This is a genomic window from Mycobacterium sp. NGS61, assembly GCF_059812325.1.
In genome coordinates, this window is the sequence record NZ_JCALCL010000009.1 from 1 (window position 1) to 57,671 (window position 57,671).

Here is a 57,671-nt window from a genome sequence, read left to right on the forward strand (position 1 = left end):
AACCCCAACCAAGCCAGCCGCGTCAGCGGCGCCTTCCCAGTGTGGCGTCCGTCACCCGAAACAGTCCACGGCCGAATCGTAAGCCCATTTCGACGAAAAGTCTCCGAGGTTCAGGCCAATCTCTGACGATTCTCCCGCTTTTCCGGGACAACCCTGTGCGTGACCAGACAAGTGTCCAGTGGAGAGTCCAGAAATTGGACATTCCCACCCGAATCCGGTCGCGGAAGATATCAAATAATGCTCAGAAATCGCGGCCCGATATCGATGGACGAAACTCTGGAACGTCCCGAAACACCGTCGTCGGAGGCAAGATCCGGGAACGGTTCGCCACCGGGACTCCCGTCCGGTTGCACGGACCGGAGGTTGGCAGGACCATCGCTGCCGGTGCTGCGGTAGGTACCACCGGCGGGGCCGGACGGGGTCGCCGTTTCGGCAATTTCCGGAATTCGTTTTCCGGCTATCGGCATTGGCGCCCCCGGCGGGAAAGCTGCCACGGCAAGAATGGCGTGGGCGACCAATAACGGGGGCCGCGAAAGCGGCGGCATCAGCAGCCCTTGAGACGCACCGCGAGGTAGTCGCCGACGTTGCCGATGGCAACGCGCTCCTGCGTCATGGCGTCGCGCTCCCGCACCGTGACCGAGTCGTTCTCGAGCGAGTCGAAGTCGACCGTCACGCAGTAGGGCGTACCGATCTCGTCCTGGCGGCGATAACGCCGGCCGATCGCACCGGCGTCGTCGAAGTCGATGTTCCAGGATCTGCGCAATTCGGCGGCCAGGTCGCGCGCCTTCGGGCTGAGGTCTGCATGCCGGGACAACGGCAGCACCGCGGCCTTGACCGGCGCCAGGCGAGGGTCGAGTCGCAGCACCGTCCGCTTGTCCATGCCACCCTTGGCGTTGGGCGCCTCGTCCTCGGTGTACGCGTCGATCAGGAACGCCATGAACGAACGGGTCAGACCGGCCGCAGGCTCGATGACGTAGGGGGTGTAGCGGGTGTCGCCGGCCTGATCGTAGAACGACAGGTCGGTGCCGGAATGCTTTGTGTGCGTTGACAAATCGAAGTCGGTCCGGTTGGCGACGCCTTCCAACTCCCCCCACGGGTTGCCTTGGAAGCCGAATTTGTACTCGATGTCGACGGTGCGGTCGGAGTAATGCGACAGCTTTTCCTTGGGATGTTCGTAGAGCCGCAGGTTCTCCGGATCGATACCCAGATCGATGTACCACTCACGCCGGGTGTCGATCCAGTACTGATGCCACTCCTTGGCCGTCGAGGGCTCGACGAAGAATTCCATCTCCATCTGCTCGAACTCGCGGGTGCGGAAGATGAAGTTGCCGGGGGTGATCTCGTTGCGGAAGCTCTTCCCGATCTGCCCGATGCCGAACGGCGGCTTGCGGCGCGCGGTCGTTACCACGTTGGCGAAGTTGACGAAGATGCCTTGGGCGGTCTCTGGGCGCAGATAGTGCAGTCCCTCCTCGGTCTCGATGGGACCGAGATACGTCTTGAGCATCATGTTGAATTCGCGCGGTTCGGTCCATTGACCCTTGGTGCCGCAGTCCGGGCAGACAATCTCAGCCATCGGCACGGCCTCAGGATCGGGCAGACCCTTCTTCAGGGCGAAGGCCTCCTGCATATGGTCCTGCCGGTGCCGCTTATGACAGTTCAGGCACTCCACCAGCGGATCGTGGAAGACCTCGACGTGACCGGAGGCAACCCACACCTCGCGCGGCAGGATGATCGACGAATCGAGTCCCACGACGTCGTCGCGGCCGGTGACCACCGCCCGCCACCACTGGCGTTTGACGTTCTCCTTGAGTTCGACGCCCAGCGGGCCGTAGTCCCACGCCGACCTGGTGCCCCCGTAGATTTCGCCGGCAGGGAACACGAAGCCACGGCGTTTGGCCAGGTTGACCACGCTGTCGATTACAGACGCCACGGGGCGTGTGCTCCCTTCGGAAGTGCTGGCCGGCGCAGGCGACATGACCGCCGCCCGTAAAACATCAGTCATGGTAGCGACCGTCGTGCCGGTCTTTGACATGCATCATCATGCATGTGACAGTGGAGAGCGGTCCGAATGCAAGGTACTTGGGCATGCTTGGTGGCTCGGCATGGCTGGTCAATCGATGAGGTGGTGACTCTTACGGTGACGTCGCCGTCGACTCCAACTGCCGCCGATGACGACCTGGTCGGGCCGCACGAGCACGGTGCTGACGGGTTCGGGGCACACCCCGTGTATCCGACGCCGCCGTCCCGCGAAATTCTGGATGCCGCCGGGGAATTGCTGCGCGCGCTGGCCGCCCCGGTGCGGATCGCGATCGTGCTGCAGTTGCGCGAATCCCAGCGCTGCGTACACGAGTTGGTCGACGCGCTGGGCGTGCCTCAGCCGTTGGTGAGCCAGCACCTGAAGATCCTCAAGGCGGCCGGGGTGGTCGCCGGGGAGCGGTCGGGTCGCGAAGTGCTCTACCGGCTCGCCGACCACCACCTGGCGCACATCGTGCTCGACGCAGTCGACCACGCCGGCGAGGACCTCGCATGACCGGCACCCGCGCCGACACCGGTGCAGGGGCATCTCCCGCTCGCGGGGGACGGAGCGAAGGAGTGGCGCCGTGACTGAGGTGAGTGTCCGTTCCACCCGGCAGCGGGCGGCCATCTCGTCGCTGCTGGAGACGCTGGACGAGTTCCGGTCGGCCCAGGAACTGCACGACGAATTGCGCCGCCGCGGGGAGAACATCGGGCTGACCACCGTCTACCGCACGCTGCAGTCGATGGCCACCGCAGGCATGGTCGACACGCTGCGAACCGACACCGGTGAATCGGTCTATCGCCGGTGCTCGGATCATCATCACCACCATCTGGTGTGCCGCAGCTGCGGCTCCACCATCGAGGTGGGCGACCACGAAGTCGAGACCTGGGCGGCCGAAGTAGCCGCCAAATACGGCTACTCCGATGTCAGCCACACCATCGAGATCTTCGGCACCTGCTCGGACTGCCGCTGACCGATGCGGTCAGCCGGTCAGCTCACCGCGAATCCGCGCCCCGCTGTCCAGCACCAACAAGATCAGCGTGCGCAGCGCGTCATCCGTCAGGCCGGCGCCGGGGAAGTTGTAGCGCAGCATCACATCGGCGGTCTTGCCCTTCTGCAACAGCGTCACCGACCCGAAGTTCAAATCCCTTGCCTGCCTGGTCACCCGGTCGCTGAGCTTTCGGGACAGCGGCACATCCCAGGCCAATATCTGGGTCAGCGCCACCATGTCGAGGTCTTCGACGATGTTCACCGACCGCAACGAAGCGAAAGTGCCCCCATGCCGGACGGTCAGCGCACCGTCGGCTTCCTCCTCGACGGTCAGCACATCGCCCAGAATCGAGGCGAGGCGTTGCTGCAGCGACGGCATCAGGCGCTCCCGAACCGTCGATTGCGGGAGGCGTATTCCTCGCACGCGGCCCACAGATCGCGGCGGTCATAGTCGGGCCACAGCTTGTCCTGGAAGATGAACTCAGCGTAGGCCGCCTGCCACAGCATGAAGTTGCTGGATCGCTGCTCCCCCGAGGTGCGCAGGAACAGGTCCACGTCCGGGATGTCGGGACGCTGCAGGTGACGGGCAATCGTGGACTCGCTGATGCGGTCCGGGTTGAGGCGGCCGGCCGCGACCTGTTCGGCGATGCGGCGGGTGGCTTCGGCGATCTCGGCGCGGCCACCGTAGTTGACGCAGTAGTTGATGGTGATGACGTCGTTGTTCTTCGTGACTTCCTCGGCGATCGCCAGTTCGTTGATGACGCTGCGCCACAGGCGTGGTCGGGAACCCACCCAGCGGATCCGGACCCCCATCTCGTTGAGGATTTCGCGACGGCGCCGTACCACGTCGCGGTTGAAGCCCATCAGAAAGCGCACTTCTTCGGGCGACCGCTTCCAGTTCTCCGTGGAGAAGGCGTAGAGGCTCAGCCATTTGATCCCGAGTTCGACTGCGCCGCAAGCGATGTCGATGACCACCGCCTCGCCCATCTTGTGACCCTCGGTGCGGCTCAGGCCGCGCTGAGTGGCCCAGCGGCCGTTGCCGTCCATCACGATGGCGACATGATTGGGCAACTGGGCGGTCGGGATTCGGGGCGCGACCGCCTTGGACGTGTGCTGCGGCGGGCGTCGCGGCCCCCCGTCGGGTGACGGTGGCAGCTGCGGGAAGACGACGGGCCACGTCGAGGTGTCGGGAAAGGTCGGATAGTCCTCGGGCGCCGGGGGCAGTTGGGGGAAGTCCGCCGACGTCAGCTTCCGCTCGGCCTTAGCCACACTCGCTATCCTGCCCGATCAGCGCGGCGCGGCGGTCGGCCAGGGTGTGGTCGGCCCGGTAGTCCCGCTCCACCAGCGGCAGCGTTTTGAGTTGTCGCTCCAGATGCCACTGCAGGTGGGCGGCGACCAGCCCGCTGACGTAGCTGCGGTGCGCTTGCGACGACCGCTCAGCGCTGGCCCAGTCACCGTCGTGCAGCGCCGACATCAGGTCCACCACGCCCAGCGGCGGCGTGGTCGCCCCGGCCGGACGGCAGTGCGCGCAGACGCTGCCCCCAGCGGCGATGTGGAACGCCCGATGCGGACCGGGTGTGGCACAGCGGGCACATTCGGTCAGCGCCGGCGCCCACCCGGCGGTGGCCATGGCACGCAACAGATAGGCGTCCAGCAGCAGCTCACGGGCCCGGCGACCGTCGGCTACCGCCCGCAGCGCGCTGACCGTGAGCCGGTGCAGAGCCGGTGCGGGGGCGCGTTCCTCCCCGGCCAGGCGTTCGGCGGTCTCCAATATCGCGCACCCGCAGGTGTAGCGGCCATAGTCGCTGACGATGTCGGTGGCGAACGCGTCCACGGAAACGACCTGGGTGACGATATCGAGGTTGCGGCCCGGATACAGCTGCGCGTCGATGTGCGCGAACGGCTCCAATCGAGCACCGAATTTGCTGCGGGTGCGACGCACCCCCTTGGCGACCGCTCGGACCAACCCGTGATCACGGGTCAGCAAGGTGACGATTCGGTCGGCTTCGCCGAGCTTATGCTGACGCAGCACAACAGCCCGGTCTCGATACAGCCGCATCGCACTAGTTTTGCACCCCGCCGCGACATTGCGGGGATCCGCGCCGATAGTCTCGTACCCCGTGGTCGGCGCTTCTCAGTCCGGTTCCGGGGCCTCTTCCGGCTCCGGCTACCAGCGTTTGCCCACGTTGACCGACCTGTTGTATCAGCTGGCCACCCGTAAAGTCACCGCCGCCGAGCTGGCTCGGCGATCCCTGCACGCCATCGATGTGAGCCAGTCCACATTGAACGCTTTCCGGGTGGTGCTCACCGAGTCGGCGCTGGCCGACGCCGCCGCGGCCGACCGCCGCCGCGCCGCCGGCGACACCGCGCCGCTGCTGGGCATCCCGATTGCGGTCAAGGACGACGTCGACGTTGCTGGCGTGCCGACCGCATTCGGCACCGACGGATACGTCCGGCCCGCCACCCAGGACAGTGAGGTCGTTCGCCGCCTCAAGGCAGCCGGCGCTGTGATCGTCGGCAAGACCAACACGTGCGAACTGGGCCAGTGGCCGTTCACCAGCGGTCCCGGGTTCGGGCACACCCGCAACCCCTGGTCGCGCCGGCACACTCCGGGCGGCTCGTCGGGGGGCAGCGCGGCTGCTGTGGCGGCCGGCCTGGTGACCGCGGCCATCGGTTCCGACGGCGCCGGCAGTGTGCGTATCCCGGCCGCCTGGACCCATCTGGTGGGCATCAAACCCCAGCGTGGCCGTATCTCCACCTGGCCGGAACCCGAATCGTTCAACGGCCTCACGGTGCACGGCGTGCTGGCCCGCACCGTGGCCGACGCGGCGCTGGTGCTGGATGCGGCCTCCGGCAACGTCGAAGGTGACCTGCACAAACCTCCCCCGCTGACAGCGTCCGACTATGTGAGCATCGCGCCCGGTCCGTTGAAGATCGCCCTGTCCACCGGGTTCCCGTACACCTTCTTCCGGACCAAGCTGCATCCTGAGATCCTGGCCGCCACCCAGCAGGTGGGCGAACAACTGGAATTGCTGGGCCACAAGGTGGTCAACGGCAACCCCGACTATGGACTGCGGCTGTCCTGGGACTTTCTGGCCAGGTCCACCTCTGCGCTCTGGGCCTGGCAGGAGCGGATAGGCGACGGCGTCGACTGGGACCCCCGCACGCTGGCCAACATGCGCACCGGCCACATGCTTTCGCAAGCGACGCTGCGCAGCGCGCGCCGGCACGAGGCGGCCGACCAGCGCCGGGTGCGGTCGATCTTCAACATCGTCGACGTGGTGCTGGCGCCGACCACCGCTCAGCCGCCGCCGCAGGCGCGGGCCTTCGACCGGATGAGCGCCGTGGCCACCGACCGCGCCATCATCGCGGCGTGCCCGTACACCTGGCCGTGGAACGTGCTGGGCTGGCCGTCGATCAACGTGCCGGCCGGTTTCACCTCCGACGGGCTGCCGATCGGCGTGCAGCTGATGGGCCCGGCCAACAGCGAAGGCATGCTGATCTCGCTGGCCGCCGAACTGGAAGCCGTCAGCGGCTGGGCGGCCAAGCAGCCGGAGGTGTGGTGGAACACCGGCAACAACGTGCCGCCCATGCACAGCGTCCGGCAGCCGCCGTCGCGAAGGCGCTAGCGGCGGTCGCGGCAGGTGTTGCGGTAGGGCATCGCATGTGGCGACTCAGAAGCCAAGGCGCCCAAGCTGTTTGGGATCGCGTTGCCAGTTCTTGGCCACCTTGACCCGCAAGTCGAGGTACACCTTGGTGCCGAGCAGCTTCTCGATCTGAGTGCGTGCGGCGCTGCCCACCTCGCGAAGACGCGCGCCGCCCTTGCCGATCACGATGCCTTTCTGGCTGTCCCGCTCGACATACAGCACGGCGTACACATCGATCAGGTCGTCGCGCCCCTCGCGCGGCTCGACCTCGTCGATCACCACGGCCAGCGAATGCGGCAGCTCGTCGCGCACCCCTTCCAGGGCGGCCTCGCGGATCAGCTCGGCCATCAGCACCTCTTCGGGTTCGTCGGTCAGCTCGCCGTCAGGGTAGTAAGCCGGACCGGGCGGCAACGCCGCGGCCAGCACCTCGATCAACACGTCCACCTGCGCACCGGAAACGGCTGAGACCGGGACGATTTCGGCCGCTGTCGGAACGAGTTCGCTGACCGCCACCAGCTGGGCGGCCACCCGGTCTTTCGGCACCTTGTCGATCTTGGTGACGATGGCCACCAGCGTGGTCTTCGGGGCGACCGACGCGATCTGTTCGACGATCCAGCGGTCCCCCGGACCGATCGGTTCGTCGGCCGGGATGCACAGCCCGATGATGTCGACCTCGGTGTAGGTGTCGCGGACCAGGTCGTTGAGGCGCTTACCCAGCAGGGTGCGCGGCCGGTGCAGACCCGGGGTGTCCACCAGCACGATCTGGAAGTTCTCCCGGTGCACGATCCCGCGAATGGTGTGTCGGGTGGTCTGCGGACGCATCGAGGTGATCGCCACTTTCGCACCGACGAGCGCGTTGGTCAGAGTCGACTTGCCGGTGTTGGGGCGTCCCACCAAACACACGAAGCCGGAACGGAATTCGTCGCTGGTCACAGCGTCCCCAACTCGTCGAGGAGCTCACTCATCGTCGTCCTCTTCCGTCTCGACCGGACTGAGCAGGACGGTGCCGATCCGGACCCGGCCCCGGTGGTCACGGCCGCCTTCGGCGTGCAGCAGCAGGCCGTGCGAAACCACTTCGGCACCCGGCAGCGGCACCCGGCCCAATTCCAGGGCCAGCAGGCCGCCCACCGTGTCCACGTCGAGATCGTCGTCGAACTCGACACCGTACAACTCGCCCACGTCCTCGATCGGCAACCGGGCGGACACCCGGAAGCGGTTGTCCCCCAGCTCTTCCACCGGCGCGGTCTCGGCTTCGTCGTACTCGTCGGCGATCTCCCCGACGATCTCCTCCAGGACGTCCTCGATGCTCACCAGTCCTGCGATGGCGCCGTATTCGTCGACCAGCAGCGCCATGTGGTTGCGGTCGCGCTGCATTTCACGCAACAGCGCGTCCAGCGGTTTGGAGTCCGGCACGAAAACCGCCGGGCGCATCACCTGCGCCACCGACGACTCGCGACTGGCGTCGCCGGCGAACCACCGTTGCCGCACCAGATCTTTCAGATACACCACCCCGAGGATGTCGTCGACGTTCTCGCCGATCACCGGGATGCGGGAATGTCCGCTGCGCACCGCCAGCGCGATCGCCTGTCCGGCGGACTTGTCGCCCTCGATCCACACCATCTCGGTCCGTGGCACCATCACCTCGCGCGCCGGAGTGTCGCCGAGTTCGAAAACCGACTCGATCATCCGGCGCTCGTCGGCGGCCACCACGCCGCGCTGCTGAGCCAGGTCGACGACTTCGCGCAATTCGATTTCGGATGCGAACGGCCCGTTGCGGAAACCGCGGCCGGGGGTGAGTGCGTTGCCCAGCAACACCAGCAACCGGCTGACCGGCATCAGCAACCACGACATCACTTGCAGCGGAAGCGCGGTCGCCAGCGCAATCGAGTAGGCGTGCTGGCGGCCGAGGGTGCGCGGACCGACACCGATGGCGACGAAACTGGTGACGACCATCAGGGCCGCCGCGTAGTACAGCCCCCAGTGGTGGCTCACGTGATCCCGGAAAGTGACCACCAATAGCGCTGTCGCGGTGATCTCGCACACGATGCGCAGCAACACCACCAAGTTGATGTAGCGGGGCCGATCGGCCACGACCTTCTGCAACGCCTGGGCGCCGGGCCGCTCGTCGCGCACCAGCTCCTGGACGCGGGCCAGGGACACCGTGCTGACGGCGGCGTCGAGCATCGCAAAGAGTCCGCCCAGACCGATCAACACGATCGCACCGAGCACTTGCGACAGGCCGGTCAATTCTCGAAATACCTTGACTTGTCCAATAACCGGCGGTCGCGTTCTTCCTGCCGATTGAGTTGATACGCCTCGACCTGTTCGGCCACCCATTCCTCGAGCAGCCGGTCCTGCAGCGCGAACATCTCGCGTTCCTCGGCGGGTTCGCCGTGGTCGTAGCCGAGCAGGTGCAGCACGCCGTGAATGGTGAGCAGCGCCAGTTCGTGTCCGAGACTGTGGCCCGCAGCGGCCGCCTGCTTGGCTGCGAATTCCGGGCACAACACGATGTCACCGAGCATGGCCGGTCCCGGGTCGGGCGCGTCGGGCCGTCCACCCGGTTCGAGCTCGTCCATCGGGAAGCTCATCACGTCGGTTGGCCCGGGCAGATCCATCCAGCGCATGTGCAGGTCGGCCATGGCCGCGGTGTCCAGCAGCACCATGGACAGTTCGGCGGCCGGGTGGACGTCCATCTGCGCGATGACGAACCGCGCGACGCTGACCAGCTCGACTTCCGAGACGTCGATGCCGGACTCGTTGGAGACTTCGATGCTCATATGACGTTCACGCACTCATCATCGACGATTGCGACCGCCGGATGCCCGCCGAGCCGCCCGGTTCATACCGTTGGCGGGCTCCTCGTACCGCGCGTAGGCGTCCACGATTTCCCCGACGAGCCGATGGCGGACCACATCCTGGCTGGTCAACTCGGCGATGTGGATGTCGTCGATGTCGTCGAGGATGTCGACCGCCGCCCGCAGGCCTGATCGCGCGCCGCCGGGCAGGTCGACCTGGGTGACGTCACCGGTGACCACGACCTTGGACCCGAAGCCGAGCCGGGTGAGGAACATCTTCATCTGCTCGGCGGTGGTGTTCTGCGCCTCGTCGAGGACGATGAACGCGTCGTTCAACGTGTTATGGGTGAGCAGGAAATCCTGGGTCACGTACAACGAGTCCGCCGCCGCGACCTGGATGCACACTGCTTCTTCAGTTCCGGCTGGCTCGATGCTGTCCACGAATCGCATCGGATGACCGCCGCTGTCGGCTTCGTACTCGACCGCTTTCCGAGTCGACCGGAATGGAACGAGGCCGGCAGGCAGACGAATGTTCAGAATGTTGGCGTCCGATCGGTAATAGACCGCTCGGCCTCCAGCGAGTCCTGGTTTCCGTCCCGCGGCAGGCCCGGTGCGCTGGTAAACGACACCGCCGAGTGACTGAACAAGGAAGGTCACGTCATCGCGCAACCGGTCGGAGACCGTCGTCATCTGAATACGACACCTGCGGCCCTGCTGACTGACGAGACCTCCGTCACTGTCGAGCAAACCCTGCAGGACCGCCAGCCGTACATCAGGCGAGTTGAGCAGGTAATCCTTCGGAATGAACTTGGTATCCGATGTCGTGCCCGCCAGGTTGAGCTGGCGCAGTGCAACCGTGACCGGGTTCGGCATCGACCCGCGGGGACGACCGGCGCGGTTGAGCACGTACTCCAATTCTGACGTTTGCCGCATCTCGATGCCGGGAATCAGCCGGGCCAACGCTGCGGCCAGTTCGGGATCGGCGGTCGAAAAGGTTGGTGTCGTCGCACATGTGATGCACCCGTCGCCCAGCAGCAGGCCCAGCGCGTACGGATCGAGCGGGACTGGCCGCGGCGCAAAGCTGACCGGCGCACTCAGTAGCGGCAGTTCGTAGCGGTGGTAGTGCGCCGCCCGCAGGTTGCCGATCATCTCTTTGGTCTGCAGCACACGAGCGGGCTTGCCCCGACGCCGATCAGATCGCGTGTAGACCGACCAGAGGTGATCCCCGGACGCCAATGTCGACGAGCCGTCCTGGGTCGAGACGCGATAGATTTCCTTGAAACCTTGCGGATAGACCCCTAATACCTTCGTCGGGTGGCCGTCCGAGCCGATGACGAAGTCTCCGACTTCGAGGTCGCCGATCGGCCGGAACCCTTCCGGCGTAAGGACTTTCGTGGACAACGGCTGCGCCCTACCACGCATGTACGCCAGCGGCGCCACTTCGATCACCCCGGCCGACATCAGCTTCGGGATCAGCTCGGAATCCATCATGTCGTAGAGCGCGTCGTACAGCGGCCGCAGATAGGGGTCGATCTTCTCGCTGAGCGTGCCGGGCAGAAAGCCAAGGCGCTCACCGGCTTCCACCGCCGGGCGGGTCAGGATGATCCGGGTCACCTGCTTGGTCTGCAACGCGTGCACGGCCTTAGCCATGGCCAGATACGTCTTGCCGGTGCCGGCCGGGCCGATCCCGAACACGATGGTGTGGTTGTCGATCGCGTCCACGTAGTGCTTCTGGTTGAGCGTCTTGGGCCGGATCGTCTTGCCGCGCCGCGACAGGATGTCCAACGTGAGGACCTCGGCCGGCGATTCGTTGCCGGTGCCGACGAGCATGGCGACGCTGCGACGCACCACTTCCGGTGTCAGCGACTGGCCGCGACCGGCAATGGCCACCAACTCGGCAACCGCGCGTTCGGCGAGCGCCACGTCGGCGGGCTCGCCGGAGATGCTGACGGTATTGCCGCGCACATGCAGCCCCGCACTGAGGTCGCGCTCGAGAGCACGCAGATTCTCGTCGGCCGAGCCGAGCAGGCCCACGACGAGGTCGGGCGGAACGTCGATGCTGCTGCGCACTTGAGAGTTGGGCTGACGAGCAGCCTCAGCAGCGCGGGTCTCGCGGGGCGTCACGTGGTCTCTGCTACCTGATTTCTGGCCTGTCGGACGGGGCACCTCAGTCTAGCGAAGCCGCACTGCCGCTTCCCAATGATTCAACGCCCGCCAGCAAGATCTGCAGACCACGTTCGAAGTCCTGTGCCGCCGTCGATTTGCGGCTGACCTGCGCCAGAGCGGCGATGTGCGGATGCTGGACGCCGGCGAGCGCGCCCATCCGCGCCGCCACGTCACCCTGTTCGCGGTCCCGCCCGGCGCCGGCCAGCGGTCCGGCCAGCTCCGCCTGCGCGGTGCCCATTACCAGTCCGAGCACGGCCCGGAAGCCGGCCAACAGGTCGACGTCGGTGAGCCCGGCGCGCGCGAGGGCGCCGATCAGCCGATCCGCCGCCAGATAGCTCGAGGCCGACACGGTGCGCCGGGTCAGCACCAGCGGGACGGCGTTGGGGTGTCGACGCACCGTCTCCCACATCGCGATCGCGATCGCGCGCACATCCGCACTCCAATCCTCGGTGGGCGCCGGGATGACGATTTCCGCGATGACCGCCTCGGCGACCAGCTCCTCGAGTTCACCCCGGTCCTTGACGTAGTTATAGAGCGTCATCGGGCCGGTGCTCAGGGACCCGGCCAACGACCGCATGCTCAGCCCGCCCAGTCCGTCGCGGTCGACGATGTCCAGCGCGGCCCTGGCGATCTCGGAGACGGTGAAGCGCGCCCGCACGAACTTCTCCTTCCGGTTGACACGTACAACGTACGCATAGTACAACACGTACACCGTACTTATCTGGAGGAGCTCATGACCACCCGCACCGCATTCGTTTCGCACGGCACTCATTGCGCCGCCTGGCTCACCCGACCGGACGGCGCCGGACCGCACCCCTGCGTGGTCCTTGCGCACGGCCTGGGCGCCAACCACACCATGGCGCTGGCCCGCTACGAACGGCACTTCGCCGCCGCCGGCCTGGCCACCCTGGCTTTCGACTACCGCAACCTCGGCGACTCCGAGGGCACCCCGCGGCAGCGACTCAGCCTGCGCCGCCATCGCCAGGACATCGTGGCCGCGGTGCGGCACGTGCGCGCACTGCCCGAGGTCGACGCCACCCGCGTCGCCCTGTGGGGCACCAGCTTGGGCGCCATGCATGTGCTGCGGGTCGCCGCGGCAGACACCGGGCTGGCCGCCGTGGTGGTGCAGTGCCCCATCGTCGACGGGCCCGCCGTCCTCGCCAGGTTGGGTCCGTCGGCGGTGCTGCGGATCGGGCCGGCCATTGTCGCCGATGCCGGCCGCGCGGCCCTGCGACGGCGCCGCCACTACGTCCCGATCGTCGGGCAGCCGGGCACCCTGGCAGCGGTCACCGTGGCGGGCGCCGCAGACGGGTGGGACTCGACAGTGGATCCGGGCGGCACCTTCGACAACCGCATCGCCGCCTGCAACGTGGTCGAGATCGCCGTCACCAGCGCCAAGCGAGCGGCCCGCCGGATCGCCGCACCATTGCTGGTGTGCGTGTCGGACCGGGAGACGCTGATGGATCCGCGCCACGCCGAAGACGTGGCCCGGCAGGCACCGCGCGGAGTCGCACGCCACTACGACGGCGACCATTTCCAGATCTACCACCCGCCGCTGCTGGCCGACCTGCTCGCCGACCAGACCGAATTCCTGCGGGAGCACCTCCGTGTTGCGTAACCTGTTGCATACCAACGATATTCGTTTCGTCCAGTTCGCCAAGAGCCGGACGGACGCGGACTGGGCCCAGCCCAGCCTGTGCGCCGAATGGACCAACCACGAGGTGCTGGCTCACCTCGTCATCGGCTACGGATCGTCGCCGGTCACCGTGGCCGTGGCCATGGCTGCCCACCGCGGCTCGTTCGACCGCGCCAACACCGCGCTGGCCGTTGACTGTGCGCAGCGGCGCAGCCCCGTCGAACTCGTCGACGATTTCGCAGCCCTGACCGAGCGGCCCCGTGGCCTCGGCCGCCTCTTTCCGCGCCGACTCCTGTTGGGCGATCACGTGATTCACGAGCTCGACATCGCTTTCGCACTCGGCCGGCAACCAGAGGTGGCACCGGAATGCTTGGTCGCAGTGCTCGACACCCAGGTGCGAGTGCCCAATCCGTTCGTGCCGGCCGCCGCGCGGGCACGCGGCCTGAATCTGCATGCCACCGACACAGATTGGACGCACGGCAGCGGCGAACTGCGGGTCAGCGGTGGGGCCGCGCAACTCGCCTCGGTGCTGGCCGGACGCCCGTGGGCGCTCGATCAGCTCAGCGGCGACGGCGTCGGCGAGCTACGCGCCCGCATCTGAGCGTCCACTGTGGATCCTGCGACGGGTCATCGGCGTGTCCCGTCGTCAACTTCACAGTCGGCCGGCGAATCCCAGCGCGGGGTGAGCACGCCCAGCGCGCCCAACGCCACGGCCGCCGCGGTGGAGGTGCGCAGCACGGTCGGGCCGAGCCGCACGCTGATCGCCCCGGCGCCGGTCAGCGCCTGGATCTCGTCGGGCGTGATGCCGCCCTCCGGGCCGATCACGAGCAGCACCGAATCAGCTTGCGCCACAACAACATCAGCAAGACGATCGGACGCCGACTCGTGCAACACGAGCACCAGGGTGCCGGCGGCTCGATCGCGCACTCTCGCGACCAGCGCCTTGGTGGACAACACCCCCTCGACCTGCGGGATGTATGCCCGACGGGACTGACGGGCCGCCGCACGCGTCACCGCGCGCCACCGCCGCAACCCTTTCTCCACCCGCGCCCCCTCCCAGGAGGCGACACACCGCGCCGACTGCCAGGCCAGAAAAGCATCGGCACCGGCTTCGGTGGCCAGTTCGACGGCCAACTCGGAGCGCTCGGATTTGGGCAGCGCCTGCACCACCGTCACCGCCGGCGCCGCGGCGGCGGCGGTCCAGCGCTGCAGCACCCGGGCCCGCAACCCGTCGCGTCCGGCGTGTTCCACCACGCTGTGGGCCAGCCCGCCGCAACCGTCGCCGAGCACCAACTCCTCGCCGGGGCGGATCCGTCGCACGGTGGCGGCGTGGAAGCCCTCGTCACCGTCCACGACCACCAGCGAACCGGCGTCGGACAGCGCGTCGACGTAGAACAGCGTGGCCACCATATGAGCCCCGGAAAGCTAACGCCCGGTGAAGGTTTCGCGCAGCCTGCTGAACAGGCCGCCACCACCGGCGTGCGCCGAGCGAACCTCTGCGACGTCCCGGTTGCGGCGGCTCTTCAACTCACGCAGCAATTCGGTGTCATGGTGGTCCAGGCGGGTGGGTACCACCACCTCGACGTGCACGTGCAGATCCCCGCGGGCGCCGGATCGCAACTGCGGCATCCCTTTGCCGCGCAGCGTGATGGTGGACCCCGGCTGGGTGCCCGGCGGGATCACGATCTCGCTGGGGCCGTCCAGAATGGCATCCAGCGTCACCGTGGCGCCGAGGGCGGCGTCGACCATCGGCACCGAGACCGAGCAGTGCAGGTCGTCGCCCTCCCGGGCGAAGATGTCGTGAGCCTGCTCGTGGACCTCGACGTACAGGTCGCCGGCCGGCCCACCGCCCGGGCCCACCTCGCCCTGCGCGGCGAGCCGCACCCGCATCCCCTCGGCGACGCCGGCCGGGATCTTGACGGTGATGTCCCGCCGGGCGCGCACCCGGCCGTCGCCCATGCACTGGTAGCAGGGATCGGGGATGACGACGCCCACGCCGCGGCAGGTGGGGCACGGCCGCGAGGTCAACATCTGGCCCAGCAGCGAGCGCTGCACGCTCTGCACCTCCCCGCGACCAGCGCAGGTGTCGCAGGGAACCGGCGCCGAATCGCCGTTGGTGCCCTTGCCCTGGCAGCGGTCACACAACACCGCGGTGTCGACGGCGACCTGCTTGGTGACGCCGTTCGCGCACTCCTCGAGATCAAGGCGCATCCGCAACAGCGAGTCCGAACCGGGCCGTACCCGGCCGACCGGTCCGCGGGAGCCGCCACCGCTGAAACCTCCGCCGAAGAACGCCTCGAAGACATCGCCCAGCCCACCGAAGCCGCCGAAGCCGTTACCGGCACCGGCGCTTTCCAGCGGGTCACCGCCCAGGTCGACGATCCGGCGCTTCTCCGGGTCGCTCAGCACCTCGTAGGCGGCACTGATCTCCTGGAATTTCGCTTGCGCCGCCTGGTCTGGGTTGACGTCGGGGTGCAGCTCGCGCGCCAGCTTTCGATAGGCGCGTTTGATCTCGGCGTCGTTGGCGCCTTTGTTCACGCCGAGCAACCCGTAGTAATCGCGTGCCACGATCAGCCCTTTCTAGGCCCCCTCGCGGGGGCGGTTCACAAACTCCGGAGCCGGGTCAACGAGCACCCAGCACTTCGCCGATATACATGGCAACCGCTGCGACACTCGCCATGGTTCCCGGATAGTCCATCCGGGTGGGACCCAACACGCCCATGCCGCCGTAGACGGTGTCGTGGCTGCCGTAGACGGTGGACACCATCGAGGTGCCCGCTATCTGCTCGGCTTCGGTCTCGTGGCCGATGCGCACCGTGACCTTGCCCGCTTCCTGCTGCGCGGCCAGCAGCCGCAGCACCACCACCTGTTCCTCGAGGGCTTCCAGGATGGGCCGCAGCGAACCGCCGAAATCCGCCGCGTTACGGGTCAAATTGGCGGTGCCGCCCAACAACAGGCGCTCCTCGGTGTGCTCGACGAGCGATTCCAGCAACACCGTCGCCGAGCGGCCGACCGCATCGCCCAGTCCGTCGCCGCCGTGCAGCCGGCCGGCGAGGTCGGCCACCGCCACCGAGGCCGCGGACAGCCGCTTGCCGATCAACGCCTGGCCCAGCATCTCGCGCAGCTGGGTGAGCTGGTGGTCGTCGATGACGTCACCGAGTTCGACGATGCGCTGGTCCACCCGGCCGGAGTCGGTGATGACCACCATCAGCAGCCGGGCCGGGGTCAGCGCAATCACTTCCAGGTGGCGCACGGTCGACGTGGACAGCGTCGGATACTGCACCACGGCCACCTGCCGGGTCAGCTGAGCCAGCAGGCGCACCGCTCGCCGCAGCACGTCGTCGAGGTCGACACCGGATTCCAGGAAAGCCTGGATGGCGCGGCGTTCGGCCGAGGACAGCGGCTTGACGTCGTCGAGGCGATCGACGAATTCGCGGTAACCCTTTTCCGTGGGCACCCGCCCGGAACTGGTGTGCGGCTGGGTGATGTACCCCTCGGCCTCGAGCACCGCCATGTCGTTGCGGACGGTGGCACTGGAGACGCCGAGATTGTGCCGTTCCACCAGAGACTTCGAGCCGATCGGTTCGTGGGTGGCGACGAAGTCGGCAACGATGGCGTGCAACACCTGAAAGCGACGTTCGTCCGCGCTGGCCATTGACTCTTCACCTCCTGGGTACCTGAAACAGGCTTCATTTTACGGTCTCAGCTGCAGCGCACCCGACAACCGGGCGATCCGTGGCCAACGCCTCGTCGGCGCGGTGCGGCGACTAGCCTTTGGCGGGTGATCTTCAAAGGCGTGCGCGAGGGCAAGCCCTACCCCGAACACGGGTTGACCTACCGGGACTGGTCCCAGATCCCACCGCAGCAGATCCGCCTCGACGAGTTGGTCACCACGACCAGGGTCCTGGAGCTGGACCGCCTGCTCTCGGAGGACTCCACCTTCTACGGCGATCTGTTTCCGCACGCGGTCAAGTGGCGGGGCGTCGTCTACCTGGAGGACGGCCTGCACCGAGCGGTGCGGGCGGCGCTGCGGAACCGCACCGTCCTGCATGCCCGGGTCTATGACATGGACATGGCTTAACCGGGCCGAGCAGACGCAAAAGCACCCTTTTCACGTGGGAAAAGGGTGCTTTTGCGTCTGCTCGCGCCCGATCAGCGTGAGGCGGCCTTGAGCAGTTCCATCGCCGAGCTGCGCGCCAGCACCCAACCGCCCTGGTTGACGAACGTGACGCTCTGGGTGACCGGCGGGGAGAGCTTGGGACCGGAGACCGAGACGTCAGCAGTCGCTGATCCGCCGGGGGCGGGCGCGATGTTGGCAATGCTGAACGACAGGGGCAGCTGTCCGTTCTTTTCGGCCTTCTTTAGCTGGTGGTCGGCGAGGTGCGCCTCAGTCCCGCCGATTCCGCCTTCGACCAGGTTGCTCTTGTTGGTGAAGGACACGCTCGGGTCGGCAAGGCTGGTGAGGATGCCGGTGAGCTGCGCTGCGGTCGGGACCGCGGCGGTGGGCGCCGGGTCCTGCGGCAGCGGCGCACCGAAGGCGGCGGGCTGAACCTGGTAGCCGGGCAGCGCCGTGACCGAGGTGACACCGGCTGCGGCGCCGATGGTCGCCACCGCCGCCGCTCCGACGACGATGGATGTGATGAACTGCATGGAGGTCCCCCTGTTCGCACCCGGTCGGGTGTGGTCAATGTGACTGTTGTTTCGCTTGTGAGTCAAGTTGCGTTACATCACGCTAGCGCGCAACGGTCCGGCGAGGCTGTGGCTGAGCTGTGTAACCGGCATGAGTAGCTGAGTAGCCACTGCGCTGCGCCGGAAACTGTGGCAACGCCCACTCAGCCTTCGGCAAGCACCTCTTCGTCGGACAACGCCGCGACGTCGAGGTAGTGCCGCGCGATGACGCTCAACCGACCCGGTGTGCCGCGCTGTGCCTCCCGCTGCTGCAGCCGGTCGGCCAGCCCGGCGACGCTGCGGGTGGCGAACAGGTCGGAGACCACTGCGTGATCCACGTCGAGCCATTCGCGGATGCGGGCGACGACTGTGGTGGCCAGCACCGAGTCACCCCCCTGCGCGAAGAAATCGTCGTGCACCCCGACCGACTCGACGCCGAGTACCTCGGCGAAGATCTCGACGAGGGCGGCATCCAGATCGGTGCGCGGCTCGCTGGCGGGAATGCCCGAGGCCGCGACCGGTTCGAGTAGTGCCAGCACCGCGCGCCGGTCCAATTTGCCGTTGGAGGTCAACGGAATTCGATCCAGGTAGACGACCCGGGTCGGCACCATGTAACCGGGCAGCAGGTCGGCGACCGCCGCACTGACGGCGTCGGTGTCAACCGGGTCGCCGGAGACCGCGGCGACGAGCTTGGGCGCGTTGGCCCCGACGACGGTTGCGACGGCGTGGCGCACGCCGGGCACCGTGCGAAGCGCGCTCTCGACCTCGCCGAGTTCGACTCGGTACCCGCGGATCTGCACCTGATGGTCGGCTCGGCCGAGGAACTCGATGGTGCCGTCCGGCCAGTACCGGGCCATGTCCCCCGTCTTGTACCAACGCAGACCGTCGTGCTCGACGAAGCGCTTCGCGGTGCGCTCGGCGTCGTTGCGATAGCCGGCGGCGACGTTGGCGCCACCCACCCAGAATTCACCGGGCACCCAGTCCAGGCAGTCGCGACCCGACGGCGACACCACCCGGCAGCGCACGTTGCGCAGCGGCACACCGAACGGCACCGTGGTCCAGTGCGCCGGCGGTTCGCCCACCACTTCGCAGATGGTGTTGTGGATGGCGGTCTCCGTGGCTCCGCCCAGGCCGGAGAAACGGCAGCCCGGCACCTGCTTGGCCAACCTGCGCGCCAGGTCGGCTCCCACCCAGTCTCCGCCGAGGGTGACCGCGCGCAACGAGTCTCCCAGCCGGTCGCCGCCGAGCTCCAGAATCATGTCGAGCATGCTCGGCACACAATTGAGGATCGAAACCCGGTGCCGGCGCAGCAATTCCACCCAGATGGTGGCCGCGGCCTTCTCCTGCGCGTCGACGGCTACCAGCGAACCGCCCACCGAGAACATGCCGAAGATGTCGTACACGGAGGCGTCGAACTCGAGTGCGGACAGCGCCAGCACCCGGTCGGCGCTGCCGACATCGAACCATTCGTTGACCGCGTCGATGGTGTTCATCGCCGCGCTGTGCGGGACGTCGACCCCCTTCGGCATTCCCGTCGAGCCGGAGGTGAAGATCACGTACGCGATTGCGGCGGTATCCGGAAATACCGGTTCCGGCAGCGGTTTTGGAAACCGGCGTGCGGCAGCCATGGACAGACAGGTGATGCCCGGTCCGATATCGGTCCCGTCGGCGGTGAGCGCCGCCACGATATCGGCGGTCTGCAGGATCTTCGCACGGCGCGCGTCCGGTTGATCGGATCCGATCGGCACATAGGTGGCTCCGGCGGCCAATACCCCGAGCACGGCAGGAATTTGATCGCGGCCCTTGGGCAACTGGACCGCAACGGTGTCACCCGGTCGGACGCCCTGCGCCCGGAGCGCCCCGGCCACCGAAAGCGCCTGCCGCGCGAGGTCACCGTAGGTCCAGCCACCGGTTGACCCGTGCACCCCCCACACCACCGCTTGGGTGTCCGGTTCGGCCGCGGCGTGGTCGAAGAAACCCTGGTGCAGGCACCGTCCGCTGACCGGTCCGTCAGTCGCGTTGATCGCGGCGCGCACCGTCGCCTGCGTGCTGGGCAACCGCACCGCCGCTTCGGCGTCCCAGGCCGCTTCGCACTGGGCGAGGCGTTGCACCGTTTTGGTGAACCTGGTGAACATGGCGTCGATCAGGCCCGGTGGAAATGCCGATTGCCGGACATCCCAGTTGATCAGCAGTCCGCCTCGCAACTCGGTGATCTGGGCGTCGAGCAGCACCTGGGGACCTTGCGAGATCATCCATTCCGGCTCACCGAAAGTCTCGATCACCGTGTCCGCGAACAGTTCGCCGAGATCCAGCGCGCTGGTGAAGACCACGGGTGCCAGCACCGGCTCACCACGGTGCCGGCCCAGGTCTCTGAGCACCTCGAGGCCCGAATACGCCGAGTGCGCGCCACTTTCGTACATGCGGCGCTGAAGGTCGCGGGCCCGCTCGGCCACCGACACGTTATCGCTGACGTCGACCTCCAGCATGATCGACGAGGTGAAGTCGCCCACCACGCGGTCGATGTCGGGATGCACCGACTCACGTTGGAACAGTGGCACATTGAGCAGGAATCTATCCTGGGCGGACCAGCCGCCGATGGTGTCCGCGAAGACCGCCGCCAACACATTGGCCGGGGTGACCCCGCGCGCGTGGGCACCGGCCACCAAACGGGCCTTGGCTTCCGGCGCGAGCCAGTGGTCGTAACGGACAGTGCGTTGCGACGCAACGCGATCCGCCACCGCGACCGTGGGCAGTTCCGGTGCGCCCGGCAGCTCGGGCAGTCGCTGTTGCCACCATTGCCGATCCCGGTCCCGCGCCGCGGTGTCCGTCTGCCGCTCGGTGCGGTATCGCCGATAGGTGTAACCCGGGGCGGACGGCGTTGCGCCCTGGTACAACTCGGCCAGATCCGAGATCAGGATCCGGTAGCTCATCGCATCGCCGGCGAGCATGTCGATGTCGAGGTGCAATCGGCTGCGGTCGCCGTCACGCAGGCTCAGCGTGACGTCGAGGACCTGGCCTTCCTCGATGGACAGCCGCTGGTGCGTGTTGCGCTCGCGTAGTTGCTCCAGCGCGGCTCGGCTGCTGCCGGGATCGTGTCCGCGAAGGTCGACCACGGTAAAGACCGGTTTGCCCGGCTTCGGCATGGTCTGCTGCGTCCCGTCCGGCAGGAACCGGGTACGCAGCATCGGGTGCGCCGCAACCAGATCGGCCACCGCCCGCTCGAGTCGTTGCGGATCTACTGCGGGGCCGTCGAATTCGACGTAGAGGTGGGCCGCGACCCCGCCGAGCTCCTGCTCGTCGGACCGGCCGATCCAGTACGCATGCTGCATGGGCGCCAACGGGAACGGCTCGTCCACTGCGACGGTCTCGTCAACAGGTTCGGCGGTTGGGGCCGGCGTCGTTGCAGCGTGACCCGCGCTGAGCAGACCGTGCCAGGAATTGACGGTAGGGGCTGCCGCCAGCTCGGCGAAGGTGATGGCAGCACCGCGTTTACGCCAGCCCCCGGCCAGCGCCATCATGCGAATCGAATTCAGTCCCAACTGGATGAGGTCGTCGTGATCTGCCACATCGGCTGTCGGGCAGCCGAGTTGGGCCGCGATCACAGCCTTGATCTCGTCCCTGCTGATCCATTCGTCGCCGGGCGGCGGCATCTGCCATCCTCTCTTACGCGGGGTATCTGTCCAGGGCCTCGGCCAGCGTCGCCACCGCGCGCTGCCAGAAGCCGGTCAGACACTCGATATCGGAGCTGGTGAACAGGACATCGCTCCACAGCAGGTTGTTGATCAGTTCCCAGCCGTCGGGGGCGGCGCGCACCAGCACGTTCATGTTCAACGCAAACCGCAACGGTAGATCGGGTTCGGGATCGATCGGCACCGTTTCGATTTCAGCACCGCTGAGCAATGACCACGGTTCGTGTTCTGCATTGCGGAGGTCGAGCCGACCCAGGTAGTTGAACAGCAGTTGCGGCTCTCTGTCCTGCAATTCAGGAATACGGTCGATATACCGCAGCAGTCCGTAATCCAGCCCTTCGAATGGGACGTCATCGAGATAGGCCGTCACCGCGTCGAGTAGGACACGCACCGATTCGGGATCCGACTCGAGTCGCTCGATATCCACGGCGGCTCCCACGCCCAGCCGTACCGGATATGCGCTGGTGAACCACCCCACGGTGTTCGCTGTGTCGGCGCCCACGATGCCGTCGGCGCGGCCGTGACTGTCCAACGCGATGAGCGCACCGGAGACCGGATCCTGGTTGCGCATGCGCCGCCAACTCGCGACCACGATGGCGGTGGCGCACAACAGGATTTCCCGCATGCGATCGTCGCGGTTGAGGGCGGCCAGCAGCCGCTCGGTGACATGCACGGGGGTGCGGATCGTATGGACCCGAAGGGTAGACCAGGTGTCGCGCGCGGGATCCGGGTGTCGCGCACCCAACGCGGGATCCGGCCCGGATACCTGTGCAGCCCAGTAATCGCGCTGGGCCAGCACCTGCGGCTGGCCCGCCCGGTCCCACATCAACTCACACCAGCGACGGTAGGAAGTGAACTCGGGCAGTGCTTTTGGGGTGGTACCGGCCTGCAGCGAACGCCACGCCTCCTTGATGTCGCTCACCAGGATGTGCCAGGACACCACGTCGACCACCAGGTGGTGAATCGTGAGCAACAATGTCTGCCGGTCCTTGGTGCCGGCGAACCAGACTGCCCGCACCAGGGCACCGGTGCGCGGATCGATGCCATCCATGGCGGCGCGGGCCGTATCCGCGACGGCCGAAGCCAATTCGGCATCGGTCGGGGTGGGCATGTCCACCCGCGACAGCACGTCGGCGGCGTTGACCACGCCAGGTTCCCGGGTCAAAAGACGAGATCCCTCAGGCGTCTCGGTCATGATCGAGCGCAGCACCTCGTGCCCGTCCAGGAGCAGCTGCAGCACGAGTTCGAGTTCCGCCCGCTCGATGTCGGAGGGCAGCCGCATCAAGATCGTATTCGTGAAGCGTCGGTAGTTGCCGTACTCGTTGACCCACGACACGATCGGCAGCGGGAGTACCTCGCCGTAGTCCGCGAGAGCCACCGCCCCGCCCGATTCGACTCTCGCGTCGACCGCGGCGGCCAATTCACGAATAGTCAGATAGGTCAACACCATCCGCGGAGTCAACGCAATATCCCGCCGCTGGGCCTTATGGACCAACGAAATGGCCGAGATGCTGTCGAGCCCGAGCGCAAAGAAGTCGTCGTCGACATGCGGTGTGATACCGCTGAATTGCTCGGCGAAGATCTCGCACAGCGCCCGCTCGGTGTCGGTGGACGCCGCAGCCGAGCCGCGTGCGGACACCTGCGACAGGGCGTCGCGGGCCACCTGTTCCAGCGCGCCGCTGTCCAGTTTGCCGTTGGCGTTCACGGGTAATTGGGTCATCGGCAGGATCGGGGCCGGAACCATGTAGGACGGAAGCTGCTCGGCCAGCGCTGCACGCAGCCGCACCGGGTCCGGTCCGACGTTCTCCTGCCAGACGACGAAGCCCACCAGTGTGGGACCGCTGTCGCGCTGCAACACCACCACGGCCGCGTCGTGTACCCCGGGCCGATTACGCAGCGCGGCCTCGATTTCCGCGATTTCGACGCGGTAGCCCCGGATCTTCACCTGGGTGTCGCCGCGACCCAGATAGGCGTAACCCCCGTGCGGCAGGCGGCGCACCAGGTCCCCGGTGCGATACATGCGTTGCCCGGGCCGGAACGGGTCGGCGACGAAGCGCGCGGCGGTCATCGCAGACTTGCCGACGTAACAGCGGGCCAACTGCGCCCCTGAGAGGTACAACTCCCCCACCGCGCCGTCAGGGACTGCGCGCAACGCCGAATCCAGCACGTAGCCGCAGGTTCCGATGTTCGCGGTGCCGATTGTCGGAGCCGGATAGTCGTTGACCGCGGCGACCACCGCCTCGACCGTCGCCTCGGTGGGTCCGTAGCAGTTGTAGACCTCGGTCGACGAAAGCGCCTGCAACTGGTGCCACAACGCGCTGTTGATCGCCTCACCCCCCAGCGCCAGCACGCACAGCGGGTGCTCGGACAGGCCGGCGGCACGTAATTGGACGAACATCGAGGGGGTGGTGTCGATCATGTCGACCTGAAAGCTGATGAGGCCCTTCACCAAGCGGTCCGCGTCGCGCATCTCCTCGCCATCGAACAGGTGCAGACCGTGACCGTCGAGCAGGCCGACCATCGGCTGCCAAGAGGCATCGAAGCTGAACGACCAGGCGTGTGCGATACGCAGTGCTCGGCCCAGGCGCGCCACAGCCGGCTGGTAGACCCGCTCGCGGTGGTCGGCGAAGTAGCCGAGCAAGGCCGCATTGGTCCCGACCACACCCTTGGGTTCGCCGGTCGAGCCGGAGGTGAAGATGATGTAGGCGCTCTGTTCGGGATGGCGGGGCACGCTCGGCGCCACCGCGGGCCGGGCGGCGATGCGTTCCAGCGCGACCTCGTCGTCGAGCAGCAGCACCGGTCCTTCCAGCAGGTCTGCATACTGGCATTCCGACAGGATGAGTACCGGATTAGCTTGCCGCAGGATAGATTTCACCCGTTTATCGGGAAGCTTGACATCGACCGGCACATAGGCGCCACCGGCGGCCAGTACCGCAAGGATGGCTATCAGGAATCGGGATGACCGGGGCAGCATCAGCGCCACCGCCTGCTCGGGGCCCACCCCCCGGTCAGCGAGCTCGGCAGCCAGTTGAGTTGCCCGAGCGTACAACTGATCGTAGCTATAGCGTTCACCAGCACCGGTGGTGAGAGCGATCGCTTCGGGTGTGGCGCGGACCTGCCGTTCGAACATCGCCCACACGGTTGCCTCTGGCGGCGGCGCGAACCGCGTAGCCACCGCACCGAGTGCGGCGCGCTCCGCCGGGGTGAGGATGTCCAGCGCGTCGGGTGTCCCGTCGTCGATGTCGGGCAGCTGTCGCAGCACCGCTACTATTCGTTCGCCGAGCGCTGTGGGCGAAAGATGTGGCAGCGCTTCGCGTATCGCCTCGATGACGATGACCAGCTCGTCACCCATCAGGTGCGCGACAACGGTCAGCGGGTAATGCGTGAGACTCTCGCCCGTCACCGGTTCGAATCGGGCGCCGTCGGCGGTTGTCACCGGCGCGATGGCGGCTTCGAACGGCGCGTTCTCAAACACGAACAGCGTGTCGAACAGACCGCCGTGGCCGTGCGCGCGCTGTAGTTCCGAGAGGCTGAGATAGCTGATGTCACGCAGCGCCGACGATTCGCGCTGTAGCCGCGAACACTGCTCGACAACCGAGTCGGCGCGGCTCAGGTCGTGCACCACCGGCACCGTGTTGATGAACATTCCGACCATGGTCTCCACACCGGGCAGCTGTTCGGGCCGGCCGGACACGACGGTCCCGAAGACGACGTCGCGCCGGTCCGTGAGCCGGCCCAGCACCACGACCCAGGCGAACAGCACCGCCGTATTGAGCGTGAACCCGTTGCGCCCCGCCCACTTTCGCAGGCGCATCGTATCTGCTGCAGGCAGCAGCAGCTTGGACTGCCCCGGCACCCCGTGGCTGGACGGCACGGCACCGTCGGCAATCATGAGCGGTCCGGAGACCCGGCTCAGATACTCGGTCCACCGGGCCAGCGCGAGCGATCGGTCCTGTTGTGCCAGCCAGGCAATGTAGTCGCGGTACGGGCGCGGATTCGGCAGCCCGTCAGTCGAACCACCCGCCTGATACACCGCGAGCATCTCGGTGAAGAACACCCCCAGACCCCACCCGTCCATCAGGATGTGGTGGGCGGTGAAGATCATTCGTCGCCTGGTCTCGCCGGGCACCGAGAGCAGCACGACGCGCAGTGCCGGACCGCGGCTCAGGTCGAATGGGCGGCGCCGCTCCGAGCGGGCGATCGAATCGAATTCGCTTGCCGTGGTGCTGCGTTGGGTCCAGGGCAGCTCCGCGTGGACGGGCACGATCTGGACGGGTCGGGGCACATTGCGGTCCCAGAAGGCGGCGCGCAGATTCGGGTGCCGATCCAGCAGGGCCTGGGCGCTGCGTCGCAGCAACGCGACGTCGAGCGGACCGTCGATATCGGCGACGAATTGCATGGTGTAGATGTCGAGGCTGTCCTCGGCGAGGCGGTACAGCGCGAACAGGCCCTCCTGCAGCGGAGTCAGCGCGAGCACGTCCTCGATCTGCTGCGGGGCGGTCGTCACGATCGCCTCACGGCTGCTCATTCCACGACGCCGTGAGAGCCGCCAGCGCGTCGGCATCCAGGCCCGACGCACTCATCGGCGCGGACGGCGCTGCGGGCTGGTCGGGCGCTGCCTGACCGGCGCCCGCGTCGACGGCCGCCGCAAGTTCGGCGATGGTCATGTTCTCGAACACCATCGCCGGTGTCATCGGCAGCCCCTGCGCGCTGGCCCGGGCTGACCACTGCACCGAGATGATGCTGTCGCCACCGAGCGCGAAAAAGTTGTCCTCCCGGTCGATCTCGGTGATCTCGAGCAACTCCTCCAGCAGGGCGATCAAGGCCCGCTCGGTCTCCTCCGAACCACCGACCACCGGGTGCGAGCGCTGCGCTGCCGTCGGGGAAGCGGGTGCCAGCAGGCGCTGCTGGTCGGCTTCAGGCAGCAACTGCACACTGGACACCGCCGACTCGGGCGTGCTCGCAAACGCTTGCAATGCCGCCTCGAGCGCGTCGGCGATGAGTTGGACGGTGGCCGGTTCGTAGAGATCGGCGTTACCCACGACGCGGACTTTGACTGCCGAGTCCGGCGTGAGGGCGAAGACGACGTTGAGGTCCAGGATCGAGATCTCGAAGTCCATCGGAATCGGTGTGACCCGGGTCTGTCCGTCTCCGGTGAGGTCGCGTGCCAGCAACGCCCAGTCCTCGCCGTGGAAGTGGATCGAGGTCTGGAACAGCGGGTGGTTGCGGGACGGCGACCGCGGTGGGTTGAGCGCCTCGACGACACGTTCCACCGGAAGTTCCTGGTGCGCCAGGGCATCGAGCACCACGTCCCGGCTGCGAGCGACCATGCCGAGCAGCGTCGGATCGCCGGACAGGTCGTTGCGCAGCACCACGACATTGGCGCACGGTCCGTTGATCTCGTTGGTAGCCACGTCAACTCGTGCGGTGATCGGGCTGCCGATCGGGATGTCCGTACCGCCGCCCAGCTTGTGCAGCACCACCGCCGTAGCGGCCTGGTAGACCATGAATTCGCTGGCCTCGTGGCGCTCCGCCAGTTGTGTCAGCGCCGCGCGCAGATGGGGCGGCACCGTGAAGTTGACGACCTCGCCGCGCCGGCCCAGCACCGGTGGACGGGTGTGGTCGGCACCCAGGGAGATCTCGAAGGGCATGCCGTCCAGCACCTGCGACCAGTGCGCCAGTTCGGCCGTCCCCCATTCGTTCGAGGGGTTGAACGCATCTTGTTGCCAGAGTGCGAAATTGACGAACGGAACCGCAGGCGTCGGCCAGCGCGGCGCGTTCTGCTGCAGGCGGGCCCGGTACGCCGTCAACAGATCCTCGAAGAGGATGCCCAGCGAGCTGTGGTCGGTGACAATGTGATGCACGAGAAGCAGAAGCACGCTCGTGTCCGGGTCGAGGACCAACAGGGTAGCCCTGATCAACAGATCGGATTCCAGAGCGAACACATGCCCGCGCAGCTGCGCTACTGTCTCGTCGAAGTGTCCGGGTTCGACATTGCGGACGGCAAGTTCGACCTCGCGGGCCGGATGCACGAATTGATACGGAATATTCTCGTGCTCAACGAAATTCGTGCGAAGTGCCTCGTGCCGGGCCACGACGTCGTTCAACGCGGCGGCGAGTGCATCCCGGTCCAACGGTCCGTTGCAGCGCAGCGTGAGTGCCATGTTGAAGACGTCGTTGCCGCCGCGCATCCGGTACTGAAACCACATCGCGAACTGCGAGTAGGACAGCGGTGGCCGTTCCGGGCGGTCGAGCTCTACGGCCAGCTGCGGCCGACTCGAGTGCGGCGCCGGTATTTCGGCGTCCCCGTCGAGGTCAACCCCGAACTGGTCGCGGAACTGCTCGACCAGTCTGGTCGCCAGACCGGCGGGGGTCGGGGTGTCGAACACCGCCCGCACGGTGAGCTCCACGCCGAACTCGGCGCGGATCTGGGCGACCAGTCGCGCCGCGAGCAGTGAGTGTCCGCCCAACCCGAAGAACGAATCTTCCGCACCGACCTTTTCCCAGCCGAACAGCCGCGCGAAGATCGCACACAGCCGGCGTTCGGTTTCCGTGGCCGGTTCGCGGTAGCTGCGCACCGCGACCGGTGTCGGTGCCGGCAGCGCCCGCTTGTCCAGTTTCCCGCTGACCGTGAGCGGGATTTCGGGGATCACCGCAAAAGCGCTGGGCACCATGTATTCCGGCAGCGTCGCGGCCGCGTGCGTGCGGACGTCGTCCAGATCGAGGTCGAGATCCGACTCGGTGCCACCGGTCGCAGGTACCAGGTAGGCAGCGAGCATGGGCCCGGCCCCGGTGTCCTCGGCCACCACCAGGCAGTGCCGCACCGCCGGGTGGGTGGCGATCACGGATTCGACTTCGCCGAGTTCGATGCGGTAGCCACGCACCTTGACCTGCTCGTCGGCACGTCCGATGAATTCCAGCTGTCCAGAGATGTTGCGGCGCACCAGGTCTCCGGTGCGGTACAGCCGGTTGCCGGGGTTGAACGGGTCGGCGACGAAGCGGAGCGAGGTCAGTCCGGGCCGGCCCAGGTAGCAGCGCGCGAGTTGCACCCCGCCGAGGTACAGCTCCCCGATCACCTCCGCGGGCACCGGTTGCAGTTCCTCATCCAGCACGTAGGTGTAAACGTTGCGATTGGGCACGCCGATGGGGACGACGCGTACCCCGTGGGATCCGTCGACCACCAGGTGCGTCGAGCAGACGACGGCCTCGGTGGGTCCGTAGTGGTTGCGCAACTGCGCGTCGAAGTATCCGGCGAACTTGTCGGCCACCTCACCGGCGAGCGCTTCGCCGCCGACGGGCACATGGCGCAGCTGTCGCCACTCCTTGACCTGCGGCAGCAGCAACAGTGTGCTCAGCATGGACGGCACCATGTGCAGCACGGTGATCTTGTGCCGGCTGATCAGGTCCGCGACATAGGATATGTCGCTGAAGACCCCGCCGAGTGGGGACGGTTTGGGGACCACCAGTTGCGCGCCCAGCGACAGGGTCACGAAGATGTCGAGCAGCGACGCGTCGAAACTGACCGAAGACGATTGCAGCAGGCGATCTTCGGCGGTCATACTCCACTCCGCCGCGAAACCCTGCACGTGTTCGGCGATCGCGTGGTGAGACACGGCCACGCCCTTGGGCTGGCCGGTGGAACCGGACGTGTAGATGACGTAGGCCAACTGCTCCGGGCGCAGCACGCAACGCCGATCGGCGTCGGTGAGCGGGCCGTCGGACAGCTGGTGGGCCTGCAGTTCTGCGCTCTCCAGTTCTGGGCGCCCCAGCACCAGCTGCGGGCCCGCGTCGCTGACCAGGTATTCGATGCGTTCGTCCGGGTAGGCCGGGTCAATCGGCAGGTAGGCCGCACCCGCTTTGAGCACCCCGAGCATCGCGATGATGAATTCGATCGATGTCGTCAGACGTAGACCAACGATGTCTTCTGCCCCCAGGCCCTGCCCGATGAGCCAGCGCGCCAAGCGATTTGCCCGGCCATGCAGTTCGGCATAGGTCAGCCGGGTGTGGTCGGAGATCAGCGCGACCGCGTCGGGGCGGGCATCGGCGGCCGCTTCCAGCACCGCCACCATCGTGGTGGGCGGCATCGGCACCAGTTCGCCGTGCGACTGCTCCAGCACCGTTGCGCGTTCGGCGGCGTCGAGCATGTCCAGGCTGGTCAGCCGGCGGTCGGGCTGGCCAATCGCATTGTGTAACAACTGAAGGTAATGCGCCGCCATCTGTTCGACGAGGGCGGGGTTCAGCATGTCGGTCTGGTATTCGAACTCGGTCAGGACGCCTTCGGGATCCAGCACGATCGCCAGGGCGAGCGGCAGGTGGGCGGTGACCGCGCCGAGGTCAAGTTGCCGCACCTGCACGCCGTCCAACGCGAATCCGCTGACGCTCTTGCGCATGCTGAATCCCAGCCGCACCAGTTGGTCCATGCCGTCGTGGCCCATGCGCTCCGGATTCGCCTCGCGCACCACGCGGTCGATGCCGACCGACTGGTGAGCGAAGCCGTCCAGGCAGGTGTCGCGCACGGCGTCGACGTACGTGTTGAAGGTGTCGTTCGGCCGCGCGGTGAGGCGCAGCAACAGAGTGTTCCCGAAATAACCGATCACCTTCTCGGCGGCCGCTTTCCGGTCGGTCACCGGCACCGAGACCAGAAAGTCCGACGCCCCGGTGTAGCGGCGCACCAGCACCCCGTAGGCCGCGAGCAGCACCATGAACGGCGAGGCGGCGTGCTGTCGGGCGAATTGCTCGAGCCGGTCGAACAATCCGTCCGGGAAGCCCCTGGTCACCCGCTCGGCCCGGCGCGTCGGGTGCGCCGCAGGAACTCCGGGCAGCTCGAGCGGTTCGGGCGCGGGGCGCAATCTGTCGGCCCAGTAACCGACGTCGCTCATGCTGGGTTCATCGGTTCCCCCCAGCACTTCGACCGCGACGAACTGCGCCGCCGGGTCGGCGGGGGTTTCACCGTTATAGGCAGCGCTGAGCTCGGTGAAGAACACCTCCCACGCCTCGTCGTCCCAGCAGATGTGGTGGACGACGAGCAGCAGCACGAATTCGCCCGGGGCAGTACGGATCAGGGTGATCCGCAGCGGCGCATCGGCAGCGAGGTCGAACGGGCGACCGAATTCACCGCGGGCCAGGTCCGCCACCGACTGACCCGCTGAATCCAGTACCCGCCAAGGAGTTTCGACGTGCTCCTGGAAGACCTGGTAGGGCTCGCCTTCGCTGTCCACGCCGTAGGTGGTGCGCAGAATCGCGTGCCGCGCGATGACCTCGCCCACGGCGGTCCGCAATCGCGCCTCGTCCAGCGCACCGTTCAGTTGATAGGCCACACAGATGTTCAGGGTGGTGTCGTCGGCGTCCATGGCCTGCAGGAACCACATGCGGCGCTGCCCGGTCGACAGCCGGTAGCGCTCGCCCGGGCGCAGGTGTGCCGCCGGGGCCGTTTTCCCGGCCGCTACACCGCTTTCGACGATTCGTCGGCGTAGCAGGTCGCGGCGACGTTCCTGCAGAGTCTTGGCATCGTCTGCCATGGGTGGTCTCAACTCCTGGGTTTCAGCTCGCCGTTATGCCGGATCGGCCAGACAACCGCCGCGCGAGAGGGGTCGTGCCCGCGGAACGCGGCCGACCACGCGTCGGCAGGACGCCTCTGGTGCCGCGGTAGCCCCCCGGACCGGACATCGCCGCGCCACCCCACTTTGGCACGATCACCTGACCCGGCGCACCACCGTACCGCGGCTCGAGCACTGCCATCGGCACCGTTCGCATCAGACGGACCCCCGTTCTGTCCTGGTAGGTGTGGTCGACCCGGTGTAGCTACAGCAGATTATGTTAGCCTTCGCTAAGTTACCCAGTTCCCGCGGCCGTCGCGCTGGCGCGATAATCAATGCGACCATCCGCGCACCCCGTCGGCTATTGCCCGCCCGGGGAAAACGGGTGGAACGTCCCTGAAACGGCGGAGGTACCGGCGTGAACGCGCGCGATCTGCACCAGCGTTGCGCCAAGGTGGATTTCGGCGCGCAGGTGGGTGAGTTCGCGCTGCGACGCCTCGAGGTCGACCGCGACCTCACCCTGATGCACGGCTGGATGAACGACCCTCCAGTGGCCCGGTACTGGCAGAAGGGGTGGGAGCGCGATCGGGTCCGGTCCTACCTGCTCGACCAGGATCACAGCGCGCACTCCACGCCGTACCTCGGGTTGTTGAACGGTACGCCGATGAGCTACTGGGAGCTCTACCGCGCCGACCTTGATCCACTCGCCGGGCACTACGCCGCCCGCGAGCACGACCTCGGCGTCCATCTACTGCTCGGACCGACCGAGCACCGCGGGCGGGGCCTGGCCGCGGAACTGTTACACACCGTCTCCAACTGGCAACTCGATGCCGACCCGCGGTCCCCGCGAGTGGTCGCCGAGCCCGACGTGGGCAATCTCAGGTCCATCCGGACGTTCGAGCGTGCCGGCTTTCATCGCGCCGGGGAGCTCGACCTGCCCGGTAAGCGGGCCGTCCTGATGGTCCGCGATCGGCCCGACGATCACCCCCAGCAGGTCGTCGACCTGCACCGAATGGATGTCGGCGGCGGGTCACCCCACGCTGGGGCCAGTTGAAATTATGTTAGCCTTCGCTAAGTTATGGCTCGCTGTCCGACTAGGCTCAAGCCGAATGCAGGCCCGGCAAAGCGCTGCGCACCCGCAGTGGGCGAATGAGTAGGCGAAAGGTCAGGTTGCATGCCGCGCACACTGGGGTGGATCAGGCAGTTTTACAAGCCGGGATCGCCCGAGAACCCCACCCTGTTGGTGTTCCCGCATGCCGGCGCCGGCGCATCCGCCTACCGCACCTTCGCTAAAGCCCTCAGCGACAAGTTCAGCGTGATCGTCTTCCAGTACCCCGGACGGCAGGACCGCGCCGCCGAACCAGCGCTGGGTTCACTGCCCGAGATCGCTGCCGGAGCATTCGAGGAGTTCGCACGTTCGGATCACAACCGCGGCGTGCCGGTCATCGCGTTCGGGCACAGCATGGGGGGCTGGGTGGCGTTCGAGTTCGTCCGGATCGCCGAAGCCAACGGCGTCGACGTCGGACAACTCAACGTCTCGGCGGCGGTCGCCCCGTGCAACGCGGCGAACAAGCCGGCCCACCCCGAGACCGACGAGGAGATCCTCGACCATCTCGCTGCGCTGGAGGGCACCAATTCCGACGTCTTCGGGAACCGGGACCTGATGCGACTGGCGTTGCCGGTGATCAAAGCCGATTACCGAGCCTGCGACGCCTATGCCTGCGACGAAGGCACCAAGGTTCGGGCCCCGATCCACGCGATCGGCGGTGACCAGGATCCGATTGTGACGCTGGGCGACCTCTACGGGTGGGGCAAGCACTCCGACACCGTCGAGGTGACGATGTTCGACGGCGGGCACTTCTTCCTCGACACACACATCGACGCCATCGTGGAACTGTTGGCCGGCGACCTGCGGCAGTCCGGGCAGACCTCATGACCTACGGCGGTCCCGACCACATCGTCATCTCCGGACTGGCCGTCGAGGCGCCCGGCGGCATCGACACCCCCGCAGCGCTGTGGCAGGCCCTGACCGAGGCCAAGGAGCTGATCGGTCCCTTTCCGCGCGATCGCGGATGGCCGCTCGAGGATCTGTTCTCGGTCAGCGAGATGGACGGCTGGGGCCCGGTCCACGATGCGGGCGGATTCCTGGACAAGGCAACGGCATTCGACCCGACGCTGTTCGGCATCACCCACCGCGAGGCGCTGGTCATGCACCCCCAGCAACGTGTTGCGATGCGACTTGCATGGAAAGCGTTGGAGAACACCGGCATCAATCCCGCGGCGCTGGAAGGCGAATTCGTGGGCTGCTTCGTCGGCATGTCGCCGATGGAGTACGGTCCGCGCGCATCGGTGGCCGACGCCTTGACCGGACATCGGATCGCCAGCTTGGGCCAATTGGGAGGCGCCGCAAGGATTTCGCACAGCCTCGGACTCACCGGCCCCTCGGTCAGCGTCGACACCGCCTGCGCGTCGTCGCTCACCGCGCTACACCTGGCCGCGTCGGCGGTGGCCTCCGATGAGTGCGACTGGGCACTGGCCGGTGGGGTGTGCGTGATGGGCTCCCCCGGTGCGTTCTACGAATTCTCCAGGCTGAACGCGCTTTCCGACGACGGGCATTGTCGCGCCTACAGCAATGACGCCAGCGGCACCGTGTGGGGCGAAGCCGCGGGCATGGTGATCGTTGAACGCGAGTCGCGCGCACGGCAATTGGGGCACCCGGTGTACGGACGCATCCTGGCGATCCGTACCAACCACAACGGCAAAGGCAAGCCGATCCTGGTCCCGCGGGTACGAGCGCAGGAACAAGTGGTCCGAAAGACGCTGGACGCGGCCGGAATCGACCCGGCCATAGTGGGCATGATCGAAGGGCACGGGACCGCGACCCCGGCCGGTGACCCGGTGGAACTTCTCGCGTTGTTCAAGACCTACGGTGCCGCCGGATCCGAGGCCCTGCTGGGTTCGATCAAGCCCAACATCGGGCATCCCCAGTCGGCATCGGGAATTCTCGGCCTGATCAAGCTGTTGCTGGCGGGCCACCACGGCCAGATTCCGCCAACTCTCTACGCGGCCAATCCGACCAAGATGCTGGACTGGGATCTGGTCGGGATCCGGCTGGCCACCAAAGTGCACGAGTGGGCACCCACCAACGGCGTCCGCTACGGCGCGACATCATCCTTCGGCGCGGGAGGCGCCAACGCGCACGCCATCCTCGAAATGCCCGCGCCGGCAGGAAGTGAATAAGTGACCGTGGCCAATTGCGGGGTTTCCTACCGACTTCCGGACGGCTCGGTGCCGGTACTGCTGGCCTCCGATACCGCAGACCTGCTGCGCGGCGAGGCCACTGCGCTGCATGCGTACGCCTCGATGCATCCGGAGGTGACACCTCAGGCGATCACGCAGATGTTGTTTCGCACCCGGGCCGCGCGCAAGCACCGCGCGTTGGCCGTGGTCGCCACCCGTGACGAGTTGCTGGCGGCATTGCGGGCCATCGGCGACGGCCGCGAGCATCCTGCGGTGCACCGCACCGCGTCGCCGGCGGTTGCCCGTCGGCTCGCGTTCGTATTCCCCGGCCAGGGCAGTCAGCGCCCCGGAATGGGACGGCTCTATTACGAGAGGATCCCGGCCTACCGCGGCGAAGTGGATCGGTGCGCGGCGGTTTTCGCCGAGCTTTCCGGTCGGTCACCGCTGAATTACCTGCTCGACGAAGAATTCACGGTCGACGGCAACGCCAGCACCGTTCAGCCGGCGTTGTTCACCCAGATGGCCGGTCTGGCCGCGGCCTGGCAGTCCGTCGGGATCACGCCGCACGTGGCCGTCGGGCACAGCCAGGGCGAGATCGCTGCGGCCTACGTATCGGGTCTGATCACGTTGGCAGATGCCGTGCGCATCATCGGAATTCGCGCGCAGGCTGCCGAGCAGATCGAGTCCGGTGACTACGCGATGGCGGTCGTCGCCACCGACCGGGAGAGCTGTGCTGATCTGCTGGCCCGCTGCTCGGACTTCGCCGAACTGTCGGTTGTCAACTCGCCCAACATGTCCGGTATCTCGGGTGATCGCGACACGGTGCAGGACATCGTGGATGCGCTGACCGAGCGGGGGGTTTTCGCCCGGGTCATCGGCGTCCAGTATCCCGCGCACACCAGCCTGATCAACGCGCTCGGCGACAAGGTCCGCACCGCATCGCAAGACCAACTGGAGAATCCGAAGTTCCTGGACAGCGAGATCGACTGCGTCGGTTCCACTCTCGGCGCCCCGATCACCCCGGACCTCCCGGTCGATCAGTACTGGTTCTGGAACCTGCGCAATACCGTCCGGTTCGACAAAGCGATGACCGCCGCCGCCGGACTGGGCGCCGATACGTTCGTCGAGCTGGCCGAGCACCCGACCCTGCAGTTGGCCATCCAGGAAAATCTCGCCGGTCAGGACACCGACCTCCGGGTGGTGGGCACTTCCACTCGTTCTGCCGCCGACCTCGCCGAGTTCACCCGTAACCTGGCACAACTGGCGGTACACGACCTGGACTTCCCGTGGGATCGACTGCGTGTCGACGACGACGGGCCGGTAGCGCTGCCGCTGCCCGACTTCCCCAACTCCCTGATGAATGACGTCCCGCTGTGGCTGCCCTACGACGAGGTGTTGCCGCGCCGCACCCGCATGAAGACGGTGCCCGAGCCCGAGCCGGCCCGGGGCCCGGCCGCGAGACTGCTCACCGAAGAGTGGGTTCGACTGAGCCGGCTTTCCCTCACCCGCCCGCGGACCATCGGCATCATCGACCACACCGGTGACTGCGCACAATTGGCCAACGAGTTGCGCACGGCAGCAGCCGAACTCGGCGCGACCGCCGTCCCGATCGGACCTGATTCCGCCGTCGGTGATGTCGACACCCAGGTCATCCTGTTACCGCAATCGCCGGAGCTGGGTCCCGCCGCCGCGACCGATCAGGTCGCAGCCTTCTTCGCCGAGCGCACCTGGTGGCACGGGGTCCCCGCGCCGGTCGCCCACTGCTGGCTGGTGACCGTGGGCGGCGAGGCCGTCATCGACGCAGATGGGCCGCCGGATCTGGTTCACGCCGCGGCCAGTGCCGGATTTCGCAGCGTCGGCGCCAAGTACCCCGGTGTGCATTTCCGCCACCTCGACCTGCCGGTCGACGCGGCGCCGACTGATGCGGCGCGCTCGTTGCTCAAAGCCCTGCACACCGACGGGGAGTCGGAGCTGGCGTTGCGCAACGGCGGCCTGTACGCGAAGCGAATCGTGGCGGCCGGAGAAGGCATTGCGGAGCCGACCGCCGCCGCCCCCGGACACGTGCTGATCGTCGGAGGCACCGGCAAGCTCGGACTCGAATTCGGCGCGTACTTCGCCCAGCAGGGTGTCCAGCGCATCACCCTGGTCAACAGGTCCGGTGAGACCCCGGCGGTCACGGACCGGCTACGTCTGATCCGGTCGGCCAGCGCCACCCGAATCGATGTCGCGGCGTGCGACCTCAGCGACGAAGCCGCGGTCTCCCGGTTGGCCGACCAGCATCAGGACGCCCCGGCCGATCTGATAATCCATGCCGCAGTGGAGTATTCGGGTGTGGAACTCGAGGACATCACCGCCGAACAGGTGACCACGGCACTGGGCGCCAAGGTCGTCGGTATCTCGCGTGTCCTCAGCGTTTTCCCGCGGGCCGAAGACTGCCGGGTGCTGCTGTGCTCTTCGGTGTCGGCGACGGTGGGCGGGCGTGGACTGGCACTGTATGCCGCCGGCAACCGCATGCTCGATGCGTTGGCACAGCAGTTGCGGGCCGGCGGGCTGGACTGTGTTTCGGTGCAGTGGGGGCATTGGCAAGTTCATCTCGACGAGTCCGGCCTGGCGATGCTGGCCGGTATCGGCGTCGTACCGATGCAGCCGGCTGACGCACTGGCCGTCGGGATGCGGAGGCTGACCAGGAATGCCGCCGTCGCGGCATTCGACCTGGACCGGGCGCGGTCGGTGCTGGAGACCTGCGGGCGCGCTTCGCTGTTGTCGCAGTTGACCAATGCGGCCCCGGCAGATCCCACCGTCAGCGCCGTCGCCGCATCGACTGCACCGACCGGCGTCTCGCACCGCTTGCTCAGCCTGTTGGCCGGGGCTATCGGTGTCGACAACGTCGCCAGCATCGACACCAGCACTCCGATGGTGGCGATCGGCCTGGATTCGTTGCAGGCCTTGGAGTTCCGGCGCCGCGTCAAGATGGAGTTCGATCACGACCTCGAGGTCGGGGAGCTGCTCGGCGGGGCATCCATCGCCGACGTGCTGGCGAAGCTGGACGCCTAGAAATCACACCTGGGTCTCAGTCCTGGGCCATCGCTTCGCGAAGAGTCCTGGGACGCATGTCGGTCCAGTTGTCCTCGACATAGGCCAGGCAGTTCGCCCGGGTGTCCGCGCCAAACACCACCTGCCATCCGGCGGGCTTCTCGATCGACGTCGGCCACAAGCTGTGCTGATCTTCGTCGTTGGTCAGCACGTAGAACGTGCCCAGCTCGTCGTCAAACGGATTGATACTCATCGCTTCTCCCACGGTCGGTCGACCGGGCGACCCCGATCTCGGCACCCAGCACCCGGTCGGAGAGCAATCCCAGACAGCTCAGATTCGGGAAACCAGGGCCTTCGTTCACACCAGACAGATTGGGCAGGAAGAACTTCGGAGTGATACCGGAGAGGGCCAGGTCGGGTCCGATGGCCTCTTCGAGGCGTTCCCCGTTGAGCGGCGCACCCACCTCCGCTTCCAGCAGGCGCACGGTGTCGGGGTGCAGTACCGGCAGGAACCAGAGCGGGTCGGCACCGGACCCGTCGATGACGAGCTCGAAACGGTGCAGTGTCTCCTGCGGTTCACCACAGTTGTCGGTGCGCAAGGTGATCCAGATCTTGTTGTCGCTGTCCACAACTCGAGCCACCCGCCCACGCATGTGCTTGATGCGTTCGTCGGCCAGCAGTGACTCCTGGACCCGCGCGGAGAACACCCCGCGATCGGTTCGGGCGATGCAATTGCGTCGTTCGGCATGGCTGAGGTTGCGCCACCCGGCGGGATCGGAAAACAGTGAATTCTCGAAGAAACCCTCGCCGCGGGTGAACAGCGTCGCCTGCGGTGAGATCGCCGTGATCGCCGAAACCCGGTGGTGGAAAAGCTCGTTGAGGATCGAGGCCGCGGTCTCGCCACCTCCGACGACGGCGACGCTGTCCGCCACGATGCGGTCGTGCTGCCCGGCGCGCTCCCAGAACTGCGCGATGGACAACACTCGCGGATCACCGGAGAGCATCGACCGCTCCGGCTGGCCCGGGCCGGTCATCATCAGCGAGTCGGCCGTCACGGTGGAATCGGCCGTGCCGATCGCCCAGCGCGATCCCTCAATGGAGATCTTGCGTACTTCGCCGGCAACGACTTTCAGGCCGGCCACTTCGGCGACCCAACGCAGGTAGCGTGCCCACGTGTCGTGCGCCGGCGCCGGCCTGCCGCGATCGATCCACCCGACGAACTGGTCCGTCGCAACCAGGTAGGACTGCCAGCTGAATCGCATCATCTGCTCGTCGATCTCGGAGTCCCGCCCCGGCACCAGGGCCGACCGGTACGGGAAGCCGACATCTTTTTCCGGACTGGTGCCCAACCGTTGCCGACCGTCTGTCCAGCCGCCGCCGGGCAGCCAGTTCGCCGCCACCCCGGTGCGTTCGATCGCCACGATGTCCGGCGTGTCGATGCCCATTTCGCGCAGCACCGCCGCCTTGGCCGCCACGGCCACCGCTTTGGCGCCCGCGCCGACGATTGCCAGCGTCGAGGTCACCGCGCACCGGCCTCGGGGGCGGCCCGCAGCACCTGGTGAGTTGTCGGCTGGCCGTGCCGGTTCGCTGACGTATCAGCGAATGACGCGCCGCCCACGACCCCACCTCCGAATTAGCTCAGGCTGCCCTAACTTTTGAGTACGCTACCTTATATTCGATGGGCTGACACGCTCACCCCAAGGGAGCTGCCGAGTGCCTACACGTCCTTTCCGTTCGTCCCAGACCAGCGCCCCGGACGGTTTCATCCCGTTTCCCCCGGACCGGGCCGCCGCGTATCGAGCGGCCGGCTACTGGACCGGCCAGACGGTGCCCGGCCTGCTGCGCCAGGTCGCGGCGACGCGGCCCGACCACCTCGCAGTCGTCGACTCGCTCGCTGGCCATACCTACTCAGAACTGGACGAACTTGCCGACCGTGCGGCGGCTGGGTTGGCGTCGCTGGGAATCGCCCCCGGCGATCGGGTGCTTCTCGCACTGCCCAATTCGTGTCGATTCGCGGTCGCCCTGTTCGGCGTACTGCGCGCCGGTGCCATCCCGGTGATGTGTCTGCCGGGGCACCGGGCAGCGGAGCTGACTCATTTCGCCGAAGTCAGCGGCGCCGTCGGACTGATCGTCGCCGCACAGGCCGGGGATTTCGACTACCGTCCGATGGCCGAACAACTGGTCGCCAGGCACCCCCGGTTGCGGCACGTCGTCGTCGACGGTGACCCCGGACCGTTCCTGTCGTGGTCGGCACTGCCGGACGGCGCTGTCCCGGACGTCGCGGTGGACACCGCGGGCCCGGCGTTGTTGCTGGTGTCCGGCGGCACTACCGGGACGCCCAAACTGATCCCCCGCACACACGACGACTACGTCTACAACGCCACCGCGAGCGCCGCGCTGTGCCGCCTGACCGAGGACGACAGGTATCTGGCGATACTGCCGGGGGCGCACAACTTTCCGCTCGCCTGCCCCGGCATCCTCGGCGCTATCAGCGTCGGCGCCACCGTCGTTTTCGGCACCGACCCCAGCCCCGAGGCCGCATTCGCCACCATCGACCGCCATAGCGTCACCGTCACCGCCTTGGTACCGGCCCTGGCCAATCTGTGGGCGCAGGCTTGCGATTGGGAACCAGTGACACCAAAGACGCTGCGGCTGCTGCAAGTTGGTGGCGCCAAGCTCGAATCCGTGGACGCTGCTGCCATTCGCGCGGCACTCACACCGGGCCTGCAGCAGGTATTCGGCATGGCCGAGGGACTGCTGAACTTCACCCGCCTCGACGACGCACCGGAGGTGCTGGAGCACACCCAGGGCCGACCGCTGAGCCCGGCCGACGAGATACGCATCGTCGATGCCGACGGCGCACCGGTCGCACCCGGCGCCGACGGTGAACTGCTGGTGCGGGGGCCCTACACCCTCAACGGCTATTTCCGTGCCGAGCGCGACAACGAGCGCAGCTTCGATCCGCACGGGTTCTACCGCAGCGGCGACCTGGTCCGGTTGCGCGACGACGGCAACCTGGTGGTCACCGGCCGGGTCAAGGATGTCATCTGCCGCGCCGGTGAGACGATCTCCGCCCGGGACCTCGAAGAGCATCTGTTGGGCCACCCGTCGGTCCGGTCGGTCGCCGCTGTGCCGGTACCTGACGCCGGTCTTGGTGAAAAGATCTGTGCTGCTGTGGTTTTCGCCGGCAAACCGGTGACGATCACGGAGTTGAACTCCTACCTGGACCAGCGCGGTGCGGCTACCCACGTCCGCCTCGACCAACTGGTCGCGTTGCCGACGCTGCCTACCACCCCGATCGGCAAGGTCGATAAGAAAGCGATCGTCGCGCAAGTCTGCGGTCAAGCGGAACAGCCGTGACTTTCGCCATGAATTTCCGCCTCATCTGACACCGATCCAATTAGGATCCCCGGTAACGCCTACCGAAAAAGGGGACAGTCGATGACGTTTGTGATGGTGGCACCCGAGATAGTGGCAACGGCGGCAACGGAATTAGCCGGCATCGGCGCCTCCATCGACGCGGCCGGCGCCGCCGCGGCGGCGCCCACCACCAATGTCCTGGCCGCGGCCCGGGACGAGATATCGGAGGCCGTTGCCGCGCTGTTCGGCTCCCACGCGCGACAGTTCCAGGCACTGAACACTCAATTGGCGGCATCGCAGGAGCAGTTTGCCCGCCTGCTGGCCGCGACGACGGTCAGCTACGCGCAGGCAGAAGCCGCCGGTGCGGCGCCGTTGCAAGAACTGCTGAACCTCATCAACGCACCGACCCAGGCACTGCTGGGCCGTCCGCTGATCGGTGACGGGACGGCCGGGCTGCCCGGCCAGGACGGCGGGGCCGGCGGGTTGCTGTACGGCAACGGTGGTCAGGGCGGGACTGCCGTCGCCGGGCATGCGGGGGGCAACGGCGGGGCGGCCGGCTTGATCGGTAACGGTGGCGCCGGCGGGGCGGGGATTCCAGGCCAGGCCGGTGGCGCCGGCGGTGCTGGCGGCTGGCTGTACGGCAACGGCGGCCTCGGAGGCGCCGGCGGGGCAGGGGCGGCCGGAGGCAACGGCGGCGCCGGCGGCTGGTTGTTCGGCAACGGAGGCAGGGGTGGCGACGGTGGCAACGCCACGGCAGCCGGACTCGACGGAGGCGACGGTGGTAGCGGCGGGACCGCGGGGTACCTGTCCGGCAACGGTGGTGCGGGCGGAAAGGGCGGGGCGGGTGCGCAGGGCGCGCCGGGCGTCAACGCCACTGCGCTGAATCCGTCCGACTATGCCGACAGCGGCATCCCCGGCAAGGGCGGGAACCCTGTCGGCAGTCCCGGCACCACCGGCGCCGACGGCGCCACCCCCACGCAGGCCGGCGGCCAGGGTGGTGCCGGCGGTGAGGGCAGCGCGAACACGGGCGCCGCCGGCACCGGGGGCCACGGCGGTCACGGCGGTAACGGCGGCACCGATGCGGTGGCCGGCACGGTGGGCGGTCTGGGTGGCAGCGGTGGCGACGCCGTCGGTGGCGCCTCGTCCGGACCCGGTAACTCCGGCGGTACCGGCACCGGTGGTATCGGCGGCACCGGCGGCACCGGCGGCACGGGCGCAGCTGGTGGTGACGGCGGAACAGGTGGAATCGGATACGGCGGTTTGGGTGCGGGACCGGGCGGCCCCGCTGGCCTCGGCCAAGGCGGCAAGGGCGGCCTGGGCGGAACGGGCGGGATCAGTGGCGGGACCGGGGGAACCGGCGGGATGGGCGGGACAGGCTACGGCGGTGCCAACAGCGGCAACGTGATCGGTGGGTTCGGCGGCAACGGTGGCGACGGTGGCACCGGGGGGATCGGCGCATCCGGTGGCGCGGGCGGCCAGGGCGGCAGCGGTGGCGCCGGCGGTCGAGGCGGACTGCTGTTCGGGACCGGTGGTGACGGCGGCCTGGGCGGGGCCGGCGGGTCCGGCGGTCAGGGCGCTGTAGGAGGAGACGGCGGCAAAGGTGGTCAGGGCGGCACCGGCGTGGGCTCTATCAGTAAGGACAGCGGCAGCGGCAGTGGCAGCGGCGGCAACGGAGGCACCGGCGGTGACGGTGGCACCGGTGGTGACGGCGGCCAGGGCGGTAGTGGGGGGAACGGCGGCAACGCCGGCGCGGGCGGTTTGTTCGGTTCGGCCGGTAGTCCGGGCGGCGGAGGTGGCGGTGCGGACGGTGGCGGCGGGGGTGCCGGCGGTGGCTACGGCGCGGGCGGGGACCCAGGTGTCGGTGTAGGAACCAAGGGCGGCTTCAGTATTCCGGGGCAAGCTGGTGCGCACGGCCTGCACCAGGGCGCGGTCGGTGCCGACGGCGCCGATGGATTCGACGGCTCGTCCGGGCGTCCTGCCTAGACGTCAGGTCGCCACCCACGCAACGTATTCCGAAGTAGTCGGACACCTGGGTGCAGCGTGTTTCCGAATGGATCGGCCAGAACCTGCCATTGACTAATGTCACCATTTGATATTGACTCCGTGACATGAACGACGGCGCTCCGAGGTGCGGGACACTGCGCTCGTGCGGTGCGATCGCGGTCAGCTACGTTCGATTCCCCGGGGACTCACCCCGGCCAAGCACAGTGGCAGAGGCGGTTTGATGTTTGGTCCCCTGGACAAGCTCCTGAACAGGAAATGCACCAGCCGCGATGCGCTGGCGGTCGTCACCGGTGCCGGCAGCGGCATCGGCGCCGCCTTCGCCGTCGAACTCGCTCGCCGGGGCGGCGCAGTGGTGTGCAGCGACATCGACCTGGAAGCCGCCCAACAAACCGTCGACGCGCTCACCGACCTGGGCGCCAAAGCCGTCGCGGTGCGCTGTGATGTCTCGGTATTCGACGAGGTCGTCGCCCTGGCCAAGGAGGCACAAGCGTGGTTCGGGGCACCGCCGACTCTGGTGATCAACAACGCCGGCGTGGGCGCCGGCGGGGCACCCATCGGCGAGATTGCGCTCGATGACTGGACCTGGGTGCTGGGCATCAACCTCTGGGGTCCGATTCACGGTTGCCAGGTGTTCACCCCAATCCTGCGCGAGGCCGGACTCGCCCACGCGGACCGCGGCATCATCAACGTCGCGTCGGCGGCGGCGTTCGGTGCGGCTCCGGGCATGGGCGCCTACAACGTCAGTAAAGCCGGGGTGCTCTCCCTGTCGGAAACGCTGGCGGCCGAATTGTCAGGCAGCGCAGTCAAAGTCACTGTGTTGTGTCCCACCTTCGTCAAGACCAACATCGTCGGCTCCGGTCGCATCAGTGAAGAGTCCAGCCAGCTGGCCACCAAGCTGATGAGCTGGACCGGCTACACCGCGGAGAAAGTCGCGCGCGTCTGTCTGGACGCCCACGATCGCGGCGACCTCTACTGCATGCCACAACTGGAGGCCAAGATCGGTTGGAATATCAAACGGCTGGCGCCGGGCGCATATACGCGCACGGCCGGTCTGATATCGCGGGTGGCCAGCCGCTGATACACGCGGCGGAAGGGAAATCCGGTGGACCCGAACAAGCTAGCTATGCCCACGTGACGCTGACGGTGCGTCGCTCACGTCGTTGCCGGACAACGTAACCGGGGATCTGTTGGCAACGCAACGGCCGGCACGACCTGAACCGGGCACGATCGCCGGGGTGCTCTACAACCTGCGGCGCGCTCCGCACCGCGTGCGCCGGCAATCGCGTGACTTCGTCGAGGCGGCCGTCGCCCAGCTCTTCGACGCCGCGGTCGGGCATCCCTCCGGAATCGGAACGTCCGGGGAGTACCGGATCGACGAGTTGGCGCGGCTGGCCGGTACCACCACCCGCAACATCCGGGTGTACCGCGACCGCGACCTGTTGCCGCCGCCGTTGCGCGTCGGGCGGATAGCACTGTTCAACGACACCCACCTCACCCGGCTCCGACTCATCACCTCGATGCTCGACCGCGGCTACAACATCGCCCATGTGCGCGAGATGCTCAGCGCCTGGGAGGAGGGCAAAAACCTCGGCGACGTGCTCGGACTGGAATCGGCCATCGTGGGCACCTGGACCACCGAGCGGCCACAGACCATGTCACTGGCCGCGGCACGCGAACTCGTCGGTGACGCAGGCGCTTTCGATCGAATGGTCGGGTTGCAGGTGATCCGAGTGGACGGCGATCAGGCCACCATCACCCGGCCCAAGCTGATCGACGCCTTCAACGAAGTGCGCGGCTACGGCGTGAGCGCGGACAAACTCATCGACCTGCACGAGCAGATTCTGCCGAAGATCGACGAAATCAGTGACCTGCTGGTGCAGGCCGGTTTCGAGCACGTCGCCAACCGCATCAAGCCCGGCGAAGCGCTGCCCGCCGACGCCGAAGTCGCCGAGTTGATCACCATGCTGGTCCGATTCCGCACGCAGGCGGTCGCGACTGTCACCGCAACGCTGGCGTCGTCCATCGAGTCGACCATCGAATCTCTGGTCAGCCAGCTGCTCGCGGATTACCTCAAGCAACCCGCCGAATTCGAGCAGCCACACTGATGTCAGGTCAACGGCGTTCGACCAGATAGGGCGCCAACGTCGACAACTTCTCGCAGGTCTCCTCGAACTCCCGCTCGGGGTCGGACGCCTCGATGATGCCTGCACCGGCCCGCAGCCAGGTGCGGCCGTCACGTTCGTAAGCCGCCCGCAGCGCCAGCGCCGCATCGAGCCCGCCGTCGGCCGAGAACATCACCACCGCACCGGAATACAATCCACGAGCCTCGTCCAGGCGCAGGATTGCTTCCACGCCACCCGCTTTTGGGATACCCGAGGCGGTGACCGCCGGGAAGAGCGCTTCCAGCGCATCCATCCGGTCGCTGGCCGGGTCCAGGCGCCCGGTCACTGTCGAGCCGAGGTGCTGCACACTGCCGCGTTCGCGCACCGCCATGAAGTCGATGACGGCCGCCGTCCCCGGCTCGGCGATCTCGGCGACCTCCTGAAGCGAGGTGCGGACCGAAATGGCATGCTCGACAATCTCTTTGGAGTTCGACTCCAAGTCGTACCGTGCCTGCAGGTCGTGTGCGGGTCCGCGACCGAGGGCACGGGTGCCGGCCAGCGGCTCGGTGACCACCACACCGTCGGGCGCAACGGCAGCGACGAGTTCGGGGCTGTAGCCCAACGCGCGAGTACCGGCAAGCCGCAACAGAAACGAGCGCACCGGCGTGTTGTGGCGTCGGCCCAGCCGGTAGGTCTCGGGGAAGTCGAGCGCGAACGGCACTTCCAGGCAGCGGGACAGGATCACCTTGTCGTAGCGCCCCGACGCGATCTCGCCGACCGCGCGACTCACCCGCTCGCGGTAGGCAGAAGGGTCATCGGACAGTTGGACCGCCCGGGTCGGCGGCTCGCGGCGCGGACCCGCGCTGAGCAACCGGTGCACCGCCGCCCGTTCGTCCGGCCCCGCACCATGGAGTCGGATCTCGTCTCGAGCCAGCACGATGCGGGTCCTCGGCCAGAAGACCCGGGCAAGCGGGGTGTGCGGGGCCAGTCGCTGCTGCAGCCCGAAACGGTAGACGCCGAATTCGAAGGCCACCCAGCCGAAGAGTTGGTCGGTCTCCAGCAACAGCCGGTCGACGGCTTCGCCCAGCACCGCGCCGGGACGTCCGGTCCACTGTTGTCGCTGCGTCACACCGTCGCGGATGACCCGCAGTTCGTCGCTGTCCAGCTCCACCATCGCCTGCACACCGCAGGCCAGCACCCACTGCCCGTCCTGCTCGTAGAGCAGGTACTGCTCCCCGGTCGGCTCGATGAGCTCGGCGACGAGCCCGGCCGCCAAGTCGGCGGGATCAATATCCGGGGGTAACGGTATGGCCAGTGATGCAGTGCTGGCAGAATTCGTCTCGACGCTGGCCTCCATCACGCAAGTAAATGTAGCCTAACCTATGCCCTGGGCGCGCGCCGCCCCGACGGTGCTACCTCCCGTTGTGGTTGGCAGGCACACCCATCATCAGAGCACCGATCATCTGTGACGGCACGAAGGTCGCGACACTCGCACTCCCAGTGAGTTGACAGCACATTCGTACGTCACCCACACCGCCGGGAAACACAACGCGTCAGCCAGCGCAGTTGCCCGATGCGATCGTTACCAGCGCGTTTCGCGGGCGGCGTAATCGTCAAATATTGCCCCAGCCAGCGTCTTTCAATCCGTTGGTGAGTGGCAGCCACACCGGAGCCCGGCTAGATTCTCAGCGTCAACTCGGATGTAGTTGGTCGCCGCGAAAGCTCCGCGGTCAGTACTTCCTTGTCTCGCCCGCCCCTCGGAGGTGCTCATGCTGCACGAGTTCTGGGACAACTTCACGCACAACTTGTTCAAGCCACTGTTGTTGTTCTTCTACTTCGGCTTCCTGATCCCGATCCTCAAAGTCCGGTTCGAGTTCCCCTATGTCCTCTACCAGGGCCTCACGCTGTACCTGCTGCTGGCCATCGGCTGGCACGGCGGTGAAGAACTCGCGCAGATCAACACCGCCAGCATCGGGGCCGTGGTGGGTTTCATGGCCTTGGGTTTCGTGCTGAACTTCGCCATCGGCGGGTTGGCCTACCTGATGCTGAGCCGTCTGAAGTCCTTGCGACGAATTGATATGGCCACCGTCGCCGGCTACTACGGATCGGACTCGGCAGGAACATTCGCGACCTGTGTAGCGGTTCTGACCGCCACGAACATCGCCTTCAACGCCTACATGCCCGTGATGCTGGCGGTCATGGAGATCCCCGGATGCCTGGCCGCGCTGTTTTTCGTTGCGCGGCTGCGGCATAACGGACTCGACGCGGCGGGGAACATGCCCGGCGAGCCCGGGTACACGCTCAAAGCGGGGATCGGCCCCGGCACCGCCGCCCGCCCGGCGCCGGGCGACAGCCTGAACCTGGAAAGCGAACTCGCAGCCGAACGGGCAACAGCACTCGAACAAATCGACCACCCGGGCCGGGAGGAAAAGCAGTCCGCACCGGGTCCGTCGGGCAAGCGCATCCTGACCCGCGAGCTTCTCCAAGAGGTATTCCTCAACCCGGGACTCGTGCTGCTGATCGGCGGCATCGTCATCGGTCTGATCAGCGGGCTGCAGGGACAGAAGGTCGTCGCCGACGATGACAGGTTCTTCGTGCTGGCCTTCCAGGGCGTGCTCTGCCTGTTCCTGCTGGAAATGGGTATGACGGCAGCACGCAAACTCAAGGACCTCCGGCAGGCCGGCCCGGGCTTCATCCTGTTCGGCCTGTTGGCCCCCAATGTCTTTGCGACACTGGGGATTATCGTCGCTTGCAGCTACGCGTCCCTGACCCACACCGACTTCAAGGCCGGAACCTACGTGTTGTTCGCGGTGCTGTGCGGCGCGGCGTCCTACATCGCAGTGCCGGCCGTGCAGCGCCTGGCGATCCCCGAAGCCAGTCCGACGCTGCCGTTGGCCACGTCACTGGGGTTGACGTTCTCCTACAACGTGACGATCGGGATTCCGCTGTACATCGAGATCGCCCGCGCCTTCCAGCACCTGTTCGGCGTCTAGGGGCGGTCAGTCCAGCAGGGTCCGCACCACCGCGTCGGCAAGCAACCGCCCCCGGTCGGTCAGGACCAGATTCGCGCCGTCCCGCACCAACAACCCGTCCGACACCGCGACGTCGGCGCGCAGGCGTTCGGCCGGTCCGAGCCGGTCCAGCGGCAGCCCCTGACGCAACCGGATCTGCAACATCACCTCTTCGGTGTGCAGGGCGGCCGCGTCCAGCTCCTCGAAGTCGGCCACCGGCAACGCCCCGCCGGCGAGCATTTCATCATAAGCGTTGGGATGCTTGACATTCCACCACCGCGTTGCACCCAGGTAACCGTGTGCGCCCGGTCCCGCGCCCCACCACTGGCCACCGCTCCAATAACCGAGATTGTGCCGGCACTCACCACCGGGCCGGGACCAGTTCGACACCTCGTACCAGGCCAACCCGGCAGCGTTCAGCCGTGCGTCGACCAGCTCATAGCGGTGCGCCAGCACGTCGTTGTCGGGCGCGGCCAGCTCCCCACTGCGGACCCGGCGGGCCATCGCGGTGCCCTCCTCGACCACCAGCGCGTACGCGGACACGTGATCCACGCCGGTGTCGATCGCCGTGTCCACCGAGCGGAGCAGATCGTCGTCGGTCTCACCCGGGGTGCCGTAGATGAGGTCCAGGCTGACGTGTTCGAAGCCCAGCGCCAGTGCCTCGCGCGCCGCAGCGGCCGAGCGGTTGGGTGTGTGCACCCGGTCGAGCACCCCCAATACCTGCGGAACCACCGACTGCATGCCCAGCGACACCCGGTTGTAGCCGGCCGCCCGGATCTCTTCGAAGAATTCCGGCCAGGTCGACTCCGGATTGGCCTCGGTGGTGATCTCGGCGTCCGGCGCCAGCGTGAAATGCTCGCGCACCATGCTCAACAGGCTGGTCAGACGTGCACCGCCCAGCAGCGAGGGCGTCCCGCCGCCGACGAACACCGTGTCGACCGTCACCTCCGGCAGCCGGGCCGCCGCCATCTCGAGCTCGGTACGTAGCGCCGCGAGCCAGGCATCCGGGTTGACCCCGCCCAGTTCGGCCGGCGTGTAGGTGTTGAAGTCGCAGTAGCCGCACCGGGTGATGCAGAACGGAACGTGCAGGTAGAGCCCGAACGGACGCCCCGCAACGGGCTGGGTGGCCGGCAGTTCTGCCGGCGCGGCGCGAGAAGCCATGCCAAATCTTGACACGGCGGCGCAGCTCGGGCGTTATTCCCAGCTCAATCCAGGTTTTCCTGATCTGAACACCCAGGTTGCGACGTGGTTTTAATCACCGTGAAATCAAATTTGTCCTGGTGGCACGGCGGGTCCCAATTCATGGCAGAATGGCACCCGTGTCCGCCGCCAACTCGAGCCTGCGTGTAGCGCTGGTAGCGCGGCGGCATATCGACCTCAAGCGCGTTTGCAGCTGTTGCTGTCAGCCTTGACGTCGTAGACCCAGCCCACCCGTACCACCTGCCTGGCTGCCGGATCTGCGCCGCCGGAATCTTCGGTGAGCTGCGCGTGTTCCAGTCGGCATGTCCGCGAAGGAGATCCCCGCATGACCACAGCACGTCCCGCCAAGGCCCCCCGCAACGAGGGTCAGTGGGCGCTGGGTAATCGCGAGCCGCTCAATCCCAACGAAGAGATGAAGCAGGCCGGCGCGCCGCTGGACGTGCGGGAGCGCATCGAGACCATCTACGCCAAAGAGGGCTTCGACAGCATCGACATCAGCGATCTGCGGGGCCGTTTTCGCTGGTGGGGGCTCTACACCCAGCGCGAACAGGGCTACGACGGCTCCTACACCGGCGACGACAACACGGACATGCTCGAGGCCCGGTACTTCATGATGCGGGTGCGCTGCGACGGGGGCGCCCTGTCGACGGCCGCGCTGCGCACGCTGGGCCAGATTTCGACCGAGTTCGCCCGCGACACCGCCGACATTTCCGACCGCGAGAACATCCAGTACCACTGGATCGAGGTGGAGAACGTCCCGGAGATCTGGCGGCGCCTGGACGAGGTCGGACTGAAGACCACTGAGGCGTGCGGCGACTGCCCCCGGGTGATTCTGGGCTCACCGCTGGCCGGCGAGTCACTGGACGAGGTGCTCGACCCGACATGGGCGATCGAAGAGATCGCGCGCCGCTACATCGGCCAGCCCGAGTACGCCGACCTGCCGCGCAAGTACAAGACCGCCATCTCCGGGCTGCAGGATGTGGTGCACGAGGTCAATGACATCTCGTTCATCGGTGTCAACCACCCCGAGCACGGGCCAGGCCTGGACCTGTGGGTGGGCGGCGGCCTGTCCACCAATCCGATGCTGGGTCAGCGGGTGGGCGCCTGGGTGCCGCTGCAGGAGGTGCCCGAAGTATGGGAAGCGGTGACATCGATCTTCCGCGACTACGGCTACCGGCGGATGCGGGCCAAGGCGCGGTTGAAGTTCCTGATCAAGGACTGGGGCATCGACAAGTTCCGGGAGGTTCTCGAGACCGAGTACCTCAAGCGCCCACTGATCGACGGCCCGGCCCCCGAACCGGTGCCGCACCCGATCGACCACGTCGGCGTGCAACGAACCAAGAACGGGCTCAACGCCATTGGCGCCTCTCCGATCGCCGGGCGGGTCTCGGGCACCATCCTGACGGCGGTCGCCGATCTGGCCGAGCGTGCCGGGTCCAACCGCGTCCGGTTCACCCCCTACCAGAAGCTGGTCATCCTCGACATCCCCGACGACAAGGTCGACGAGACGATCGCCGGTCTCGAGAAGCTCGATCTGCAGACCCGGCCGTCCCATTGGCGCCGTAACCTCATGGCGTGCACCGGTATTGAGTACTGCAAGTTGTCGTTCGCCGAGACCCGGGTGCGGGCGCAGACGCTGGCCCCGGAACTGGAAGCACGACTGGACGACGTCAACTCCCGGCTCGACGTGCCGATCACCATCAACATCAACGGCTGCCCCAACTCGTGTGCCCGAATTCAGGTCGCCGACATCGGTTTCAAGGGTCAGATGGTCGACGACGGCGACGGCAACCCGGTCGAGGGTTTCCAAGTGCATCTGGGCGGCAGTCTGGGACTGGACAGCGGGTTCGGGCGAAAGTTGCGGCAGCACAAGGTGACCAGCGCGGAGCTGGGTGACTACATCGACCGGGTGACGCGCAACTTCCTCAAGCATCGCAACGACGGTGAACGGTTCGCCCAGTGGGCCATTCGGGCCGAGGAGGACGACCTGCGATGACCGAGGCCACCAAGCGGACCGAGGATGAACTGCGCAGGGTGGCGGCGCGCGGAGCGGCCGAGCTCGAGGGCGCCAACGCCACCGAACTGCTGCAGTGGACCGAGGAAAACTTCGGCGGAGTCAACGGACCACGCGGAGGGGCCACCTGCCAGTACGTGGTGGCCTCCAACATGCAGGACGCCGTGCTGGTCGATCTGGCCGCCAAGGTCCGGCCCGGCGTGCCGGTGCTTTTCCTGGACACCGGATATCACTTCGTGGAGACCATCGGCACCCGCGACGCGATCGAATCCGTCTACGACATCCGCGTCCTGAATGTCTCCGCCGAGCACTCGGTGCCCGAGCAGGACAAGCTGTATGGCAAAGATCTGTTCGCCCGCGACCCTGGTGAATGCTGCCGGATGCGCAAGGTGGTCCCGCTGGGTAAGTCGCTGCGCGGCTACTCCGCCTGGGTGACCGGCATCCGTCGAGTCGAGGCGCCGACCCGCGCCAACGCCCCGCTGATCAGCTTTGACGAAGCATTCAAGCTGGTGAAGATCAATCCGCTGGCGGCCTGGTCGGACCAGGACATGCAGGACTACATCGACGAGCACGACGTGTTGGTCAATCCCCTTGTCTACGAAGGCTATCCGTCGATCGGTTGCGCTCCCTGCACGGCCAAACCGGTGGCGGGCGCCGACCCGCGCAGCGGACGCTGGCAGGGGCTGGCCAAGACCGAATGCGGGCTGCACGCGTCGTGACCACCCTTGTACTGACCGCGCACGGCAGCGCCGACCCGCGATCGGCGGCCAACGCGCGCGCCGTCGCGGGACGGCTGACCCGGCTGCGGCCCTCGCTCGACGTCCGAGTCGCGTTCTGCGAGCACAACACTCCCGGCTTGATCGACGTGCTCAACTCCTGCCCCCAGGACGCGATCGTCACTCCCCTGCTGCTGGCCGATGCCTACCACGCGCGGGTGGACATTCCAGCCCAGATCGCGTCCAGCGCTGTCGGTGACCGGGTACGCCAAGCCGGTGTGCTCGGCGAAGACGACAGGCTGGTGTCGGTGCTGCGCCAGCGGATCGCGGAGCTTGGGGTATCTCGACTCGACCCTGCCGTCGGCGTGCTCGTGGTGGCCATCGGCTCGTCGAACGCGGCGGCGAATGCTCGCACCGCCCAGGTGGCACCCAAGCTGATGGAAGGAACCCGTTGGGCCGCAGCGCAAACCGCGTTTGCCACTCGCCCGGAACTGCCGATGGCCGAATCGCTGGCAGGATTGCGGCGCCGCGGTGCACAGCGGGTCGTCATCGCGCCGTGGTTCCTGGCGCCGGGGCGCATCCCGGATCGGGTCGAGCGCTTCGCACACGATGCCGGTGTCCAGATGGCGGCGCCGTTGGGGGCGCACCGGTTGGTCGCTGCCACCGTGCTGGATCGCTTCGATCAAGCCGCGGCGCAGCGCGTCGCAGCCTGATCGGGTAGTCCCTGGCGGAGCTTGAGCCTGCACTGGTGGCGCCGAGCCTGCACTCAGGCCGTCCTGAAGCCCAGAATCCCGCCCTCACTACAGGCTCGGCGAGGTAGTCGACCGTGGCCGGGCCGATGCCCTACGCGGAGGCGAGCTCCTTGTCGTCCTCGTCGTCAACCGCCGCGTCGACGATCGGCGGCACCCGGGTAGCCCGCACGTAGACCGTGTCGCCCTCTCTCAGCGCCAGCGCCTCGGCGTCACCACGGGTGATCTGCGCGGTGAACGGCCCGCCGCTCGCCGCGCTGGTCAGCTCGACCCGGACCTCGAAGCCCAGCGTGACCACCCGGTCAACGGTCGCTTTCACCACGCCAATCGATTCCGCTGATCCGTCGCCGCCGGCGATCGCCATGTCGGGGTTGCGGCCCACCCGGATGTCGTGCGGCCGGACAAGTGCCCCGTTCAGCGCCGACACCGCGCCCAAAAAGGACATCACGAATGCGTTCGCCGGGGTGTCGTAGACATCGGTCGGGGAACCGACCTGCTCGATGCGTCCCTTGTTAAGCACGGCGATCCGGTCGGCCACGTCCAGCGCCTCGGCCTGGTCGTGGGTGACCAGCACCGTCGTGACATGGACTTCGTCGTGCAGCCGACGCAGCCAGGACCGCAGGTCCTCCCGCACCTTGGCGTCCAGCGCACCGAACGGCTCGTCGAGCAGCAGCACCTGCGGATCGACGGCGAGCGCCCGGGCCAGCGCCATGCGCTGACGCTGCCCGCCGGAAAGCTGGTTGGGATAACGGTTCTGGAAGCCGCTCAGGCCCACCACCTCCAACAGGTGGTCGACCTTCTCAGCGATCTCGGCCTTGGGCCGCTTGCGGATCTTCAGCCCGTAGGCGACGTTGTTGCGCACCGTCAGATGCTTGAACGCCGCGTAGTGCTGAAAGACGAACCCGATGCCGCGGCGCTGTGGCGGCACCCGGGTGACGTCGCGGCCGTCGATCGTGACGGTGCCGGAGTCCGGTTGGTCCAGGCCGGCGATGGTGCGCAGCAACGTCGACTTGCCGGAGCCACTGGGGCCCAGCAGCGCCGTCAATGAACCTTTGGGCACCACGAAGTCCACATGGTCGAGCGCGACGAAGTTGCCATAGTTCTTATAGGCGTCCCGCACCACGATCGCGTGGCCGGCCTGGTTGTCACCGGTGTTGGTCATTTTCGAATCTCCTTGTCCGGCCTACTTGATTGCCCGTGCCCGCCGCGCATCCAGCGCCACTTGGACGATGAGGACGAGCACGGCAACTGCCATCAACAGAGTCGACAACGCGTAGGCGCCGTACTCTGCGCCCCGGTTGTAGCGGTCGGAAACCAACAGCGTCAGGGTCTGCGACTGCCCCGGCAGGTTGGACGACACCATGATGACCGCACCGTACTCACCGAGGGTGCGGGCAACGGTCAGCACGATGCCGTACGTCAGGCCCCACCGGATCGATGGCAGGGTGATCCGCCAGAACGTCTGCCACCAGCTGGAACCCAATGTCGCGGCGGCCTGTTCCTGGTCGGTGCCCAGTTCGTGCAACACCGGTTCGACCTCCCGCACCACGAACGGCAGGGTGACGAAGATGCTGGCCAGCACGATGCCGGGCAGCCCGAAAATGATCTTCACCCCGAGGTCACGCTCGATGAAACCCAGTGCGCCGCTGGCGCCCCAGAGCACGATCAGGGAGACGCCCACGATCACCGGTGAGACCGCGAAGGGTAGGTCGATGATTGCCTGCAGGACACCTTTGCCGCGAAAACGGTTGCGCGCAAGCACCAATGCCGTCGGGATGCCGAACACCACGTTCAGTGGCACCACGATGGCGACCACCAACAACGACAGATTCAGTGCCGACACCGCCGCCGGGGTGCTGATCCAGTCGAAGAACTGGCCCAGGCCCGGCCGGAAGGTGCGCCACAGGATCAGCGTCACCGGAATGATCAGCAGCACCGCGATATAGGCCAGCGCGGTGTAGCGCAACAGGTAACGCACACTCCGTGATTGTTTCACCGGACCGTATCCTCACGCTTTGCCGCCCGACCGCCGACGATGCGCAGCACGAGCAGCACCACGAACGAAATCGAGAGCAGCACAATCGATATTGCTGCCGCACCGGTGCGGTCGTCGTTCTCGATCAGCGTCCGAATCCACTGCGAGGACACTTCGGTCTTGCCTGGCACGGCACCGCCGATCAACACCACCGAACCGAACTCTCCGATGGCCCGGGAGAACGCCAGACCCGCTCCGGACAGCAATGCGGGCAGCAGCGAGGGCAGCACGACCGAGGTGAAGATCTTCGGGCCGTTGGCACCCAGGGATGCCGCGGCCTCCTCGACCTCCCGATCGACCTCCAGCAGCACCGGTTGGACCGCGCGCACTACGAAAGGCAAGGTGACGAAAGCCAACGCCACCCCGACGCCCCATTCGGTGTGCTGCAGATGCAGACCGACAGGGCTGTGGTTGCCGTAGAGCGCCAGCATCACCAGGCTGGCGACGATCGTCGGCAACGCGAACGGCAGATCGATGATCGCGTCCACCAACCGCTTTCCGAAGAAGTTGTCGCGCACCAGCACCCACGCGATGAGCAGGCCGAACACCGTGTTGAGCAGGGTCACTCCGATAGAAATCGTGAGGGTCACCCGCAACGACTCCAACGCGGCGTTGGAGGTGACGGCGAATTGGAAAGCCCGCCACCCCCCGCCGACCGCCTGCCAGACAATCGCCGCCAACGGCAGCAGCACGATCACCGAAAGCCACAGTGTCGCAACGCCGACGCGAAGTGACGTCGTCGGGAGACGGCCGCCGGACCGCACGGGGTCGGGGGCTTCGGCGCCGGGCTGATCGAGCTCGGGTCGGAGCGCCTCGGGGTCAGGAGTAACAGTCACGGTCATCCGGTGACCTGTGTGTAGATCTTGGTGATGAGTCCGGCGCTCTTGTCGAACAGCTTGGGATCTACCGTGCCCCAGCCGCCCAGATCGGCGATGGTCCACAGCTTGGCCGGCAGGGGGAACTCGTTGCGGAACGCCGCGGCGACGGACGGATCGACCGGTCGGAACCCGGCCTGCGCCCATAGTTGTTGCGCCGTCGCGGTGTACTGGAAGTTCTTGAACGCGGTGGCCGCCGGCAGATGCGTGCTGGCGGTGATCACCGCGATCGGATTCTCGATCTTGAAGGTCTGCGGCGGCGTGACGTATTCGACCGGCTTGCCCGCCCGGGCGGCGGCGATGGCCTCGTTCTCGTAGCTGATCAGAACGTCACCGCTGCCCTGGACGAAAACGTCGGTGGCTTCTCGCCCCGATCCCGGACGCAACTTCACGTGCTCCCGCACCAGTCGGTTGATGTAATCGATGCCCCCCTGGTTGTTGCGGCCGCCTTCGCTCTTGACGGCGTACGGCGCCAACAGATTCCACTTGGCCGATCCGGAACTGAGCGGACTCGGGGTGATGACTTCGACACCCGGACGCAACAGATCGTCCCAATCTCTGATGTTCTTCGGGTTTCCTTTGCGCACCACGAAAGTTACCAACGAGCCGAACGGAATGCCTTTGGTGGCATCGGTATTCCAGTCCTTGGAAACCTTGCCGCTCTTGATCAGCCGGGTGATGTCGGGCTCCACCGAGAAATTGACGACATCGGCCGGCTTTCCTTCACCCACCCCGCGCGACTGGTCACCGGAGGCCCCGAAGGAACTGATCACCTGCACGCCGCGGCCCTCTTCAGAAGCGTTGAAGGCCGGAATCACCTTGCTCCAACCAGGTTCGGCGACGGAATAGGCGACCAGGGTGATGCTGGATTTCGCGTTGCCGAGTCCGCCGCCGCCGACGACATCGCTGGGACCGCCGCGGCAGGCCGCGACAAGTCCGACCAGTAGCACCACCGCAACCAGACGTTGGCGGCGCGGGGCGCTCATCATGCTGTTGAACATCTACCGTTGGTGACCTTCCGGTGGGGACTTCGGTTTGCGGTCCCGGGACTGCGGATAGGCGATCAGTCAGAATCGGATAGATTCACGAACTCCATACCAGGCCGCGCACGGGGTTGGGAGTCAGCGACAACAGCGCACGCCCGCCGCGGCGTGGGCCACGGCAGAGATAACGCAACCGGACGCGACCAGGTCGCGTCGCAGAAAGCCGGCTGCTGCGTGCATGTGGCGAGCCTAACAGAGTTCGCGCCGGCGGCAATTCGGCAGCCGAATTACCGGGTGACCAGCCATGCGACGATCACCAGCAGCACCAGAGCGATTAGAACCAGCGTGACGTGCGAACGCGGCATCGAAACTATCCGCGCGTCTCGTCGGTGTGGCGCAGCCGGTGCTGCAGTTGGATTCCCCTGCCCAGCACCGCATCCAGCAACGCAGCGGTGAAGTAGGCCAGCGAGAGCACGATCGGCATCACCCCCAGCGCCTGAAGTACGAAGGGCAGCCCGGAAAGCCACAGCTCCACGCCGTCCCACCAATTCAGGAACCCGGTCACCGGGCCCACCCTAGGCGTCGTGGCCCGCGAAACCAACGCACCCACCGGCCGGGTAACACCTCGGTCGCGAAGGTGGACGACTGACCGGTGAACAGTCGATGATGTCGGGATGGTCCTGCACGCCGATCCCGCAGATTCAGCTGACGACCACCCGGGACCACTCGACGAACCGTCCACCGAACTCGCCACGCTCGACGCAGTGGCCACCGAACTCGAACCCACCGCCCCGTATGTGTCCAGTTCGCCGTCCCGCAACCCGTTCCCGCCGATCGCGGATTACGCCTTCCTGTCCGACTGGGAGACGACGTGCCTGATCTCCCCCGCCGGTTCGGTGGAATGGCTGTGTGTGCCGCGGCCGGACTCGCCAAGCGTGTTCGGGGCGATCCTGGACCGCAGCGCCGGCCATTTCCGGCTCGGTCCCTACGGTGTCTCGGTGCCTTCGGCGCGACGCTACCTACCCGGCAGTCTGATCATGGAGACCACCTGGCAGACCCACACCGGATGGCTGATCGTGCGCGACGCCCTGGTGATGGGCCCCTGGCACGACATCGAACGCCGTTCCCGGACGCACCGCCGGACCCCGATGGACTGGGACGCCGAGCACATCCTGCTGCGCACCGTGCGCTGCGTCAGCGGCACC

At 67.1% G+C, this 57,671-nt stretch carries 42 protein-coding genes and 5 pseudogenes (1 of these 47 running past the window's edge); 20 read left to right on the forward strand and 27 right to left on the reverse strand.

Annotated features, from left to right (window positions below):
• Positions 1–544: 544 nt before the first annotated feature.
• The gene (locus AC5Y3Z_RS18100) at positions 545–1,975 is read right to left on the reverse strand and encodes a glycine--tRNA ligase (RefSeq protein WP_463824939.1); all 1,431 of its coding nucleotides are present in this window, start codon (positions 1,973–1,975) and stop codon (positions 545–547) included.
• Positions 1,976–2,125: 150 nt separating this feature from the next.
• On the opposite strand from AC5Y3Z_RS18100, the gene AC5Y3Z_RS18105 reads away from it, so the two are divergent.
• Both AC5Y3Z_RS18105 and AC5Y3Z_RS18110 read left to right on the forward strand, forming a co-directional pair.
• Positions 2,126–2,530, forward strand: a complete 405-nt coding sequence (locus AC5Y3Z_RS18105) for an ArsR/SmtB family transcription factor (protein WP_463824940.1) — start codon at positions 2,126–2,128, stop codon at positions 2,528–2,530.
• A gap of 70 nt (positions 2,531–2,600) precedes the next feature.
• Positions 2,601–2,990: a Fur family transcriptional regulator gene (locus AC5Y3Z_RS18110; protein ID WP_463824774.1), complete on the forward strand. Its 390-nt coding sequence runs from the start codon at positions 2,601–2,603 to the stop codon at positions 2,988–2,990.
• A 9-nt stretch (positions 2,991–2,999) separates the two neighbouring features.
• Here AC5Y3Z_RS18110 and AC5Y3Z_RS18115 read toward each other — a convergent pair whose 3' ends face one another.
• The 3 genes from AC5Y3Z_RS18115 to recO are packed head-to-tail and all read right to left on the reverse strand — an operon-like array spanning position 3,000 to position 5,066.
• On the reverse strand, positions 3,000–3,386 hold the full coding sequence (locus AC5Y3Z_RS18115) for a hypothetical protein (protein WP_463824775.1): 387 nt from the start codon (positions 3,384–3,386) through the stop codon (positions 3,000–3,002).
• Positions 3,386–4,276 carry a decaprenyl diphosphate synthase gene (locus tag AC5Y3Z_RS18120; RefSeq protein ID WP_463824776.1) on the reverse strand — a complete coding sequence of 297 codons (891 nt, stop codon included), beginning with the start codon at positions 4,274–4,276 and terminating at the stop codon, positions 3,386–3,388. Before AC5Y3Z_RS18120 ends, AC5Y3Z_RS18115 begins: the two co-directional genes overlap by 1 nt.
• On the reverse strand, positions 4,269–5,066 hold the full coding sequence (recO, locus tag AC5Y3Z_RS18125) for a DNA repair protein RecO (protein ID WP_463824777.1): 798 nt from the start codon (positions 5,064–5,066) through the stop codon (positions 4,269–4,271). Before recO ends, AC5Y3Z_RS18120 begins: the two co-directional genes overlap by 8 nt.
• Positions 5,067–5,127: 61 nt before the next feature.
• Between recO and AC5Y3Z_RS18130 the strand changes: the two genes are divergently transcribed.
• Entirely contained in the window at positions 5,128–6,636 is a 1,509-nt protein-coding gene (locus tag AC5Y3Z_RS18130; RefSeq protein WP_463824778.1) for an amidase, read from the forward strand.
• A 45-nt stretch (positions 6,637–6,681) separates the two neighbouring features.
• On the opposite strand, the gene era is transcribed toward AC5Y3Z_RS18130, so the two are convergent.
• From era to AC5Y3Z_RS18165, 7 genes and pseudogenes are all read right to left on the reverse strand, one after another.
• On the reverse strand, positions 6,682–7,587 hold the full coding sequence (gene era, locus AC5Y3Z_RS18135) for a GTPase Era (RefSeq protein ID WP_463824779.1): 906 nt from the start codon (positions 7,585–7,587) through the stop codon (positions 6,682–6,684).
• A gap of 24 nt (positions 7,588–7,611) precedes the next feature.
• Positions 7,612–8,901, reverse strand: a complete 1,290-nt coding sequence (locus tag AC5Y3Z_RS18140; RefSeq protein WP_463824780.1) for a hemolysin family protein — start codon at positions 8,899–8,901, stop codon at positions 7,612–7,614.
• On the reverse strand, positions 8,898–9,431 hold the full coding sequence (gene ybeY, locus AC5Y3Z_RS18145; RefSeq protein WP_463824781.1) for an rRNA maturation RNase YbeY: 534 nt from the start codon (positions 9,429–9,431) through the stop codon (positions 8,898–8,900). Before ybeY ends, AC5Y3Z_RS18140 begins: the two co-directional genes overlap by 4 nt.
• Positions 9,432–9,449: 18 nt before the next feature.
• A pseudogene (locus AC5Y3Z_RS18150) lies at positions 9,450–10,058 on the reverse strand (PhoH family protein); the annotation flags it as partial.
• Positions 10,059–10,067: 9 nt separating this feature from the next.
• Positions 10,068–10,871, reverse strand: a pseudogene (locus AC5Y3Z_RS18155) (LAGLIDADG family homing endonuclease); the annotation flags it as partial.
• A pseudogene (locus tag AC5Y3Z_RS18160) lies at positions 10,860–11,573 on the reverse strand (PhoH family protein); the annotation flags it as partial. The pseudogenes AC5Y3Z_RS18160 and AC5Y3Z_RS18155, both read right to left, overlap by 12 nt.
• Positions 11,574–11,616: 43 nt before the next feature.
• A complete protein-coding gene (locus AC5Y3Z_RS18165; RefSeq protein WP_463824782.1) occupies positions 11,617–12,273 on the reverse strand; it encodes a TetR/AcrR family transcriptional regulator C-terminal domain-containing protein in 657 nt (218 codons plus the stop codon).
• A gap of 75 nt (positions 12,274–12,348) precedes the next feature.
• On the opposite strand from AC5Y3Z_RS18165, the gene AC5Y3Z_RS18170 reads away from it, so the two are divergent.
• Both AC5Y3Z_RS18170 and AC5Y3Z_RS18175 read left to right on the forward strand, forming a co-directional pair.
• Positions 12,349–13,233, forward strand: coding sequence for an alpha/beta hydrolase (locus AC5Y3Z_RS18170; protein ID WP_463824783.1), 885 nt, complete (start codon positions 12,349–12,351; stop codon positions 13,231–13,233).
• Between the two features lie 4 nt (positions 13,234–13,237).
• On the forward strand, positions 13,238–13,852 hold the full coding sequence (locus AC5Y3Z_RS18175) for a maleylpyruvate isomerase family mycothiol-dependent enzyme (protein WP_463824784.1): 615 nt from the start codon (positions 13,238–13,240) through the stop codon (positions 13,850–13,852).
• Positions 13,853–13,878: 26 nt separating this feature from the next.
• Here AC5Y3Z_RS18175 and AC5Y3Z_RS18180 read toward each other — a convergent pair whose 3' ends face one another.
• The 3 genes from AC5Y3Z_RS18180 to hrcA are packed head-to-tail and all read right to left on the reverse strand — an operon-like array spanning position 13,879 to position 16,906.
• Positions 13,879–14,661, reverse strand: coding sequence for a 16S rRNA (uracil(1498)-N(3))-methyltransferase (locus tag AC5Y3Z_RS18180; RefSeq protein WP_463824785.1), 783 nt, complete (start codon positions 14,659–14,661; stop codon positions 13,879–13,881).
• 15 nt (positions 14,662–14,676) lie between these two features.
• Positions 14,677–15,819 (reverse strand): molecular chaperone DnaJ, encoded by a 1,143-nt coding sequence (dnaJ, locus tag AC5Y3Z_RS18185; RefSeq protein WP_463824786.1) that lies wholly within the window; start codon positions 15,817–15,819, stop codon positions 14,677–14,679.
• 55 nt (positions 15,820–15,874) lie between these two features.
• Entirely contained in the window at positions 15,875–16,906 is a 1,032-nt protein-coding gene (hrcA, locus tag AC5Y3Z_RS18190) for a heat-inducible transcriptional repressor HrcA (RefSeq protein WP_463824787.1), read from the reverse strand.
• A gap of 126 nt (positions 16,907–17,032) precedes the next feature.
• On the opposite strand from hrcA, the gene AC5Y3Z_RS18195 reads away from it, so the two are divergent.
• A complete protein-coding gene (locus tag AC5Y3Z_RS18195) occupies positions 17,033–17,332 on the forward strand; it encodes a type II toxin-antitoxin system VapB family antitoxin (protein ID WP_463824788.1) in 300 nt (99 codons plus the stop codon).
• Positions 17,333–17,403: 71 nt separating this feature from the next.
• Here the strand turns inward: AC5Y3Z_RS18195 and AC5Y3Z_RS18200 are convergent, their stop codons facing one another.
• From AC5Y3Z_RS18200 to AC5Y3Z_RS18215, 4 genes are all read right to left on the reverse strand, one after another.
• Positions 17,404–17,901, reverse strand: coding sequence for an MTB12 family secreted protein (locus tag AC5Y3Z_RS18200; protein ID WP_463824789.1), 498 nt, complete (start codon positions 17,899–17,901; stop codon positions 17,404–17,406).
• A gap of 182 nt (positions 17,902–18,083) precedes the next feature.
• Positions 18,084–21,569, reverse strand: coding sequence for a non-ribosomal peptide synthetase (locus AC5Y3Z_RS18205; protein ID WP_463824790.1), 3,486 nt, complete (start codon positions 21,567–21,569; stop codon positions 18,084–18,086).
• A 13-nt stretch (positions 21,570–21,582) separates the two neighbouring features.
• On the reverse strand, positions 21,583–26,136 hold the full coding sequence (locus tag AC5Y3Z_RS18210) for a non-ribosomal peptide synthetase (protein WP_463824791.1): 4,554 nt from the start codon (positions 26,134–26,136) through the stop codon (positions 21,583–21,585).
• On the reverse strand, positions 26,123–31,126 hold the full coding sequence (locus AC5Y3Z_RS18215; protein ID WP_463824792.1) for a non-ribosomal peptide synthetase: 5,004 nt from the start codon (positions 31,124–31,126) through the stop codon (positions 26,123–26,125). The genes AC5Y3Z_RS18210 and AC5Y3Z_RS18215 overlap by 14 nt, the downstream gene beginning before the upstream one ends.
• 436 nt (positions 31,127–31,562) lie before the next feature.
• Here AC5Y3Z_RS18215 and AC5Y3Z_RS18220 point away from each other — a divergent pair, with 436 nt between their 5' ends.
• From AC5Y3Z_RS18220 to nbtC, 4 genes are all read left to right on the forward strand, one after another.
• Positions 31,563–32,198 (forward strand): GNAT family N-acetyltransferase, encoded by a 636-nt coding sequence (locus AC5Y3Z_RS18220; RefSeq protein WP_463824793.1) that lies wholly within the window; start codon positions 31,563–31,565, stop codon positions 32,196–32,198.
• 120 nt (positions 32,199–32,318) lie between these two features.
• Positions 32,319–33,080 (forward strand): thioesterase II family protein, encoded by a 762-nt coding sequence (locus AC5Y3Z_RS18225; protein WP_463824794.1) that lies wholly within the window; start codon positions 32,319–32,321, stop codon positions 33,078–33,080.
• Positions 33,077–34,384, forward strand: a complete 1,308-nt coding sequence (locus AC5Y3Z_RS18230; RefSeq protein ID WP_463824795.1) for a beta-ketoacyl [acyl carrier protein] synthase domain-containing protein — start codon at positions 33,077–33,079, stop codon at positions 34,382–34,384. The genes AC5Y3Z_RS18225 and AC5Y3Z_RS18230 overlap by 4 nt, the downstream gene beginning before the upstream one ends.
• On the forward strand, positions 34,385–37,438 hold the full coding sequence (nbtC, locus tag AC5Y3Z_RS18235) for a nocobactin polyketide synthase NbtC (protein ID WP_463824796.1): 3,054 nt from the start codon (positions 34,385–34,387) through the stop codon (positions 37,436–37,438).
• Between the two features lie 16 nt (positions 37,439–37,454).
• Here the strand turns inward: nbtC and AC5Y3Z_RS18240 are convergent, their stop codons facing one another.
• Positions 37,455–37,670 (reverse strand): MbtH family protein, encoded by a 216-nt coding sequence (locus tag AC5Y3Z_RS18240; protein WP_463824797.1) that lies wholly within the window; start codon positions 37,668–37,670, stop codon positions 37,455–37,457.
• On the reverse strand, positions 37,651–38,940 hold the full coding sequence (mbtG, locus tag AC5Y3Z_RS18245) for an NADPH-dependent L-lysine N(6)-monooxygenase MbtG (RefSeq protein ID WP_463824798.1): 1,290 nt from the start codon (positions 38,938–38,940) through the stop codon (positions 37,651–37,653). The genes AC5Y3Z_RS18240 and mbtG overlap by 20 nt, the downstream gene beginning before the upstream one ends.
• Positions 38,941–39,130: 190 nt before the next feature.
• On the opposite strand from mbtG, the gene AC5Y3Z_RS18250 reads away from it, so the two are divergent.
• The 4 genes from AC5Y3Z_RS18250 (at position 39,131) to AC5Y3Z_RS18265 (ending at position 44,886) form a co-directional block, all read left to right on the forward strand.
• Positions 39,131–40,777 carry a (2,3-dihydroxybenzoyl)adenylate synthase gene (locus tag AC5Y3Z_RS18250; RefSeq protein WP_463824799.1) on the forward strand — a complete coding sequence of 549 codons (1,647 nt, stop codon included), beginning with the start codon at positions 39,131–39,133 and terminating at the stop codon, positions 40,775–40,777.
• Between the two features lie 81 nt (positions 40,778–40,858).
• Complete coding sequence (locus AC5Y3Z_RS18255) at positions 40,859–42,760, forward strand: PE family protein (protein ID WP_463824800.1); 1,902 nt, start codon at positions 40,859–40,861, stop codon at positions 42,758–42,760.
• A 241-nt stretch (positions 42,761–43,001) separates the two neighbouring features.
• Complete coding sequence (locus tag AC5Y3Z_RS18260; protein ID WP_463824801.1) at positions 43,002–43,859, forward strand: SDR family NAD(P)-dependent oxidoreductase; 858 nt, start codon at positions 43,002–43,004, stop codon at positions 43,857–43,859.
• 109 nt (positions 43,860–43,968) lie between these two features.
• Positions 43,969–44,886: a MerR family transcriptional regulator gene (locus AC5Y3Z_RS18265; RefSeq protein ID WP_463824941.1), complete on the forward strand. Its 918-nt coding sequence runs from the start codon at positions 43,969–43,971 to the stop codon at positions 44,884–44,886.
• Between the two features lie 7 nt (positions 44,887–44,893).
• Here the strand turns inward: AC5Y3Z_RS18265 and AC5Y3Z_RS18270 are convergent, their stop codons facing one another.
• Entirely contained in the window at positions 44,894–46,243 is a 1,350-nt protein-coding gene (locus AC5Y3Z_RS18270; protein WP_463824802.1) for a salicylate synthase, read from the reverse strand.
• Positions 46,244–46,652: 409 nt separating this feature from the next.
• On the opposite strand from AC5Y3Z_RS18270, the gene AC5Y3Z_RS18275 reads away from it, so the two are divergent.
• A complete protein-coding gene (locus AC5Y3Z_RS18275) occupies positions 46,653–47,876 on the forward strand; it encodes a sodium-dependent bicarbonate transport family permease (RefSeq protein WP_463824803.1) in 1,224 nt (407 codons plus the stop codon).
• Between the two features lie 6 nt (positions 47,877–47,882).
• On the opposite strand, the gene hemW is transcribed toward AC5Y3Z_RS18275, so the two are convergent.
• A complete protein-coding gene (hemW, locus tag AC5Y3Z_RS18280) occupies positions 47,883–49,055 on the reverse strand; it encodes a radical SAM family heme chaperone HemW (RefSeq protein ID WP_463824804.1) in 1,173 nt (390 codons plus the stop codon).
• Between the two features lie 149 nt (positions 49,056–49,204).
• Between hemW and AC5Y3Z_RS18285 the strand changes: the two genes are divergently transcribed.
• From AC5Y3Z_RS18285 to AC5Y3Z_RS18300, 4 genes are all read left to right on the forward strand, one after another.
• Positions 49,205–49,306, forward strand: a complete 102-nt coding sequence (locus AC5Y3Z_RS18285; RefSeq protein WP_463824805.1) for an Ms4527A family Cys-rich leader peptide — start codon at positions 49,205–49,207, stop codon at positions 49,304–49,306.
• Between the two features lie 113 nt (positions 49,307–49,419).
• A complete protein-coding gene (locus AC5Y3Z_RS18290; RefSeq protein ID WP_463824806.1) occupies positions 49,420–51,090 on the forward strand; it encodes a nitrite/sulfite reductase in 1,671 nt (556 codons plus the stop codon).
• Positions 51,087–51,827: a phosphoadenylyl-sulfate reductase gene (locus AC5Y3Z_RS18295; protein ID WP_463824807.1), complete on the forward strand. Its 741-nt coding sequence runs from the start codon at positions 51,087–51,089 to the stop codon at positions 51,825–51,827. The genes AC5Y3Z_RS18290 and AC5Y3Z_RS18295 overlap by 4 nt, the downstream gene beginning before the upstream one ends.
• Positions 51,806–52,537 carry a sirohydrochlorin chelatase gene (locus AC5Y3Z_RS18300; RefSeq protein ID WP_463824808.1) on the forward strand — a complete coding sequence of 244 codons (732 nt, stop codon included), beginning with the start codon at positions 51,806–51,808 and terminating at the stop codon, positions 52,535–52,537. Before AC5Y3Z_RS18295 ends, AC5Y3Z_RS18300 begins: the two co-directional genes overlap by 22 nt.
• 130 nt (positions 52,538–52,667) lie before the next feature.
• Here the strand turns inward: AC5Y3Z_RS18300 and AC5Y3Z_RS18305 are convergent, their stop codons facing one another.
• The 5 genes and pseudogenes from AC5Y3Z_RS18305 to AC5Y3Z_RS18325 form a co-directional block, all read right to left on the reverse strand.
• Positions 52,668–53,735: a sulfate/molybdate ABC transporter ATP-binding protein gene (locus AC5Y3Z_RS18305; protein WP_463824809.1), complete on the reverse strand. Its 1,068-nt coding sequence runs from the start codon at positions 53,733–53,735 to the stop codon at positions 52,668–52,670.
• Between the two features lie 21 nt (positions 53,736–53,756).
• Positions 53,757–54,569, reverse strand: a complete 813-nt coding sequence (cysW, locus tag AC5Y3Z_RS18310) for a sulfate ABC transporter permease subunit CysW (protein WP_463824810.1) — start codon at positions 54,567–54,569, stop codon at positions 53,757–53,759.
• Positions 54,566–55,391: pseudogene (gene cysT / locus AC5Y3Z_RS18315) on the reverse strand (sulfate ABC transporter permease subunit CysT); the annotation flags it as partial. The pseudogene cysT and the gene cysW, both read right to left, overlap by 4 nt.
• A gap of 55 nt (positions 55,392–55,446) precedes the next feature.
• Positions 55,447–56,484, reverse strand: coding sequence for a sulfate ABC transporter substrate-binding protein (locus AC5Y3Z_RS18320; protein WP_463824811.1), 1,038 nt, complete (start codon positions 56,482–56,484; stop codon positions 55,447–55,449).
• A gap of 352 nt (positions 56,485–56,836) precedes the next feature.
• A complete protein-coding gene (locus AC5Y3Z_RS18325) occupies positions 56,837–57,040 on the reverse strand; it encodes a hypothetical protein (RefSeq protein ID WP_463824812.1) in 204 nt (67 codons plus the stop codon).
• Between the two features lie 238 nt (positions 57,041–57,278).
• Between AC5Y3Z_RS18325 and AC5Y3Z_RS18330 the strand changes: the two are divergent.
• A pseudogene (locus tag AC5Y3Z_RS18330) lies at positions 57,279–57,671 on the forward strand (glycoside hydrolase family 15 protein) (its annotated part continues 1,512 nt past the right edge of the window); the annotation flags it as partial.

What these genes read in the sequence shown, in the direction of transcription:
- AC5Y3Z_RS18115 (WP_463824775.1), bottom strand. Translation starts at nt 3,386, where the DNA reads ATGCCGTCGCTGCAGCAACGCCTCGCCTCGATTCTGGGCGATGTGCTG.
- AC5Y3Z_RS18290 (WP_463824806.1), top strand. Translation starts at nt 49,420, where the DNA reads ATGACCACAGCACGTCCCGCCAAGGCCCCCCGCAACGAGGGTCAGTGG.
- AC5Y3Z_RS18295 (WP_463824807.1), top strand. Translation starts at nt 51,087, where the DNA reads ATGACCGAGGCCACCAAGCGGACCGAGGATGAACTGCGCAGGGTGGCG.
- AC5Y3Z_RS18320 (WP_463824811.1), bottom strand. Translation starts at nt 56,484, where the DNA reads ATGTTCAACAGCATGATGAGCGCCCCGCGCCGCCAACGTCTGGTTGCG.
- AC5Y3Z_RS18240 (WP_463824797.1), bottom strand. Translation starts at nt 37,670, where the DNA reads ATGAGTATCAATCCGTTTGACGACGAGCTGGGCACGTTCTACGTGCTG.
- AC5Y3Z_RS18300 (WP_463824808.1), top strand. Translation starts at nt 51,806, where the DNA reads ATGCGGGCTGCACGCGTCGTGACCACCCTTGTACTGACCGCGCACGGC.
- AC5Y3Z_RS18230 (WP_463824795.1), top strand. Translation starts at nt 33,077, where the DNA reads ATGACCTACGGCGGTCCCGACCACATCGTCATCTCCGGACTGGCCGTC.
- hemW (WP_463824804.1), bottom strand. Translation starts at nt 49,055, where the DNA reads ATGGCTTCTCGCGCCGCGCCGGCAGAACTGCCGGCCACCCAGCCCGTT.
- recO (WP_463824777.1), bottom strand. Translation starts at nt 5,066, where the DNA reads ATGCGGCTGTATCGAGACCGGGCTGTTGTGCTGCGTCAGCATAAGCTC.
- AC5Y3Z_RS18215 (WP_463824792.1), bottom strand. Translation starts at nt 31,126, where the DNA reads ATGGCAGACGATGCCAAGACTCTGCAGGAACGTCGCCGCGACCTGCTA.
- AC5Y3Z_RS18255 (WP_463824800.1), top strand. Translation starts at nt 40,859, where the DNA reads ATGACGTTTGTGATGGTGGCACCCGAGATAGTGGCAACGGCGGCAACG.
- AC5Y3Z_RS18210 (WP_463824791.1), bottom strand. Translation starts at nt 26,136, where the DNA reads ATGAGCAGCCGTGAGGCGATCGTGACGACCGCCCCGCAGCAGATCGAG.
- AC5Y3Z_RS18225 (WP_463824794.1), top strand. Translation starts at nt 32,319, where the DNA reads ATGCCGCGCACACTGGGGTGGATCAGGCAGTTTTACAAGCCGGGATCG.
- AC5Y3Z_RS18170 (WP_463824783.1), top strand. Translation starts at nt 12,349, where the DNA reads ATGACCACCCGCACCGCATTCGTTTCGCACGGCACTCATTGCGCCGCC.
- AC5Y3Z_RS18260 (WP_463824801.1), top strand. Translation starts at nt 43,002, where the DNA reads ATGTTTGGTCCCCTGGACAAGCTCCTGAACAGGAAATGCACCAGCCGC.
- hrcA (WP_463824787.1), bottom strand. Translation starts at nt 16,906, where the DNA reads ATGGCCAGCGCGGACGAACGTCGCTTTCAGGTGTTGCACGCCATCGTT.
- AC5Y3Z_RS18100 (WP_463824939.1), bottom strand. Translation starts at nt 1,975, where the DNA reads ATGTCGCCTGCGCCGGCCAGCACTTCCGAAGGGAGCACACGCCCCGTG.
- AC5Y3Z_RS18285 (WP_463824805.1), top strand. Translation starts at nt 49,205, where the DNA reads ATGGCACCCGTGTCCGCCGCCAACTCGAGCCTGCGTGTAGCGCTGGTA.
- AC5Y3Z_RS18275 (WP_463824803.1), top strand. Translation starts at nt 46,653, where the DNA reads ATGCTGCACGAGTTCTGGGACAACTTCACGCACAACTTGTTCAAGCCA.
- AC5Y3Z_RS18180 (WP_463824785.1), bottom strand. Translation starts at nt 14,661, where the DNA reads ATGGTGGCCACGCTGTTCTACGTCGACGCGCTGTCCGACGCCGGTTCG.
- AC5Y3Z_RS18200 (WP_463824789.1), bottom strand. Translation starts at nt 17,901, where the DNA reads ATGCAGTTCATCACATCCATCGTCGTCGGAGCGGCGGCGGTGGCGACC.
- AC5Y3Z_RS18205 (WP_463824790.1), bottom strand. Translation starts at nt 21,569, where the DNA reads ATGCCGCCGCCCGGCGACGAATGGATCAGCAGGGACGAGATCAAGGCT.
- AC5Y3Z_RS18305 (WP_463824809.1), bottom strand. Translation starts at nt 53,735, where the DNA reads ATGACCAACACCGGTGACAACCAGGCCGGCCACGCGATCGTGGTGCGG.
- ybeY (WP_463824781.1), bottom strand. Translation starts at nt 9,431, where the DNA reads ATGAGCATCGAAGTCTCCAACGAGTCCGGCATCGACGTCTCGGAAGTC.